The organism is Rummeliibacillus suwonensis (genome assembly GCF_007896435.1).
In the GTDB taxonomy this organism is placed as follows: Bacteria; Bacillota; Bacilli; order Bacillales_A; family Planococcaceae; genus Rummeliibacillus; species Rummeliibacillus suwonensis.
On sequence record NZ_VCBL01000001.1, the window covers coordinates 460,680 to 518,350 of the forward strand.

Genomic DNA, 57,671 nt, shown 5'->3' on the forward strand with positions numbered 1-57,671 from the left:
TATGCCAAATTTGGCCGTGAAATTTATGTAGCTGCTAAACAAGGTGAACCAGATCCAGAATCTAATGGCACATTAAAAGTTGTTTTAGAACGTGCAAAAACATATAGTGTACCAAAACATATTATTGACCGTGCAATCGAAAAAGCAAAAGGCGGCGGTGAAGAAAATTATGATGAATTACGTTATGAAGGTTTTGGCCCCAATGGATCTATGATTATTGTCGATGCTTTAACCAATAACGTAAACCGTACAGCAGCAGATGTGCGTGCGACATTTGGTAAAAATGGCGGTAACATGGGTGTCAGTGGTTCGGTTGCCTATATGTTCGATGCGACTGCTGTCTTTGCTTTAGAAGGTAAATCTGCGGAAGAAATTTTAGAAACGTTGATCGAAGCGGATGTCGATGTTCGGGATGTTTTCGAAGAAGGCGACTCAACGATTATTTATGCTGAACCAGCTCAATTCAATGCTGTACAAGAAGCATTAAAAGAACAAGGGATTACAGAATTCAATGTTGCAGAATTGACAATGCTTCCACAAACAGAAGTACAACTTGAAGGTGAAGACCTCGAAAAATTCGAACGCTTAATCGACCTTCTAGAAGATTTGGAAGATGTTCAACAAGTATACCATAATGTAGAAATGTAAAGAAAAATGATCTACTTAACAAAATCTTAAAATAATATAAAATGACAAGCATGTTAGTTGGAAAAATGATGGTAAATTCGGAGCAATTCTAAAAAGTCTTGGAGAGAGCGAATAAACCCGCGAAAAAAGTGAAAACTTGAGCCCCGCAGCTTAGCTAAGGGGGCTCAAGTTCAAGTCGTGGTGTCCACATAGTCGTGCAAGCCATGGAAATGAGCGAACAACGGGTAAAAGCAGATAACTAACACGCCTGATAAAATGATTAAAAATCTAGTGGTATAGATTCCACTGGATTTTTTTTTGAATAGCTGTTGTATTATTGACTTTTCACGAAATTGTAAAGTGTTGGACACTATTTATGTGATTTTTGTTGTGCAAAGATATTCTGTATAGTAACATAATACTATACAAGAATGATAAAAAAGAACTAATATTATTTTTGATAGTGACTATTTACATAAGCTGGGGGAGATTTTGAGTGAAAATATTTTTTAATTTTAAATCTTTAAAAACAAAGATATTGTTTGGATTTGCTGTAGTACTTCTATTAAACATTTGTCTAGCACTTTATAATATTTTTGCTATGAACAGTGTAAATTCGAGCATGAACAAATTGGCGAAAAAAGATATACCACTATTAGTGGGCGATGAAAAAATGTCATTTAATATTGCTGAACGCATTGCATTAGCGCGAGGCTATCTTTTAACGGGAGAACAAAGTTATAAAGATGACTTCACGGATTATACAAAAGAAAGTCAAGTTATTGCAGATGACCTATTAGCAAAAACGGATTCTGAAAAAGCAAAAGAATTAGTAGAAAAAAGTAAACAATGGGAGGAGATTATTGTCAATGATGTCTTTCCTGCTTATGATGCAGGGGAGCACGAAAAAGCTACAACATTATTAAATGGTGAAGCTCAAACCCTTGCTCGTGATTTGATGAAAGAATATGAAAAAGTCGCAAATCAACGTGAAACACAAGCATTAGATAATAGTACAGCTGTCATGGAAACAGGTAAAAAATTATTACATGTAATACTAGTAGTTTCCTTAATCGTGTTGGCTGTTTGTGCTTTTATCTCATTGTTTACGGCCAATACGATTATTAAACCGATTAACCGAGTGATGAAACAATTAGCTGAAATTGCTAATGGTAATTTAACAGTGGAACCTCTAACGACGAAATTAAAAGATGAAACATCAAGATTAATGAAATCATCAAATGATGTACTAGATAAGTTAAGTTTTCTAATGAAAAAAGTTCATTCCAATGCAGAGACACTAAGCGCACATAGTGAGGAATTGGATCAATCTGCCAATGAAGTAACGGAGGGTTCTGACCAAATTGCAACGACCATGATTGAATTAGCAAAAAGCGCTGAGTCACAAGCAAGTAATTCTGTGACGATATCCAATCAGATGGAACAATTTACTAGCCAAATTGAAGAAGTCAACCATAGTGGGCAGGAAATAAAAGAGAATTCCATGAAAGCATTAGTAGTGACCCAAAAGGGACGTGAACTTATGGATTCCTCTATTGATCAGATGACAACTATTGATACAATCGTAAAAAGTTCTGTAGATAATGTCCACCATTTATATGATCAATCAAAAGAAATTTCTAATCTTGTTTTGGTTATCAAAGAAATCTCAGATCAAACGAATCTATTAGCATTAAATGCGGCTATCGAGGCAGCACGTGCAGGTGAACATGGTAAAGGTTTTGCGGTTGTTGCAGATGAAGTACGTAAATTAGCAGAACAGGTGTCCAATTCTGTTTCAGATATTACAGGCATTGTAAGTAGTATTCAACAAGAAACGGGATCTGTCGTAGAATCATTGGTAAAGGGTTATGAAGAGGTAGAAAAAGGTACTGTTAAGATTAAAAAAACGGGTGAAACATTTAAAGTTATTAATGACTCTTTCGCCCAAGTAAATGCGAATATCGAAAATATTTCTAGTAGTCTTAATAGAGTTTTAGTTGATAGCGAGCAAATGACGAAGTTGATTGAAGAATCAGCTGCATTATCAGAGGAATCAGCGGCAGGTATTCAAGAAATCTCAGCATCTGTTGATCAATCAAATAATTCAATGCATGAAGTATCGAAGAGCGCAGATGAGCTTGCACAAACGGCAGAAGATCTTATGGGGATTGTAAATAGCTACCAATTGAAGTGACTAAGTAACGAAAATACCGCTGAGCAATAGCCGTGCTTCAGCGGTCTTTTCAATACATAATATTTCATGTGTGTTGATTTTACAAAAATTAGGAATTGCTTGGTGCGATTTTTGAAAAACCCTGTATTTTCAGGACCATTTATAAAGATTGGAGCGGAGGCTTGCTCGACTCCCGCGGGAAAAGCGAATAGATGAGACCCCGCAGCGTAGCGAGGAGGCTCAGCATTCGCCCGCAGGAAAGCGAGCAAGCTGGAGCGGAAATCAACGAATCTCCCTATTTTTATGGATTAAATTGGATAATCAACACGTCTGATAATATTTTTAATTCTGCATTAGAAGGGTCTATGCATCAAAATTTTAGAAATAATAGGGAGATGAGCCGGCTTACACAATTTATCCCGCTTTAACGGGGTAAGACCCCATCTCAAGATATAGAGAGAAACGAGAAAGATAGATGGGGGATCAACTGCCCGTAAAAGCCCGTTTGTTCGGGCCAACAAGATGTTGGTCACTCAGGTGTTGCCACAGGACGTGGCGCTTTTAACCTGAGTTCCTCTAGTTCAGTGTGGGTTGAAGAAGACCCCCACTAATGGAGTTTCACTATCTTATAAGGTAACAGAAAAATATGCTTCTATTTAAAAAGTGTAGATTTTGTTATTATTGAAGTAACATAAATAATAGTCTGTAAGTAGGTGATACTGAGGTGAGAAAAAAGACAATGTTCATCTTACTAATTATTAGCATACCAGTGATATTCTTTTGGGGCATGACGAGCAAATGGTTAAAAGATGGTGAACAACCCAGAGCAAATGGAAAATATAAATATGTTATAGTATTAGGTGCAAAAGTAAAAAGAGGGGCAATACCATCAAAGGCATTGGCATTTCGTTTAGACGCGGCCTTAACTTATGCTAGGCAGTACCCAAATGTGAATCTTATTGTTTCAGGCGGTCAAGGCGCTGATGAAGATGCAACAGAAGCTTCCGTTATGAAAAAGTATTTGATAGATCGAGGCTTTCCAGAATCGAAAATCGTCATTGAGGATCAGTCAACGTCTACTTACGAAAATCTATTAAACGCTAAAAGAATAGTTGGAAACGATTTAGAAGGATTAACCATTGTATCAAGCGATTATCATCTGGCACGTGCTAAAATGCTTGCAGAAGGACTTCATATAAAATGTGATGTCGTTCCAGCTAAAACTCCCAAAAGTATAGAAAGAAAAGTTAGATTTCGAGAGCGCTTTGCCCTTTTGAAATCAGCTATTACAGGAAAATAACCAAAAAGTATTTACAGATATCCAAAAAGTACAACTCGACCTGATCTGAACCCCTTAAGTTGGGCAAATAAAGTCTAATTTAGGGATTATTATATTGGTTAAATATTCAAGTGAGTTAAGAAAGCGAGTCATTCAAGAGTATTTAGTGTAAGTCCGAAATTTAAAAAAATAAGCGCACCCTCATGGTACGCACTAAAGTGGTACCTACATGTCAAGGACAAATTAAGAAAAGAGATTAAGTCACTAGCGTCGCATTAAAATAACTCAACGCCCTGATTAAAACTGAATTTTCTGTAATATATTCCATGAATAAAAAAATCCTTTATAATGGTTGGGTGGTAGTAAACCATCCAAATCCAAAATAAAGGATAATCACATGGATAAGTTTACACGAAAAACATCATTTGAACAATGGCTCTCACCCATTTCCTCCACAAAACTTGAAGAATTGGTGAGAACCTATCGATTAAATTACTATACAAAGAAGCTACATATCGATTCTTTCTTGAAATTATTGGTATTCGCGCAACTCCATGAAACGGAAAGTCTACGTGCTGTCAGTGATGCGTTATTTTCGAACGATCTACAAAAAGCGACAGATTTAGAATCGATTAGCTTTTCGCAGTTAGGACGCCGATTAAACCAAGTACCAACAGATGTTTTCCAACAAGTATTTCTAGACTTAGTTGCGCAAATTCATCAGAAAACCAACTTGGAACAGCGCAGAAAAACAACGACACCGCTCAAAATCATTGACTCGAGTACGTTGCCGCTGAACTTGAACCATCATAAATGGGCTGAGTTCCGGAAAACAAAATCAGGCATCAAGCTTCATTTACGTCTCGTTTTCTTAGAAAAAGGCTGTTCCTATCCAGATAAAGCGGTGCTCACAAATGCAAAAGAACATGATCGAGGCCAGCTTGAAGTACTGGTCGATGACAAAGAGTGCATGTACGTGTTTGAACGTGGTTATCTGGATTATGAACGATTCGATCGTATGACAGATGAAGGTTATTACTTTGTCTCACGCTTACGAAAAAACGCTGTCACACGTGTGCTAGAAACACTTAAGCTACCTGAAGATTCAACGGTATTGTCCGATGAAATGATTCTAATGGGAACCACACAAAATCGTGCGGAGAATGCCTTTCGGCTCATCAAAGTATTGGATTCGAAAGGCAACAAGTTACATTTAATCACCAATCGATTTGACTTAAGGGCAGACGAACTGGCTGAATGGTACAAATCACGTTGGGCTATCGAATTGTTTTTTAAATGGATGAAACAACATCTGAATATCAAAAAGTTTTACAGTCACAGCGAACAAGGGGTTCATCATCAAGTGTACATCGCAATGATCGTCTACTGTTTAAACGTACTAGCTCAGCTCAACACGAATAGTTCACGAACCTACTTACAAATCAGTCGTTGGCTAAAGGCAGCCCCTTGGAAACTAGCATGTACTTGGATTCGAAAAATCAAAGGAAGTGCCATCCCATAAGGCTTCCTTATTCCTGTCGCTCTCGTCAAAGGTTATAGTAAAAAAATGGATGTTTACTACTTTTATTTGAGTATCTTCGTTTTTCTTCTAGAACGAGAAATTAAGAAAACAGAAAATTCAGTTAAAATTTATGCATAGCTAGTGAGATTAAGTAACAAAGAGATGGTTTCTGTATTGTACAGGTGCCATCTTTTTTAGATTCCATTGGTAACGATAATTGTTGTAATAGACGATGTAATGATGAATTTTCGCTTAGAGTTCATCGAGTGTTTTTACTGAATCAAAGTTTACCTCATCTTTAAAATGACCGAAAAAGGATTCCTGTGGTGCATTGTCCCAACAGTTTCCATGGCGTGGCATGAATTGATCTACCTAATTGCGGACTAAATTTTCAATCGTTTTCTAATGTGATTCGATAGGAGAAATGGTAAGCCAAAACTTTGTTGGTAGAGGCATCTTTTATGGACGACAAATAAACCATATTATTTCCGTTATATAGAAAACAAGTATCTGTTAAAAGCACTTTCCAAAGGATACCTTGTTTAAATTCACGCTTTAATTGATTGGGGACAACACGAAGTTCCTTCTTTGCTTTTGCCATTTGTTTATTCGGATTTGGTCTGCGGTGAGAATAGACAATTCCATACTTCCGCATAACTCGCTGGATTTTTTTGCGGCTCATGATATATTGGAAGTTCTGTTCGAGTGTAATTTTAATGGAACGAGAGTCCCTTTTATAACCACGTCGATCGAAAGCTTTTAGGCGAGTTTATTCAACAGGAATCTGATTTTGAACTAATGCTGATCTAACTTCATGGAAAGCTTTTCAATAAGTGTAGCGAGACCATAAATCCCTTTTGCATGTTGTTCTTCCTACAGATGATGTAGATATTTTTTCACACGTATAAAACCTGCTTCATCACTTGTTCAACTCCCTCATGATTACTTGGATAATAGGATCTTATGAACCATTTAAGAAGGAAATTTCTGCCCCATGGATGTTAATAGTACAGCTTGGTTGTGCGAAAACTTATGAATAATGTGATTGTTCAGGGATTGAATCAAATGTTACAAAGACGACGATGGTCAATTTGCTTGCTGACATACAAGGCGCCTCCTTCGATTGATCATACTTGGAGTACTGGAGATTTATATGCGTTGTTTGAATACAGACTTTACCATCAACTTTCTAAAATGGGCATATTTTTACGCAAATTTACACGACTAAAGCCGTTATTTAAAGCTGAAATCTCTTATGCTTATGTGCACTCAAATGTGAACTAAACTCATTCTTCAATATTAAAAATATCGTTTCTATCTTCATTGAATTGGTTAGTAATAAATTTCTGATGATTTTCTTCACCTCCCCCATTGTATAGACAGAAGGACAAGAGCCAAAGCCGATGTAGTTAGATTACTCATTTGTAAATTTAAAATAATATAAATATTTAGAATATTTTTAATTAAATATATTGAATATAAATGAACCATATATTATACTAGTATTTGTAATTATTAATAAAAAATATTCTAGGAGGGAAAATATGAGAAAAAAATTCACGATTATTTTTTTAGCTTTTCTTTTAAGTTTTACCATCTTTGACTTAGTTACTTCTAAATCTACTGCTACTGCAAAAGGAAGCTCTGTTACCTGGTTAAACCGTGGTGATAAAACTAATACTACATCTAGGATTACTGTAAAATCTGGTGAAAAATTAAGTTATTATATAAATGTATGGGATACTAATATACAATTTGCCATTTTTAAAAACGGAGATATGTATGTTACCGGTAAAGTAGGGCCTGGGGTTTATGATAAAGTTGTTTCAGGAGCTGGTCCAGGAGAATATTCTTTAAGATTATATTGTGGTTCCCGTGATAATCAAAAAACAGGTTGTTATGTTCCAAGTGCTGCTATAAGTTCTAAATAATAATTGAATACTTTTTTATTTTGTAGACAAGGGCTTATATTGAACCTTGTCTACAGTTTTATTGGTTACTTTTCAAAATATTAAGATAATTAAATCAATTTAATAATTGCTCTTTTTAAAAATACAAAAACCTGCAGAGTTTTGATGTTTGTAAAAAAACAAAAATTATGCGTTTTGTTGTTGATTTAACTGTAATTGGATCCGATCGGCTACCAGTTTGGATGCATCATAGATGAGTACGAAAAAATTAAAATGGACTTTTGCTCTTTTTCCGTTCGATATCAAATATTGTCTAATTGAAAATAAACCTTTAGATGCTTGTTGTTGTAGATATGATTTGGTTCTTGAATGAGGGCAAGCATAGAATTTTTTAGTATCCATTCTCAATCCTTAAGAGTTTTATTTCTCCTTTGAATTTTGAATCATCTGTTTTGATCGTCTTCTTTGTTTATACAGAACCTCTATACTATCTTCATCAACTTCTTTTATCTTCATTCTAATACTTTTATTTCAAATATTCCATTATATATAAACTTTAGACTTTTTACCCTGGAATAGTTCAAACCAAACCTTTAATATCGATAAATTCAACACAAAATTGTTTGATGAGCTGGAACTTCATATTTCTTACATAAAGTAATTGTTAAGTTAAACTTTTATTTGCTAAATAGTAAGTCCGTATTTAACAACACAATAAATCTCCAGCGTTTCCCAGTAAGATAAATCTATCCATCAAAATGAGGTGCTTTCTAATATCCATCAACCAACTGACCATCGTCCCTGTGCAGTGATTACTCGATTCCATGCATGGTACAGAAATTGCGTCCTTTCCTGATATAGAGAGGCGTATCATTCAAACGATCACGACAGGAACGGTCAATAAGGACACACAGTCAAGTATAAATCGAATCGCTACTCAGTTCCACTTGGCACCTATAGACTTAAAGGTTCGAATCGAGTAGCAATTGAAATCCATACAGATAAAAACATCCACCATTTCTGGTGATTAAAAGAAATTCTGATGGTGAAGTTTTAGCGAGACACCGTTTGGGATTGGGAAAAGGAAAGTTAATTAAAAATCGAAATCATTGGCGGGACCGTTCAAAAGGTATTCAAGCCTATAAAAAGACCGTAATTCGTCAATTTAAAAATACAGAATTAGTGACTACTTACATTCATAATATCCTGGAAGAATACCCTCGATATAAGCGAGATCAACTGGCCATATGACCACAATGGATTAAGCAGCATTTATTGATGAAGTTTTATAACATATAGAGAATTCGTTCAAGAAATGGTTCAGTTTGAGTTGAAAAAGCGCGAGGAAAAGATATCAAAAAACGTATGAAATGGGCTAAGTTCCCCTATTGCAAAACAATGAAGGAATTCAATTTGTCAGATCAAACTTCTATAAGCCGTTGTCAATTGGATCAATTGAAAGAGATGAATTGGCTAGAACAGTTATTTAATTTAATCTTATTGGGACCGCCAAGTATCGGTAAGACACACATGGCGATTGGGTTGGGCATCGAAGCGATTCAAAAAGGGTTTCAAGTAACATTTGTGACAATGGGAGATTAATAAACCCATTAAAGACAAGTGAATTTACCTGTAAATGACAAGTACAAATGAATCGAATCAGATATTCTGATTTGGTCATTATAGATGATTAAACGTACATAGCCATGAATCAAAGAGAAGCAAACTTATTTTTTCATCTCATTAATCATCTTTATGAGCAGAGTTTGATTTTTAACGTCCAATAAAAGCCCATATCAATGGGGTGAATTATTAGGAGATGAAGGCATTTCAACAGCCATTTTAGACAGATTGCTCATCGAGTAGAAGTGTGATTCATACGAATGATGACAGTTATCGAATGAAACATCGTGAAAGTATGTTTGAAAACAAAAGTGTTCAAAATTAATGAGCAAAAAGTGTTCAAAATTACTTGATGCTTACACCTTTATCATTAATTTAATTATTAACCTGAATTATTTATAGAGTTTTATAAATAAGCCCCTAAAGCTGATTCATCAGCTTTAGGGGCTTATCATTTATGCATGAAATAGATGGAAAACTATATTAAAGAAGCCAAGAATGGCTCCAAATTGGATCAAATGAATAACCACTCTTTCCAAGTAAATGAAGTCAAAATGATGGTAAGTCTTCTTGCTTATAACTTGACCAATTGGATGCGAACCCTCACTTTTCCAAAAGCACAAAGGAATATGCAAATTGAGACGATTCGCACGCGGATTATTAAAGTCGCGAGTAAATTAGTCCAATCAGGAAGATCTCTTTATTTTAAGATGGCCTCTAGTTTTGTGTACCAGAAATTCTTTTGGCAGGTACTCAGTAACATTCAAAACCTACAGATAGAATAATCACTTCAATTTCTCTAACTCCATCTTAAAAAACGTAGGCTAATTCAAGGGAGTAGTCCGCCCAAAAACAGCACTTTTTTACGCAAAAATTGGAAAATCGTATCTTTGGAAAGCAAATAAGCACTTTATAAACTTAAGACGGGGAAAATAACTAATTTTCTTACTAATTCCACAACTTATTGTGTGGCTGTGAATAATTCAGGATAAATAAGTTTTTAAAAAAATTTTGCATCTCGGAAGCCCAAATATTAATGTATATCATTTTATCAAAAAAAACCATTATACCAATCATAATCATTAAAACTCCACCAATTTTCATAAATAATGAAGAATATTTTAATATTATTTTGGTTTTACTAATGAAAAATGCCATTATTATAAAGGGAATACAGAATCCTAATGAATATGCTGTTATGTTAAATAAAGTTTGTGTAGGGTACATTATATTTGTATAAATAATTGCCCCAAAAATTGGCCCTACACAAGGGGTCCAGCCAGCACCAAAGACCATTCCTACAATTACAGAATTAATAAATCCTATTTTTCTTTTTCCAAGATTGAAACGATGCTCTTTCATTAAAAAGGTCGGCTGAAAAATTTCTAATAAAAACAATCCCATTGTTACCAAGAAAATCCCACCAAGCATTTTTATTAAATCGTGATATTCGATAAATATCTTTCCGATAAAGCTTGCAGAAAATCCCATTGCAAAATATATTATTGTAAATCCAATTGAAAAATAGACTGAATGCAAAAGAACAATTTTGCGAATATCTATAGAATTTCGTTGATTTTTTAATTCCCCAACTGTAACACCTGAAATATAAGATATAAATGATGGATATAATGGTAAACAACAAGGGGAAAAAAACGCTAATAACCCACCTGCAAAAGCAAGCCATATTGAAACATTTTCCAAGCTAATTCCTCCTTCCCTTTCCATTATACATTTAAATCATTTTGATAGAAGAGTGATAATGTGTAAATAAAGGCAATATTGTGTTATTCAAGGAATAAAAAAAGCATCTCAATAGGGAGATGACTGAGAGATGTTTTGTACCTGGCTGTTTTCAGATCGCATCTCTAAGAGTAGACTTGTTATTCACTAACAAGTCTACTGCCAATTCGCTTGTTTATCATGTGCGACAATATGCTAATTGAACCGCCTATACACTAGAATAGTACGGTGGCGTGAGGGATCGGAGACTAGTAATTGCCTCCTACCACTCTAGGTTCATTTTTTATAAAATAGTTAGCGAGATTGAATGATAAAATCATTAAATTGATGTCGATATCTTGAGATAGAGGATGGAGATACTCCGAAATAACCAGCAATCTCTTTAACCTTTGCCAATCCACCATCAGAGATTAAACCAATTGCTTGACCAACTAAAATAGTGCCAGCAGCAACTGTTTCAGCTTTTTTCGCTGTAACAGCTTCCTCAGTTAGAAAGTCAGTTAACAACTCTAAGAATTCACTTGCATCTAAAGTGTATTCATCTACATATTTTTGAACAACATCAAGTACCTCTACTGTAAATGGAGTTAAATTGGCTTCAGCCTCAACTGATACAGCGACTTCATCATGATCTTCTTTGGTACTTGTACTAGCATTTTTTTTATATGTAACAAATGTATGATACAAGTTTAATGAGTCTCTATAACCATTTTGAAGTTTTAAGCGCAAAGCTTCCACAATATCTTCTTTTTCATCTGGAATAAAAACGACACTGCTTGTTGCAGTTAGTCCATTTTCTCCCTTACGAGCATCTGGCATAAAAATACCAAATAGCCAATTACCAGAAAACGTTTTTACAGGTGTACCATTCATCACATAGCTTTTGTTTGTTACAAGATCTGTGATCGCTATGATTTCGGGACTTTGAGAATCGACTTTTGCAAGCAAGAAGACTGGCTGTAACCATGATTGAAGAATATCTTTTACTTGTTGTCTATGTTGTTTAGTCAATTGCTTATTTATATAACTTTTCCAAAATTCAGGGTGATCAATATAAATATACGTTTCCATGGCGATTGTATCGAGTAATTTGTCTGAAAATACATCATGCAAAGAGTCTCGCCATAGTTGACTTCTTTTTTCTAGTTCATGATAATTCGCAGAATGAACGGATTCCTTTACAAATCCTTCTACAATGCGATCGATTTCTTCACTTACAAGTGTAGTCATATCGTTTAGAGTATTTTTACCATGACACTTTTTATATTTTTTGCCACTGCCACATGGACAAGGATCATTACGACCTACCAATGTAAAGCACCTCTCTTTAAAAATTGGGCATGAAATTAGGGTAGCACAATTTGAGGAAAAAAATAAGTGTTTTAGTGATTCTATTTTAAAATGAGGAACTTATTACCAAAATTTAGAGTGTATTTGCCACATTAGTTGCAATATTTCAGAATATAATAAATAATGAAGAGAATACTTCGGATTTCGAAAAATCCATAGGAAAAGAGGAATGAAATTGGTTACTTTTAAAGATTATGAATACAAACGACCAGATCTATCCGCAGGGAAAACGTATTTTCATCAACTGCTAACAGCGTTTAAAAACGCAAAATCCGTGGATGAACAAAGTGAAGTGATTGAGAAAATCAATGCTTTCCGTAATAATTTTTCAACTCAATATAACTTAGTGTATATTCGTGCCTCTATTGATACAAATGATGAATTTTATCAACAGGAACGAGATTATTTAGATGAAAAAACACCTGAGATGGAAGAGCTGACGACCGAATATTATAAGGCTCTTTTAGCATCTCCATTCCGTAATGCTTTAGAAGAAAAATGGGGTTCACAATTATTTGATTTAGCAGAAAATCAAATTAAAGGTTTTGCACCCGAAATCATGGAGTTCATGCAAAAAGAAAATAAGTTGAGCTCTGAATATTCTAAGCTAGTAGCTTCAGCCCAAATCTCCTTTGATGGCAAAGAATTGACACTGGCCCAATTAGGTCCTTACATAGAGTCTACAGATCGTAGCGTACGAAAAGCAGCCATAGAAGCTCATTTTGGATTCTTTAAAGAGCATACTGAAGATTTTGATCGTATTTATGATGAGCTGGTAAAAGTACGTCATCAAATGGCGGTTACACTTGGCTATAAAAATTATGTGGAGCTTGGGTATGTATTGATGAATCGAATCGATTATAATGCGGAAATGGTTAAAAGTTATCGTGATCAAATCCGTGATGTCATCGTCCCATATGCAACAGAATTACGCCAACGACAAGCTAAACGTATCGGTGTAGACAAATTAAAATACTATGATGAAGGATTAAAATTCTTGAGTGGTAATGCAACACCAAAAGGTACAGCCGAATGGATTGTTCAAAATGGTCAAAAAATGTATGAAGAACTATCTCCTGAAACAGCAGAATTCTTTCATTTTATGATTGACAGAAAGCTTATGGATCTTGTGGCGAAGAAAGGAAAGGAAGGCGGGGGCTACTGCACATTTATCGAAGATTATCAATCACCATTTATCTTCTCAAACTTTAATGGGACTTCCGGTGATATCGATGTATTGACGCATGAAGCAGGGCACGCATTTCAAGTATATACAAGTCGTAACATAGGAATTCCAGAGTATATTTGGCCAACATACGAATCATGTGAAATCCATTCAATGAGTATGGAATTCTTTACATGGCCTTGGATGGAATTATTCTTTAAAGAAGATACGGAAAAATATAAATTCTCTCATTTGAGTGAAGCTCTATTGTTTTTACCATACGGTGTAGCGGTAGATGAATTCCAGCATATTGTTTATGAAAATCCTGAAATGACACCAAAAGAACGTAAATTGGCTTGGAAGAAAATTGAACAAACTTATTTGCCACATCGTGATTATGATGGCATCGAATACCTAGAACAAGGTGGTTTTTGGCAACGTCAGCCACATATCTATAATAGCCCATTCTATTATATCGACTATACATTAGCGCAAGTATGTGCATTCCAATTTTGGAAAAAGTCTCGTGAAAATCATAAAGAAGCGTGGAAGGATTATATACATCTATGTCAACTGGGGGGCAAAATGTCATTCACAAAATTAGTGGCTGAAGCAAATCTTGTATCACCATTTGAAGAAGGTTGTTTAGAGTCTGTATTGAAAGCTATTCGAGAATATTTGGATGCAGTACAGGATGACAAATTATAAATAATTTTTAGTCAATTCATTGACAACTTTAGTGATTAGCTATACATTAGAACATGTAAATAATAAAAGCAATGACGAGAAAAAGTAAAATGAGTTCGTATTTCTTAAAAGAGAGCTTCGGTAGCTGAAAAGAAGTAGAAATCGATCATTTGAAAAATGGCCTCTGAGCTCCGTTTTGAACGTGCATAAGCATTAGTAGGATGCGGCGGGAGTTGATACCCGTTACCTATATCACAGTCTAGAAAGCATTCCGAATTTCTGTACTGATGGAGGCCAACTTATGTGAGTAAGTAGGCAAATAAAGGTGGTAACACGAGTATACAACTCGTCCTTAACAATCAAAATGATTGTAGGGACGAGTTTTTTTGGCTCTATACTAAATGTTGGAATATTGAAACAACAACTTTCAAGATGCTAATTGTTTGTATGTTGATCCAACTAAAACAATAGAAAAGTGAGGGTGTGTCCTGACACTCCATCTAAAACTGGTTACGGAAACTCTATAAGCGTTCATGAATAGGTAGCGCAATGATTGGTGAAAAGAAAGACTGAATAGTTAGATATTGAATGACGGAATGCATTCATCACATAACTAGTTAAATTTTGCTTCTAATGAGATATATACAAATAAGGAGATGTTTTATATGGGAAAAGGTCTACTTGTATTTCAATCAGATTTTGGCATAAGCGATGGTGCGGTGAGCGCCATGTACGGAGTAGCGCATTCTGTAGATCCGGAAATTAAAATTTACGATATTACACATCAAATTCCACAATTTAATATATGGGAAGCGAGTTATCGCTTACTGCAAACAGCTCAATATTGGCCTGATGGAACAGTTTTCATTTCAGTTGTGGACCCAGGTGTTGGCTCAGATCGCAAAGCAGTAGTTGCGAAGACAGTGAATGATCAATATGTTGTAACACCTGATAATGGGACATTGACACATATAAAACGTTATTATGGCATTGCAGAAGTTCGAGAAATTGATGAATCGATTAATCGTCTACCTAATTCAGGCGAATCACATACATTTCATGGACGTGATATTTTTGCCTATACAGGCGCACGATTAGCTTCAGGGATCATTACATTTGAAGAAGTAGGACCTTCTCTTAAAGTGTCTGATATTGTGGAATTGAATTTAAAAGAATCTACTATTGAAGATGACGTTATTACGGGAATTATTGATATAGTGGATAACCCCTTCGGAAATTTATGGACGAATGTCCGTCGTAGCCAATTCAAACGATTGGCCAAACATTATGGAGATGCATTCGAAGTAACGCTTAGCACCGATAATCGTAAAATCTATCAAAGCATTATGACATATGGTCGTTCTTTTGCGGACTTACGGGTAGGGGAACCCCTCCTCTATATCAATTCATTAGATAATGTAGGTATTGCGATCAACCAAGGATCTTTCGCAAATGCATACCATGTAGGGACAGGGACTAATTGGGAGGTTTCTATTCGTAAGGCTCCTAAAATCGTATATATATAACCTGCTAATTGGGGCTTACACATACATTAAACTCATCATTTAGGGAGAAGATGGGTAAAATCTTCCCCTAGATGAAAGAGCCTGTGAAATTTGATGATGAGTAAAATTCACAGGCTTTGATTATTTTTAAAGTGGAAATTAAGTTATTATATAAAGTCCAAACAGAGAAATCTCCTTATGTTTAGAAGTTATAAACAAGGTCAATTGAGGAAAATGGGTCTTAAATCGAATCATTATAGGCCTGCTTTGCCTTTTCTAAACTATTTACTTCAAGCTCTTTGGTTTCTAAGTCCTTCGCATATTGTTTTTCTAAAAAGGCACGCTGCTCATCATATTTTTGTTTGTTAATAGTCGCACGTAATTCATCTTCACTCATTAATCCTCCACGATTGTTTATTAGTCCCATTTCATAGCACCGTTGTAAAATATCTAAATGCTGCATCGCGTCTTGGACATCGATACCTTTCCCATTAACCGTTGTATTTTTAAAAAAGGTGAACCAATTTTTCGATTGAATTTGTTGTTGTGCCTCATTGGAACTTAATGCATTTTGAGGGTTTACCATTTTTCCCTTTTCTGCTAAATAGCAAAAATCAAAAAAGCTCATCGAATATCCAGTTGAGTACCCTGTATTTCCTGTTCCAACTATCTCTTCCCAAATATTCTTTAACGGTCCTTGTTCTTGATTGATTTGGTTCCAACGTTTCACATCTTCTTCAGAAAATTGATTTGCTAATAATGAATTTCCTACATTAATTCCAAATACTTCTGTGTTCCCATACTTATCGTATACTATTGAATCTGAATCAGTTGTCTCCACATCTATCGCATCTGTCTCGTTCGTAGTTTCTAATGTTTGTACGGGTTGATTTCCTTTTGGTTGTACGCTGCCCAACAAACTTAGTTGCGTTCGCCCAACTTGTCCTATCATTTTTAAAACCACCTTTTATTGTTTATATTTTATATCGACAGTTTTGCTATTTTTTAAAATTTTTTGATTTTATAAAAGATAAGAGTTAAATATGGAATATAATAGACGATAAGTTAACATAAGGAGGTGATATACATGAAAAAAACATTGAATTTATTATTAGTATCTTTAGTCACTGTTGTCGCCATTTTATTTTATTCACAATCAGAAGCCAAAGCAGTACCAGCACCTATATTAAAAAGTGCCGTCATTGATCAAGTGTCAAATGTTGATGGGAAATGGGAAAGTGTTCCTTATAATGCGCAACCACTATATAAAGCAAATGCAGTTATGCATGATTATGTTTATTTCCGCGTAACTACAGATGGTTATTCTAATAATTATATCTACAGTGGTTCAACAATGATCACAACGTATGCAACGAACTATAAAAGCATCCCTATTGTAGGGGCTGATAATATTGTGACAGGTTGGAGGCGCTATTATCGTGTGCCTGTAGAAAACTTGGTAACAAATAGTATCCAAGTTTGGTCATCTAGCCAAGTTGGTACAACGAAAATTTGGACAAACATTATCAATTTCGATGTAGAATAAGCGAAAAGAGACTGGGACAAAATCTATCTCCAAATGAAAAAGCCTGTGAAATTTGATGATGAGTAAAATTTCACAGGCTTTGGTCATTTTTAGAATAAAATAAGGGTGTCTTCTGTTGCTCATTCCGTTTATTCCGCGTTAACGGGTAGTAAGACCCCCATCTCAAGATTTAGAGAGAAACGAAAAAGATAGATAAGGGATCAACTGCCCGTAAAAGCCCGATTGGTTCAGCTAACTATCCGTGGGGATGAAGAACCCCCCACGGATGGAAGCTTCACTTTATCATGCATGAAAAAAATCGAAAGTTAAAAACGAAATGGGCATCGCATTAATGACCGTGAATCTACGAAAATGCCCGGTCAATAGACAAAATGGTAAAAGAACTAATAACAAGAAATGGAGAAGGGAGAATTTGAATTGACTCAGATTCTTCTTTCTTTCTATTTAGAGTTAGTTGTGTCTCAGTCTCTTTCTTTTTTTAGGGAATGTTATTTCCAGTTTTCTAGAGTATCGCGTATACTTAATATAAGTAAAATAATTAGGTATTTTTGTGAATGGAGTGGAAATAATTGACGAAAAAACTATGGTTTCAAGCGGGTGTGGGTATACTTCTGGCATTATTAATCGTGAAGTATTTTCTCGAAATCAAATCCCTCTTCTATCCAATCGTAGTCATATTAAGCGCTATATTTATCCCATTGTTAGCTGGGGGAATTTTATACTATGTAACCGAACCAATCCAACGTTTTTTAGAAAAGAAAAAATTTCCGCGTTGGGCAAGCATACTCTCTATTATTGTATTAATCAGCATCGCAGTCTATGGCTTTATAGCTATTGTCGTCCCACCGATCAATACGCAAATCAATAATTTAGTGAAAGCAACGCCAACATTGGCAAATGAGCTTTCAGATATGGTGGATTATGTACTAAAAAATCGTGAAAACTTCCCAGATCAACTAAATGATGCGATCGATAGCGTAACAAATTCCATCCAAGACTATGCAGTATTTACAAGTAAATTTTTAGTTCAATTCATTTCGAGTATTGTTTCAGGAGCATTTGTGTTAATACTTGTGCCATTTTTCTTTATCTACATGTTAAAGGATCACGAAAAATTTGCTCCAACGATTTATAATTTATTTACAGGTTCAAGACGTGCATGGATTAAGAAAACATTATCTGAAATCGATGATGTATTACGCAATTATATTCAGGGTCAGTTACTGATCAGTTTTATCTTGGCGATTATTATTTTCATTGGCTATAAAATTATAGGGTTAGAATATGCATTATTACTGGCACTGTTTGCTTTCTTTATGAATATGGTACCGTTTATTGGACCATGGATCGCACTTGTTCCAGCAATAATAGTAGGCCTTGTACATGATCCAATGCAAGCCGTCTGGGTATGTGTCGTGACACTTGTTGCACAACAAATAGATAGTAACTTTATCACACCAAATGTCATGGGGAAAACACTAGATATTCATCCATTGACTGTTATCACGATTATTCTAGCAGCAGGTAATATTGCAGGGTTTGTAGGAATTTTACTAGGTGTACCGTTGTATGCTGTCGGGAAAGTAGTGGTGAAGAATGTTTATCAACATTGGAAAGCAATTCGTACCACTGCAACTAAAAATGTGTAGGTGATAGAAGTGGAAACGGAGATTTTAAAAACTTTCGATGAACAGCATAAACCATTAGGTGTTGCTACGAGGGCAGAGATACATGCAAAAGGATTATGGCATGAAACTTTCCATTGCTGGTTGATCAGTGAGATTGCTGGCGATTATTATTTGTATTATCAGTTAAGAAGTGCTGATAAGAAAGATTATCCCTCCCTTTTTGATGTGACAGCAGCCGGGCATTTGCTGGCATCAGAAACACCTGATGATGGTATAAGAGAATTACATGAAGAGCTAGGGCTATATTTGACGATAGAAGATCTAGAAAAACTAGAGATCATCCCTACAATGATGAAAAAATCCTCCATACATGATTGTGAATTTGCTCATGTATTTCTTGCGGTACAGTCGGGAAGCTTTACTGATTTCCGTTTACAAGTGGAGGAGGTCGCCGGTATTGTACGTGCAAAATTGACAGATGTTATCGATTTTATTGCAGGTGATACACCATTCCTCCATCTAATCGGGTTTGAGATACTTGCAAATGGAGAAAAGAAAAATCTTGTTTTAGATGCAAAACCGAGTGATTTTGTCCGGTATGACGGTCCATATATGACAACATTCATGAATTTATTGAAACAAAGGTTTCTATAACGAAATGGGTTGAGTATGATCAACCTATTTCGTTCTTTTCATTTTAGGACGATTAAAAATACGAAAGATGCTATACTTAAAACGATTATGAAGGACAAAGGAGAACACTATGTTAACATTTGAGCAAAAACAACAAATTATTGAAGGTTTTCCAGAACTCACACGTAAAGAGATTTCAATGAACCGTTTAAATTATCATTTTGACGGTAGTCAATATGATAAAAAAATCGTAGTTGAAAAACTACATCCAAATGGCAATGGTTTTGTTTATGTTGGAGATTTACTGCGATATAATGCGGATGACAGAGGTTTAGTGAATATTCGCGATTTCTCAGAACAAGAGTTGCGAGAAGCCATTGAAGATTCTATTATGTATTTATCAGAAGTAGATGAGCCCGTTGAAGAAGTGAAGATTGAACAAATTTGGCGTAATCGTACGAATGATCAATTACTTCTTGTCAATGATGCACCTTATTGGAATATTTATCATGGTTTTAACTTAGAAGAAAGCTTTGGCACACGTAAGGATGCTGAAGATTATCTATTTGCTGAAGGTTTTAAACCATCGAATAAATAGTATGAATCTGGAAAGGAAGAAGCAGATGTCAGGTAAAAAGATAACCATATTCGTGATAGGCTTTGTGATTATTTGTGCGATTCTTATTTATCTATCGATATCAATCTTTTATAAAAACAATCCACATCAACCAAATCAAAAATCATTAGGTTTGATAACGGAAATTACTCATAAGTGAATGGGCCAAGCTTATGCTGTTTGAAGAACTGAATTATGAAATTAACTCTTTTGTATGAATTTAAAAAAACGTTATTCATCGATTTTTCGAATAGCGTTTTTTTATTTGAGTTACAAGACTTAGTGCTATCAATGGGAGTTAATAAAGATAATCATTATCAGGCGTGTTGATTAGGCAGAAATTAGGGAATATTTTTGATATAATTCTTAAAAAAACATGTATTTTTCGTTTCATTTATGTAGATTGGAGCGGAGGCTTGCTCGACTCCTCGAAAATGCATGCGCATTTCCTTCGTGCGGTGTGGATTCAGGAAGCCAATTCAATGTCCCGCGGGAAAAGCGAGACAGTTGAGACCCTGCAGCGAAGCGATTAAGGAACGGAGTCTAAGGGCGCCACGTCCTGTGGCAACGACTCCGTGACCAACATCCTGTTGCCCCCAGCGCTCGCCCGCAGGAAAGCGAGCAAGCCGTAGCGGAAATCAACGAATTCTCCCTATCTTCATGGATAAAATTGGATAATCAACACGTCTGAATCATTATATTACCATAGAGAGATTTTCTTAAGATTCCCTTGTGGTGGTTCAAGTGTCTTTTAAACAAGGGAGTAGTCTCTTTTGCATTGTGAAAATTTCTATAAGTCCATGGTTTTAACAAGGGTTTACCAATCGAATTTGATAGTATAGTAAATGGTTATAGGTACAATATTTCTATAAACATTACAAATGGAGGATAAAGAAGATGCATATTAATGATCCAAACAGGTTGGAGTTAATTAAAATGATATTGGATGATGATACAATTTCAACTGAAGAAGGTGAAATTTTAAAAGTACTATTAAAAGAACACGTTTCTCAAAATGCTATTTTAGAGCATGAAAACGACCAAACTTTTGGACAGAAAGCAGCAGATATACTAGCAAAATTTGCAGGAAGCTGGTCTTTCCTCATCGTATTTTGCCTAACACTTATTTTTTGGATTATATTAAATACAATCCTTTTAACAAAACCATATGATGGTTATCCATTCATCCTATTGAATCTAGTCTTATCATGTGTTGCAGCAGTTCAAGCACCCATTATTATGATGAGTCAAAATCGCCAAGAGGAAAAAGACAGACTAAGAGGAACCAATGACTATAAAGTAAACCTCAAATCAGAAATCATTATACAAGACATGTATCAAAAACTAGAAAAGATACTTAAAAATCAACATGACATTTCGGCAAGACTAAAAGCATTAGAAGAAAAAGATAAAATTTAAAGTTAGCTTAAGAAAAAATAAACTTTTATCCCGCTTTAACGGGCAGTAAGACCCCCATCTCAAGATTGAGAGAGAAACGAGAAAGATAGATGGGGGATCAACTGCCCGTAAAAGTCCGATTGGTTCGGACGGGCAGGATGTTGGTCACTCAGGTGTTACCACAGGACGTGGCGTTCTTAACCTGAGTTCCTCTATTTCAGTGGGGGATGAAGAAAACCTCCGCTGATGGAGTTTCACTTTATATGCGCTCTTTAATTGGCAAAGGAATTAACTTCATAAATGCTTTTCTAGTTGGAAAATACGAACATTTTCCAAATAAATAGCTCAATATCTATATAAATGGTTCTAAAAATACAGGGCTTTTCAAAAACTATGCCAAACAGGATTCCCCTGAATTTTGTAAAATCAACACGTGTAGTTTTATATAGTAACATCCGGAATAGTATATTCCACTATAGATAGAAGATCTTCACTGATATTGCTTCATTGCTTTTCTATGGAGAGTGTAAAGGTTTAATTTGAATGATAATTAGAATTGAAATTGTAGAGATATTAAAATAGGATTTTAATAAGCAGAAATCAATGTTAATTTTTATGACATTGATTTTTGCTTTTTATTATTCATTTATCCCGCTTTAACGAGCAGTAAGACCCCATCTCAAGATTGAGAGAGAAATGAGAAAGATAGATGGGGGATCAACTGCCCGTAAAAGTCCGATTGGTTCGGACGGGCAGGATGTTGGTCACTCAGGTGTTACCACAGGACATGGCGTTCTTAATTTGAGTTCCTCTATTTCAATTGGGGGATGAAGAAAACCCCCACTGATGGAAGCTTCACTTTATGCATGGAATAGGAGAAAATTGGATAGGTGCTACGTTTGATACTGTTTATAAGTAGCAACATGAATCATTTGTTACTTCTTCTATGTAAAGGGTTCGGTCATTTTCAAAAGTATTATATGACAGGGAAAATGAGTCATTATTGAATTATGGTTTGTACAAGTTGCCTAATGTATTATAGATAAATTGTTAATATTACTAAAGAATATTAATGTGAGAAAAAATATAATAACCATGTAATGAAAAATAACGTATAAAATAATGTAAGAAGGTGTTTGTATGGAACTTGTGTTAAATAATATAAAAAAGAGTTTTGGTGACAAGATTGTCTTGCAAGATATCAATCTAGAAGTTGAAGATGGTGAATTTGTTTGCATTCTCGGTCATAGTGGATGTGGTAAATCAACTATGCTGAACTTAATCGCAGGTTTTACAAAACCGGATTCTGGGGACATATCAGTCAATCGAGTGCCCATTGGCAAGCCTAATCAGGAACGTGGGATTGTCTTTCAGGAGCACGCCCTGTTTCCTTGGTACACTGTTTTTGAAAATATTGCTTTTGGACCAACTGTTCAGGGAAAGTCAAAAGAGGAAGTACAAAAAATCGCTTATAAATATCTTCAGATGATTGGCTTGGAGCCATTTGAACACCATTATCCTTCAGAACTATCAGGAGGGATGAAACAAAGGGTAGGGATTGCAAGAGCTTTAGCGGGTCAGCCCAAACTCCTTTTAATGGACGAGCCTTTTGCGGCACTTGATGTATTTACAAAAGAAACGATGAGAAAAGAATTAATAGATATTTGGAATGAGCTAAAGACGACTATTATCTTTATAACGCATGATATTGCAGAAGCCGTTTACTTAGCTGATCGTATTGTTGTAATGAAACAAGGTGTAATTGCGGCGGAAAAACAAATATCAATGAAACGACCAAGGGAAATAGAAAATTCTCTTGTTCAAGAATTGCAACAAATTCTAATTAATTAAGGAGGCTTGTGTGATGACTATGAACACTATAGTAGATGAGCAACAGAAAGTTCACACGGTAAGCAAAAATAAAATAAAGAATGACAACAAATTATCGTGGGTACCAATTGTTGCTGTTATCGCCCTCTGGGAACTGTTTGCTCGATATAATTTGCAGGCAGAAATGTTTAATCCAAAATTTTTACCACCTCCCTCAATCATCGTTGCCCAAATGTGGGAATTGGTACAAACAGGTATACTAGTGAAAAGCATTGTTGCAAGTACTATTCGTGTATTTATAGGATCTATGATTGGAATCGCGTTAGGTGTATCGGTTGCATTGCTAATTGGTAGTAATAGAGTCGTTGACTATTGGATGTCCCCTATTTTGAACGTCTTAGGGCCGATTCCCGCATTGGCCATTTTACCTTTATTTATTATTTGGTTTGGTATTGGAGAGTTGCCAAAGATCATTTTAATAGCTTGGACAGTGTTTTTTCCAGTACTCACCAATACACTAGATGGTTTAAAATCTGTTAATTCGACATTAATTCGTTCAGCAATGAGTTTAGGAGCCTCACATTTTCAAATATTTAAGCGCGTTATTACACCGTCCATTTTACCTAACGTCTTAGCAGGTTGCCAAATCAGCTTAGGATTAGCATTTTCGGCATTAGTCGTATCAGAGATGTTAGGGGCGACATCAGGGTTAGGTTATATCATTGTTGATGCGCGAAATTATTTCAAAATTGAAAATATGTATGTTGCCATTATCGTTATTGGATTGGAATATAGTTTATTCTCTATTTTCTTTAAATGGATTGAAAGAAAATTATTATCCTGGAGGAAAAATGGGTTGTCGGCAGTAGAAAAATAAATTAAAAAAGATATCGGAGGAGTTTATATGAAAAAGTATTTATCCATTTTAGTTGTGTGCGTAGTGATGGTACTAGCTGCATGTGGAAAAGATTCATCTAAAGATCAAAGTTCAAATGGAAGTACAGATGGTAAACCAGAAAAAACGGAAATTGAATTAGTTGGTGTTCGAGATGCACAAATATCTTCTCAACAAATCATCGCTGATAAGAAAGGTTATTTTAAAGAAGAAGGATTAACAGTTAAAAATAAATTAATCGAAAGTGGCCCAGATATTGCACCGCTTGTGTCAGGTGGCAGTGCACCTATTAGCTTACAAACAAATTTTATGGATATTATTTTAGCCTCAAATGGTGTAAAGGTAAAAATTGTTGCGCCTTTAGCGCAGATTGCAGGTACTCAAGCAGTAGTCGCTGGACCAAAAGCTAATATTTCATCCCCAAAAGATTTAGAAGGTAAAACGATTGGTATTCCATCAGGAGCAGATGTTCAAATCGCCATCAATAAAATGGCGGCAGAATACAATGTAGATATGAAGAAAGTAAAAGTAGCGAATTTAGCACCTAGTGATGCTTTAGCAGCCTTACAAAATGGTAGTGTAGATGCTATGGCGGCATGGGAACCGTTTATTACGAAGGCAATTGGAGAAGGTGGAAAACTTCTATTTAGTGGAACAAAAAGTTATTTAGAGGGCAATGAGAAAGATGTGGATTGGATGAGTGTACATTCAACGCTACAAGTAACCGATGATTATCTAAAAGAAAATCCGAATACTGTAAAGGCAGTTATTCGTTCATTAGAAAAAGCGACGATATTTATCAATGATCATCGTGAAGAGGCAGTGAAAATATTAGCGCCAGAACTCCATTTGTCAGAAAAAGAATTAACAGAAATTATGAATCGTAACGTTTATAATATGCAAGTTGACGATTCATTTATCAATGGAAGTAATGGAAAAACTGTAACAGATTACTTAATGAATACAAATAATATTTCAAAAGTTCCCTCACAATCAGATTATATTAATCTTTCTTATTTAAAAGAGGTAAATAAAGAGTTAGTAAAAGCAGATGTAAAAAAATAGAAATAACTTCTTTTATGAATGAATCAATTTCATAAATCATTTTCTTCTTAAAAAATACGAACATTTAATAATAGCTAATTTTATAGTTGTGGAGCGGAAGACGGCGACTCCTCGAAAATGCATGCGCATTTCCTTCGTGCGGTGTTGTTTCGATGAAGCCAATTCAATGTCCCGCGGGAAAAGCGAATAGATGAGACCCCGCAGCGTAGCGATTAAGGAACGGAGTCTAAGGGCGCCACGTCCTGTGGCAACGACTCCGTGACCAACATCCTGTTGCCCCCAGCGTTCGCCCGCAGGAAAGCGAGTAAGCCGGAGCGGAAATCAGCGAATACACTATATTTTGTGGGGAAAATTGGATAATCAACACGCTTGATGAGTGATTACTCTATGATGAAGAAATTCTTGACATAAAAAAGTACCCTTCAATGGATGCGTAGTTATTGGAAAAGTCGGACCATCTCAAAAAAGGTGAAAATCATTTCAAACGGTGACGTTTAAGGGGAGAGTTTCAATGTATGAAGTTATTATTAAAAATGGAAAAATTGTTACAGCATCAGGAATTATACGAGGAGATATTGCCATTCAAGATGGTAAAATTCAAGCAATAGCTACTAGAGTTAAAGAAGGAGCCGTACAGGAAATTGATGCAACGAATCAATTTGTTTTTCCAGGATTAATCGATATACATGTTCATTTTAGCGAACCAGGGCGAGAAATTTGGGAAGGGTTTAAGAGTGGTTCGCAAATGCTTGCGGCAGGAGGATGTACAACATTTTTTGATATGCCATTAAATTCTATCCCAGCAACGACCAATGCAGAACAGGTTCGTGAAAAGCAAAAACTAGCAAAGCAAAAATCAATTACCCATTGTGAATTGTGGGGAGGTTTAGTAGATGATAATGTTGAAAAGTTAGAAGAGATGGCAAATGCCGGGGTGATAGGGTATAAAGCTTTTATGCCAAGAACGAATGATCCAACTTTTGAACATGTACAAAATGAGATATTATTAAAAGGAATGAAAAAAATTGCAAAGTTAGGAAAAATACTAGCTTTACATGCAGAAAGTGATGAAATCCTACAATTTGCTTTACAGGAAGCCAAAAAAGATACTTCTGCAACAATTGCAGGAAAATATTTGAACTCTCGACCAAAAGAGGCTGAACTAGAAGCTGTAAGTCGCGCCATTTATTACAGTCGATTAACACACTGTCCGTTGCATTTTGTTCATATCAGTACATCGGAAGCGGTGCATATTATTCAACAAGCAAGAGAAGAAGGACTTGATGTGTCATTAGAAACATGTCCTCATTATTTGCTCTTTAATAGCAGTGCCGTTGATCAGATAGGGTATGATGCTAAATGTGCACCACCTTTACGTGAAGAAAAAACAAGACTGGCGCTATTGGAGGCTTTTAAAAGAGGAGAAATCGATATGCTTTCTTCGGATCATTCACCTTGTACAAAAGATTTAAAAGATCCAGATCAATATGACATATTTAGTGCATGGGGAGGTATTAATGGTGGGCAGTTCACATTTTTAGCGGCGCTAGAAATTGGAAAGAAGGAAAATATACCTTATTCAGATTTAATCTATTATACATCCATTCACGCAGCAAGAAGATTTCATCTAAAAGATAAAGGAAGTATTAAGGTAGGAAAATTAGCAGATATTGTTATTGTTTCAGAGAAAGACTTTATTGTTCAACAAGATAAAATGTTGTCTAAAAATCCACAAAGTATTTATGAAAGGCATACTTTTCTACATACAATTGAATGTTGCTTAGTTCAAGGCAGGATCGTTTATAATGCTAAACAATAATAAGTGAGTCAATTTTTCTTCGTGAGGTGTTGATTCAGTGAAGCTAATTCAATGTCTAGAGAGAAAAGCTTAAGCTAAAGGACCCGTAGGAACGATGAAAGGGACGAGGTCTTAGCTCGCCACGTCCTATACTGCGGTAACGGCTTCACATGATTATTAAAGAAATTAATTCAAGTAGAAATAATCTTAGTAAATGTAAAAGTACGAACGCTCATTTAAGCAGCATTCGTACTTTTAATTGGAGAATAAATTAAAAAGTATTTTTTAATATGATCTTTTAAGAGTTAAATCAATCATCAGTTGATAGATGTGATCTTAACAAGAAGCAGTCAGTTTATTTTAAAGTGATCATATTTTATAAAAACAGATTGAAGATAGAAAAGATTGTAGCGCCTAATAACGCAGCTATAGGTAATGTGATTACCCAAGTAATGACGATTCTACGTGCAACTCCCCAATGGACCCCTTTTGCATTTTGTGCAGCACCTACACCCATAATAGAGGAAGAAATGACATGGGTTGTAGAAACTGGCAAGTGTAAATGCGTAGCGCCAAAAATAATGATGGCAGAGGATAAGTCAGCCGCTACACCATTCACCGGACGAATTTTCATAATTTTACCGCCAACGGTTTTAATAATTTTATAACCACCGATTGAAGTACCCAATCCCATAGCAGCGGCACAAGCAACACGTACCCATAGAGGTATATCTTCCCCAGTTTGTAGTCCTGATGCAATCAAGGCCATTGTAATAATCCCCATTGATTTTTGGGCATCATTTGTACCATGTGTAAAGGCTTGTAGAGCGGCTGTGAAAATTTGTACTCTTCGGAATTTTTTATTCGTACGATATAAATTTAAGTTCTTGAATATTCCCTTAAATAGGGACATCACCAAAAACCCGAAGATAATTGCGATAAATGGTGAAAGGAGTAAAGCTTCGATAATTTTGATAAATCCACCAAAGTTAATAACAGAAAAACCAGCAGCGGCGATTGCAGCTCCAGCTAGAGAACCGATGATTGCGTGTGATGAACTTGAAGGGATTCCTAAGTACCATGTTGCCAAATTCCATATAATGGCTGATATAAGTGCAGCTAGTATAATGAAAGATCCGTTACTAAGCGCAAATGGATCGACAATATCTTTTGCCAATGCTTTAGCAACACCAGTAAACGTAACAGCACCAACAAAGTTCATCGATGCGGCTAAAACTACAGCAAGACGTGGTGAAAGTGCACGAGTAGAAACAGCTGTAGCAATGGCATTTGCAGTATCATGAAAACCGTTTATGAAGTCGAATAATAGTGCGAATATAACAACAAGAACGGTTGCGATTATTATAGTATTCATGTGTTTCTACAACTCCTATGCATTTCGCATTATAATAGTGTCCATTGAGTTAGCGACATTTTGACAATAGTCGGCTACTTCTTCAAGTTGCTCATAAATATCTTTAAATTGAATAATGCGGATAGGATCTTTTTCATGTAAGAATAGTTGTTTAATGGATGTCCGTAATACTTCATCGCATTTACGTTCATAATCCTTAATACGGATAGCGTGTTTACGCATATTAATCAGTTTTTTATTCGTTAAGTGTTCCATTGCAGTAGCGATTTCATCCGTACTTAGGATGATATATTTTAAGAAATCTCTCATATAATCATCGACTTCTGTTAGTGAGAACATTTCAAAGTGAGCAATACAGTCTTCGATGCCATCTAAAATATCGTCCATTCTTACGGCCAATTCTAAAATATCCTCACGTTCGATAGGTGTCATAAATGATTTGTTGAGCATCTGGATTAATTCATGAATGAGTGAGTCCCCATCTGTTTCATATTTTTTTAATGTTACGCTAAGCTCTTTCAGATCTGCAACGCCTGTTATTTTAAAATCATCAGCATAGTGAGCTGCTTCATTTACATTTTTAGCAACTTTCAAAAGCGCAGCAAAGAAAGGGTCCTCTTTTTTTGAGCTGAACATACAAAGCCTCCTAATTTGTATACAAAACATTAAGATTTTATTTATTTATTTTTAAACGCAACTATAATCATAACAAATTGAGCAAAAAATCCATACAACAATTATGTGAATTATTTCAAACTTTACAATCCTGTAATATTTCAAATGTATATACGTCAAGTGAAATTTCCATAAATGGAAATACACTTCTAGATAATGTGAAATAACCAGAAAAATTGAAACTTTTACTGATATTTATCCGTATAACTTATTGAAAGGGCAAACAAATGGTTAAAGGGGGTGTCGATGATTGATGTAAATTCTTGGTCTATTGACCAATGGTATTTGTACTCATTAATATTCTTAGCTATTTGTATGATTTTATATCTTTTTTTTGGTGATATAGTTGATGGAATTGGAGAAGGGATTCCTTTTTTTAATCCCACTGTCATCTTGGCTTTTTTGACTTTCTTCACAGCACTTGGTTTTATCTTCGAGACGTTTACATCATTAAGTAGTATTCTTATTGCTGTTATTTCCACAGTTATTTCATTTGTAATTGATATTTTGATGTATTATTTCATACTAGTCCCTTTAAAATCAGCCGAGGTATCAATGGCTTATAGCGAAGAATCCTTAGGTGGACAAGTAGGAAAGGTGATTGTCCCGATTCCTATCGATGGCTTTGGTGAAGTAGTGGTTGAAACGGTCAACGGTATTATTTCAAAACGTGCAACAAGCTATGATCATGTGTCCATACCATATGATTCGAAAGTGCTCATCGTGGAAGTGAAAGAGGGAACTTTATATGTCAAAGAATATGAGCCGTTATTTTAAATGCTCAGAAAGATAAAAAACAGGAGGAATGAAATATGCCAGTTTTATTAATCGTAGGTGCTATTGTCGTTGTTGTTTTGTTGGCGATTATCGGGGTGTATATAACGAAATATCGAACAGCAGGTCCAGACGAAGCACTCATTGTTACAGGTAGTTACTTAGGTTCCAAAAACGTACATACGGATGAGGGCGGAAACCGTATTAAGATTATCCGTGGTGGTGGTACATTTGTTTTACCAGTGTTTCAACAAGCTGAACCACTTAGCTTATTATCCAGTAAATTAGAAGTTACAACGCCTGAAGTTTATACAGAACAAGGCGTACCCGTAATGGCTGATGGTATTGCCATTATCAAAATTGGCGGTTCAATAGCCGAAATTGCAACAGCTGCGGAACAGTTTTTAGGCAAACCAAAAGAAGAACGTGAAAACGAAGCAAAAGAGGTACTCGAAGGCCACTTACGTTCGATTCTAGGGTCTATGACCGTTGAAGAAATTTATAAAAACCGTGATAAATTCTCACAAGAGGTACAACGTGTTGCTTCACAAGATCTAGCAAAAATGGGGCTCACTATCGTATCTTTCACGATCAAAGATGTACGAGATAAAAACGGTTACTTAGATTCACTAGGAAAACCAAGGATAGCACAGGTTAAGCGTGATGCAGATATTGCAACGGCTGATGCTGAAAAGGAAACGCGTATTAAACGCGCAGAAGCGGATAAAGAAGCACAAAAGGCAGAGCTAGAACGAGCTACTGAAATTGCAGAAGCAGAAAAAGAAAATCAATTGAAAGTAGCAGAATTCCGCCGTGAACAAGACATTGCAAAGGCTCGCGCTGACCAAGCGTATGAACTAGAAACGGCACGTGCAAAACAAGAAGTCACAGAACAAGAAATGCAGATCCAAATCATTGAACGCCAAAAGCAAATCGAATTAGAAGAAAAAGAAATTCTCCGCCGTGAAAAACAATATGATTCAGAGGTAAAGAAAAAAGCGGATGCAGATCGTTATGCCATTGAACAAAACGCTGCAGCAGAAAAAATGAAACAATTAGCCCAAGCGGACGCAGAAAAGTATCATATAGAAGCGAAAGCAAAAGCTGAAGCAGAGAAGGTCCGCCTAGATGGTTTAGCAAAAGCTGATTCAGAGCGTGCGCAAGGGGAATCAGAAGCGGAGATCATCCGTCTGAAAGGTCTTGCAGAAGCCGAAGCAAAACGTAAAATCGCAGAAGCTTTCGAACAGTTCGGTCAAGCCGCTATATTAGATATGATTATCCAAATGATGCCTGAATATGCAAAACAAGTAGCAGGTCCATTATCAAACATCGATAAAATCACGGTTGTGGATACTGGCAGTGGTGAAGGCGGAGGTGCCAATAAGGTAACTGGTTATGCAACAGATTTAATGGCAACCTTACAAGAAACATTAAAAGCATCATCAGGTATTGATATGAAAGAATTGATCGAGAACTACTCAGGCAAGTATTCGATTCGCCCAAGCATTGAGCGATTGGCTGATAATGTACAACCAAAAGAAGATGTATCAGCCGCAACAACTGAAGATTGATCCATTTTTGAATTGCTGTATAAGCTGGTTATCATTAGCTTATGCGGCAATTTTTTTATGAAAGAAAAGGCTTTAAAGCTCTTATATGGGAGGAAACAGGATTTATCCCGCTTTAACAGGCAGTAAAACCCCCACTGATGGAGTTTCACTTTATTATGATATATAAAACCCTCTAAGGTATAATGAAAGAAAAAGCTGACGAAGGAGTTTTACAGTGAAGAAAAAATGGTTATCCATGTTATTAGCAAGCACGATGCTTATAGCAGCCTGTGGTAATGATACAGACGAATCATCGGAAAAAAAGCATGTAGAACATAAGCAAACAGAAACAACGCAACAAACGAATCATGCCCATCATCAACATACGTTAGCCAATGGCGATCTTCAAGAGGAAACAGCATCAGTGGATGTATTGCCAAGTTTTTTAGATCAACAATCAGAGGATTTAAAATTGGTTTATAAAGCTGCTGGGCAGGCTACAGAAATTTTAAAATGGATGCCTTGTTATTGTGGATGTGCAGAAAGTGCTGATCACAAAAGTAATCTAAATTGTTTTATTAAAGAAGTAAAAAAAGATGGCACGGTTGTTTGGGATGATCATGGAACACGTTGTATTGTTTGTGTGGAAATTGCGATTAAGTCGATTGAACAAGCACAAAAAGGGGCAACACTTAAAGAAATCCGCGAACAAATCGACCACGATTATAAAGAAGGATATTCACAGCCAACGCCAACACCGATGCCGTCATAGGGGTCACTTAGAAAAGTGACATAGACAAAAAAATAGCTTCCAATTTTTCAAAAGATTTTTGCGATAATTTAAACAGAATTGCAGACAATTGAAGCAGAAAACGCTATCATAGTAGTTGAGAGAAAACAAAACTCATCGTAAAAGAAATGGAGATGAACAACTTGGAATATCGTATTGAACATGACTCTATGGGAGAAGTAAAAGTACCTGCAGATCACAAATGGGGTGCTCAAACTCAACGGAGTAAACAAAACTTTAAAATCGGTTCTGAACATATGCCAATCGAATTTATTCATGGCTATGCATTACTTAAAAAATCAGTAGCAAAAGTTTGTGCTGAAATCGGCACACTTTCACAAGTTAAAGCAGATGCTATTATCCATGCTGCAGATGAAATTATAGATGGTAAGTGGGACAATGAATTTCCACTCGTTATTTGGCAAACAGGTAGCGGTACTCAAACGAACATGAATGTCAATGAAGTAATCGCTCACTTAGGTAATGAATATTTGGAAGCTCAGGGCAGTGAAGAACGCCTACATCCAAATGATGATGTCAACAAATCTCAAAGCTCAAATGATTCTTTCCCAACAGCTATGCATATTGCAACTTCCATTGCAGTAGAAGAGAACTTATTACCAGCTTTGCGTCAAATTAAAGCAACTTTAAAAGCAAAATCTGAAGAATTCATGCAATTGATTAAAATCGGCCGTACACACTTACAAGATGCAACTCCATTAACATTAGGACAAGAAATCAGCGGCTGGTTACACATGATCGAAAAATCAGAAGAAATGATTGCAGAAAGTGCTAAACATATGTTAGAACTTGCAATCGGTGGTACGGCAGTGGGTACTGGATTGAATACTCCTGATGGCTTCGACCAAAAAGTAGTGGCTGAATTATCAAAAGCTACAGGTTTGAAATTCGTTGCATCACCAAACAAATTCCATGCACTAACTTCTCATGACCAAATGGCAACGACTCATGGTGCTATGAAAGCACTAGCAGCTGATTTGATGAAAATCGCCAATGATGTTCGCTGGTTAGCTTCAGGTCCACGTTCTGGTTTTGGCGAAATCTCAATTCCAGAAAACGAACCGGGTTCATCCATCATGCCAGGTAAAGTAAACCCAACTCAATGTGAAGCTGTTACAATGGTAGCGGTGCAAGTTATGGGGAATGATGTAACCCTTGGCATCGCCGCATCTCAAGGTAACTTTGAATTGAATGTGTTCAAACCAGTTATCCTTTATAACTTCTTGCAATCCGTTCAATTGTTATCTGACGTTATCCGTAGCTTTGATGAACACTGTTTACAAGGTATTACTGCTAACGAAGATAAACTTGAACATTTCTTAAATAACTCATTGATGCTAGTAACTGCTCTTAACCCATATATCGGTTATGAAAATGCTGCTAAAATCGCGAAACATGCTCATAAAAATGGCTTAACTTTAAAAGAAGCAGCTCTTGAAACAGGTCTTCTAACAGAAGAACAATTCAACGAATGGGTTGTTCCAAGCAAAATGATTAAATTCTAAGATTTTGCTCTTTCTATTAGTTGAATTATTTGTCTGTTGAATATGGGGGACTGTAGATCATCTCGAATTTTTCGATTTGTTCTACAGTCTTTTTGTGTGTAAAAAACTTTTCCATGTATAGGTTAGGGACAATTGGCAATCACTCATGAAAGTTTATTTCCAGAATTGTGGATTTGGATTGTAGGTGGAAAATCCCTATTTGCTTGGATTTAAAATCTTTTAGAGAAGAAAAAGGAAGGACTAACTGTCTGTAAGAAGCTCAATTGGTTCAACCCATATATAGTGAAGGATGAAGAAAAATCCTACTATGAGAAATAGCACTTTATAGATGGATTTGTGCTATTGCATTGTGGGCATGAATAGATTCTTCGTTTTCACAAATGACTTGTTTATGATCTAGCCACTTTACATCTGCGAGATCTACGGCGATTAACCGTGCTAAATCCTCTACAAATCTAGGGTTTTCATAAGCTTGCTCGGTCACATATTTTTCATCCTGCCTTTTTAAAAGAGAATGGATTGGTGCGCTGGCATTATTGATCGCGATATCTTTCAATTGTAATTTCCAATCACTAGGAATAGATTCCGTGCTTGTATTTCCAGATATCGTTATTTTACCTCGTTGATTGTGAGCACCATACTTACTTATTTCTTTGGAGCATGGGCAAAGTGTTGTTGCAAAGCAAGTGAGCGAAACGAAGTTCATTATTTTCTCTTTCGAATCAATAGTGCTTTCAATACTCACTTCTCCATATTGAAGATTGTCGTTTTGGCTAATGGGGCTCACACCATAAAAGTACCACGGAAATTTCATTTTTATAGAGGCTGTGTCTGCCTGCAATCTTTGTTTTACTTTCGCTAATATTTCTTTTAAATGGTTGAAAGAAACAGTATGTTGTAGACTATCTTGAAGAATCTCGACAAATCTGCTCATATGTGTGCCTCTTTCATATTGGTTAAGTGATACGGTCAATTGAATATCCGCAATAGAGTGTTGATTTTCACCATTTTCATATAAGGTAATCGGCATTTTGAAGTTTTTGATGCCTACATGCGAGATCGGATATAGAAAGTTTTCCTGTTGTTTTTGTATATCAGGCAAATGATTTGTTTCTTCGATGGCTTGATTAAAATGGTCTAATAATATTTGCTTTTTAGTCATGCTTTCACCTCATTAAATCCTTTCAAATGGACTTGCAATTTAAAAATAAAATTGCTACTCTATGATAGTAACATTTTTATAAAGAGTAATCATTACTATTTACAAAAATATTTATCGAGGTGAACCATGAATCAATTTAAAAGACATCGACGTTTGCGAAGCTCTAAAGAAATGCGTGAACTCGTCCAAGAGACAACTATTGATATAAATAAATTGATATATCCATTATTCGTAATAGAAGGGGAAAATATAAAAAAAGAAATACCGAGCATGCCAGGTCTTTACCAAATGTCATTAGATTATCTAGAATTAGAATTAAAGGAATTAGACGATCTAGGGCTGCGGAAAATAATATTATTTGGGATTCCAAAAGTAAAAGATGAAGTGGGAAGTGAAGCCTTTCATAAAGAAGGAATCATTCAGCGAGCTACTCAGTTAATCAAAAGAAATTATTCCGATTTCTTAGTTATTGCGGATACTTGCATTTGCCAATATACGACTTCGGGTCATTGTGGCATTTATAAAGATGGTAAAATTTTAAATGATGAAAGTTTAAAGATTCATAATTTAGTGGCGCTATCACAAGCTGCTGCTGGAGTAGATATTGTAGCTCCTTCCAGTATGATGGATGGTTTTGTTTCCTCTATTCGTACAGCTTTGGATCATAATGGCTTTGAAAATACACCAATTATGTCGTATGGTGTAAAATATAGTTCTGCCTTTTATGGTCCATTTCGAGATGCCGCTGAGAATGCGCCTTCTAATGGGGGTACTAGAGATAGTTATCAAATGAATCCTGCAAATCGCTTAGAAGCATTAAGAGAGTTGAAGTCGGATACAGAAGAAGGTGCGGACTTTATTATTGTCAAACCGGCACTTGCATATTTAGATATTATTCGAGATTTAAAAAATAGGAGCTATCTTCCAATCGTTGCTTATCAAGTAAGTGGAGAATACTCAATGGTAAAGGCAGCTGCCATGAATGGTTGGATTGAAGAGAAAAAAGTGATTGAGGAAATTTTAATTAGTACATTTCGGGCTGGTGCGGATGCAATAATCACTTATTTTGCAAAAGACTATGTCAAATGGCAAAAAGGTATATTATGAGAGTGCCTTTTTAATAGGAAAGAGGAAAGCCTAAATAGGGTATGTATACAAAAACAGCATGCTAAGAGTAACCCTAGCATGCTGTTTTTATGGTATTTATAATCGATTGTTTTTTCGTTTTTTATAAATAATTGTTAGAGCAATTAAAACAAGTAGTATTACTTGACCGATAATGGTTTCAACTGTTGGGTAGAATCCGATTGCTGCCCAAACAGGTACACTATTTAGAACAGTTGAAGGCAATGTATCGGTTAATTGTAATGTATGAATACTTACACCAATAATTTTAAATGCAAGAATATAGATGAAAATCGTCGCAACTGCAAAGAATCTGTGTATAGGAATCTTTCCACTTACACGTAATAGCAAGAATGCTACAACAGATAAAATGGCAATTGCTATTGCGATTCCTAGAGAGAAATCAGCTGTTGACATTTTAGGTGCGATTCCCATATAGAAGATCAATGTTTCAGCACCTTCGCGGAAGACAGAAAGGAAACTGATAAAAGCCATAGCCCATACACTTTGTTTTGACATTGCATGATTGATCTGTTTGGCTATATAAGCATTCCAAGCTTTGATATTGGACTTACTATGCAACCATACACCGACACCAATCATCATAGCTGCAGCGATCAAACCTACATAACCTTCAATCATTTCACGGCTAGTATTAATTGTTGAAGAATTAAAAATAGTTGACATCAATATAGCTAAAACAGCACTTACAGCAACTCCGATGCCTGCGCCAATATAAATCCATATTTCCATATGGCGATTCCCTGATCTTTTCAAGAAAGCAACTAAGGCAATGATTATAAGTAATGCTTCTAAACCTTCGCGAAGAAGGATTAATGCAGAATCCCAAAAACTATAGCTTTGATCATCTTGGATCAATTGAATTTGTTGTTTAAAGTTATCCAGTTGTGAGTTGATATCTTTTGCATCAACAGCATCCTTCATCAGGTCGCTAGCAATAATCGGCATATCACTTTCGATCTTTGTATAAAGAGAAGCATTCTTTGTACGGATGTCGCCTTCCACATTCGGCCAAGTTGTAATGAATTTTTTGACGGTTGAAGCTGCTTTTGTATAATCTTTATCATCGATTTGCGTTTTCGCATCATCGATTAAATCAATCAACGTTTGTAAAGAGTAAGTGCCATTGGAAGTAGCAGATACTTTTTTATTGTTACCAAAAGCGGTAATGTATTTTTTTAAGGTGTTAAATTGATCCTGAAAATCATTCATACTAGGATTTTCATCCGCAAGTGTAATTCTCATAAAAGATATTTGAGTTTCAATTTGTCCGTACGCAGCAACGTCATAGGAACGTACTGGTTTTTCTTTTTGGTTCCAAAAAATATTGAAATGATTATATTCTGCTTTCAGCTTGTCTATGTTTCCTTCTTTCATTACTGTTTCTAATCGATTCAGTTCAGGAGTCATAGTTTTGAGGAACGTTTTTCTCTCAGCTTTTTCATCGACTGGATTTTCAGCTTTTTCAAGAGCCGTTAAAGCCTTTGAGAGTGTCGTTAACGTTTTTAAACGTTCATCATCAGTCGTTGCAGATTTCGCTTGATCTAAAGCCTGTTCAACAGCCTTCGATTCTTTCGATTCCTTGACGCCAGCTTTGTTCCAGCTTTCTTCAAATGATTGAACAGCTTTTTCAGCTTTTGTATCGTTCCCTTGTTTGGAATTCATAATGGCATCGCTAATCGAAATATATAAATCCCTATATGATTCAGCAGCAAAGACAGGCTGTACAGTTGCCAGTAAAACAAAGAGTATGATGATGAATTGACTACAACGTGTTAAATAATGCTTCACCTATATAACTTCCTTTTTTAATACCTGGGAAGCAAGCAAAAACACCACTTCCTCGATGGGTAATATATTCATTCATTTTATCCAAACGACCAAAACTGTTTTGGATCTTAATAAATTGTTCAGGATTTTTTTGAAAAGAAATAAACACAAGCCCGGCATCATAAGTACCAGTTGAGTCAATAACACCTGAAGAATAAGAATATGAACGGCGCATAACTCTAGCTTTTGCCTTTTTTGCTAGAAAAACATGTGAATCTTCTGGAACAATATAGTTGCCATTTGCATCTTTCCGTTCAATTTCCATATCATCAAATTCACTTTTCTTACCAAGTGGTGCACCTGAGTCACGATGGCGTCCAAATGTATTTTCCTGTTCAGATAACGCAGTGCGATCCCATGTTTCTAAATGCATTTGAATGCGACGGACGACTAAATAAGTGCCGCCTGTCATCCAAGGCTTAGAATCACCGGATTGTACCCAAACAACCTTATTCATATCCTTTTCATCAGAGGTAGTTGGATTTTCTGTACCATCTTTGAAAGCAAATAAATTACGAGGTGTTTGTTTTTTACCGTTTTTCATAGGAAATGAATTGAACCCTGCCTGTGACCATTTCATAGTCACTTTACCTGATGCGGCACGAATAAGATTACGTACTGCATGGAATGCGACCTGTGGATCATCCGCACAAGCTTGAATGCAAATATCCCCACCTGTATATACTTCTTCTAGCTGATCTTTTGGAAAATGGGGTAAATCTTTTAATTCTTTTGGTTTTAAAGAGGAAAGACCAAGTTCTTTCTTTTCAAATAAAGATGGACCAACACCAAATGTAATGGATAAGTTGCGAGCATCTAAGCCTTTTGCCTCACCAGTATCTTTTGCCGGAATCAGCGTATTCTTGTATACACCGATCACATTACCATTCATCATTTGAACGGCAAGAGGTGTCCACATTTGGAACAACTCTTGTAATTCTTTTTTAGATTTTACTAAAACATTTAATGAAGCAAAGTAGATATTCGTCTGTACAGCAGTAGCAATGCCTGATTGATGCTTGCCGTAAAAGTTTACTTTATTGGTGGCGCTGGTATCATCATCTTCTAAAAAATCCTTGCCAAATGCTTTCAAAATTCCTCCCATGCCAGAAGCGCCGATTGCGATTCCAGCGGCCCCAGCACCTGTTACTTTCAGCATTTGTCTGCGTGTAATCTTTTTATCTAGCAATTTTTCATCATCGTTTGTTTTAGTCATTTATAATCACTCCACTACGACTCCCATTTGACTTAATGGTTCACCTAATTGATTTACAGCTTCAGATAAAGCTTTTGTATCATCTTTTGTTAGTTTTGTATAAGAAACATAACCGCCATCTTTTTCATATTTTGCAAGTAAATCATTAACAGCTTTGAATTTGTCAGCTAAATTTTTTGCTAAAGTAGGATCTTTTTCTTTCAGCTTATCTTCTAAAATAGTAAAGATTTTTTCTGCGCCCTCAACATTAGCTTTGAAATCATATAAGTCAGTATGAGAATAGATTTCTTCTTCACCAGTAATTTTTGAAGTAGATACTTCATTTAATAAGTCAACAGCACCTGTTATCATCAAATCAGGTGTTACATCAGCAGTTTCAACACGACCACGTAGCTCTTTTGCATCTGCAAGCAATTGATCAGCTACTTTTTCATAACCTTTAGTAGTGTTCTTTTCCCATAAACCGTACTCGATTTTGTGGTAACCAGTCCAGTCTTCAGCACCTTTACCTTCATCTTTTAAATCAGCTAAACGAGCATCAATGCGAGGATCAAGATCGCCGAAGCTTTCTGCAATTGGTTCAGAACGTTCATAGTACATACGAGCTGTTGGGTAGATTTCTTTTGCCTTATCAATATCACCATCTTTAACAGCGGCTACAAATTTCTCTGTTTCAGTAGTGAATTTGTCTAATTGATCAAGAGCGAAGTCTCTGTATGCATCCACTTCTTTTTGTAAATCAGCAGTTGATGAGGCATCTTTGGTTGTTTCCTGCGTTTTCGTCTTGCTATCGTCCTTTTTCGCATCATCAGCACTGTTGCATCCAGTCATTACGACGCTCCCTGCTAATAAAATGGCTAATAATGATTTTGTTTTCATCTATTATATCCTTCTTTCCAATGATTTTTTTGCATCATCTAGGTCTTTAATAGCAATGATAATCATTATCAATAAAAAAATCAATAGAATTTAGGAAAGAATTTTTATTGTAACCGATATGACAAATAAAGAAAGCAAGGTAGTTCTAAGTCTGTCAAAATTTTTCAAGAGAGGCTCCTATTATATGTGTATATAGTAAAAAAGATGCGGAAAAAGAAAATATAAATAAGAGATATAGAGTTTGCTAACAGAAATGTTAAAAAAGTTTATTTAGAACTTCTCTTATGAATAAACGGCATCAATTTTTTTGCTTTCGATATAAAAGCCTTCAATTAAACGAAATTAGTTGAACTTCCGATGCCAACTAAAATCATACAGAAAAACATAGTCAATAATCAATATAAAATTCACACGTGTTGATTTGACAAAAATTAGGGGTGTCTTTTTGACATAGTTTTTGAAAAACTCTGTATTTTTAAGACCATTTATATAGATTGGAGCGGAGGCTTGCTCGACTCCCGCGGGAAAAGCGAATAGATGAGACCCCGCAGCGTAGCGAGGAGGCTCAGCATTCGCCCGCAGGAAAGCGAGCAAGCCGGAGTGGAAATCAACAAATCCTCTTATTTTTATGGATTAAATTGGATAATCAACACGCTTGTATAAAATTAAAATAATATGCGTATTGATGGTTCAATGTTATTCATAAAATAGACATTATCGATTTATTTTCGCCACGGCTTGATTTCCTGCGGCGTGTAGCTTACGACGCTTCCTTCGCTACAATCTATCTATAGTAGACTAGAAATGATTGCCTTGTTATCAGCTAATATTCATCCTATTTTTTTCAATTGGCATATCTAAAAATAATAATTTAAAATCAGTAATAGAAAACATGCCTCATCAGAAAATGGGCATGTTTTTTAGATTCTTCTTATTCGAGATATTCTTTGAGTTCGTTTTCTAGAAAAGGTTTAGCTGATAAAAATTCTGTAAATGCGTTGTAACGAGCTTTTTGCACAATAGTTGGTTGTTTACCAGTATAGTAAGCACGGATCAAGATATTCTTGGGTGTATGTTCCATATCGATAAATTCTAGAAGTTGTACATCGTAACCTACCAGGCTTAAAATTTCTGCACGGATCGAATCAGTTGCTAATGCTGCAAAACGTTCTTTGATGATCCCATGTTGTAGCATCACATCGAGAGGAGCTGATTGTAATTGACGATGGAGTTCATGCTGACAGCAAGGAACACTTAAAATGACTTGGGCATCCCATTTCACAGCACGGGCTAATGCCATATCTGTAGCAACATCACAAGCGTGCAGCGTAACAACCATATCAACGGACGCTTCATCATTGTAATCATTAATATCACCAACTAAAAATTCAAGCTGATCATATTGCAAGTCTTTGGCAATTTTCGCACATTCTTCGATCACTTCTTTTTTTAAATCAAGACCCGTGACATGGATATCCAAGCCCCTTTCAATTTTCAAGTAGTGATAAAGAGCGAATGTTAAGTATGATTTACCAGAACCAAAATCTAAAATGCGAATGGTCCGATCCTTTGGAAGATAATCTAAAGAATCATGGATAAATTCAATGAAGCGATTAATCTGTTTGAATTTATCATATTTTTGTTTTTTTACTTTGCCTTCTGGAGACTGTACCCCAAGCCGGACTAAAAATGGATAGGGCTTGTCGGGGTTAAGCAAATAATTTTTTTTACGGTTATGTGATAACTCGACCTTTTTCTTTTCCGTTTTTTCGGTTTTCCATAACACTTTATTTTTCTTAGAAAGTTGAATATGGATATTTTCTCCTATAAATTCACCTTGGAATTGCCGAAACTGGTCAAATAACTCATTTAAGCTTTGTCCAATTAATGATAATGGTATATTTTCATGTTTTAAAATGCGTTCATATTGATATTCTAACTGAATATAGTAGATTCCCTTTAGTTTTATTGGTTTTAACTTAATCCGTTTCAAATCGCTTGATTTTGTTCGTGGTTGACTGATGGTTGCTGATACAAGTTCTTCCTTCAATAAATGCTCAAGCAATCCTTGTTTCATTTCATTAATATCCATCTTGCGTCGCCTTCTTTGCCATTTAATCGTTGGCATAAGTGTATCATAATTTTAGCTTTTCTAAACACAGAGCCAAACTCTATTTATGAACAATTAGAAAAAGAATAGTAGAACATCATGAATTCAGTAGAAAACAAGTAAGAAGAACATGTAGCTAAGCGGAAAATGAAATATTTTTCTTAATAGAGAAAAGGAGATTTCAAAAGCATGTTTTGAATTTGCAAAAAAACGTATAAATAATCATTTTTTAGAGGTTATTAATAACAGAATTTTATGATAACATGTAGTAGATAAAGTGAAACTTTCATCCGTGGGGGGTGCATCCCGCACTAAACTAGGGGAACTCAGGTTAAAAGTGCCACGTCCTGTGGCAACACCTGAGTGACCAACATCTTGTTGACCCGAACCAATCGGGCTTATACGGGCAGTTGCTCCTCATCTACCTATCTCGTTTCTCTCTAAATCTAGAGGGGTGGAGCTTACTGCCCGTTAACGCGGGATAAACTTGTAAGCATATTATTTTATAGTTTCATAGTATTCATATTTTATTCATAAATATGGTAGTAATACGTGTGGATTATAGAAAAATTTGAATACAAAAATAAAGGAGGATTTCAATATGTCCGACAATATGTATCAATTATTGGCCATTCTGATTTATATGGTCGCCATGTTATGGATTGGTTGGTACGCATTTATGAGGACGTCCAGCTTAACGGATTACATGTTAGGAGGGCGTTCATTAGGTCCAATGGTTACCGCATTAAGTGCAGGAGCTGCAGATATGTCTGGTTGGCTATTAATGGGGTTACCAGGGGCTATTTATGCAAACGGTTTAATAGAAGGATGGATCGCCATTGGTTTAACAATAGGTGCCTATTTAAACTGGAGACTTGTTGCGCCACGTTTGCGTATGTATACACAAGTAGCGAATAATTCTATTACGATACCAAGTTATTTAGATAATCGTTTACGTGATCATACAAAATTACTTCGAATCGCTTCAGGACTTATTATTCTTGTATTTTTTACATTCTATGTATCTTCAGGGATGGTATCAGGCGGCGTATTCTTTGATAGCTCTTTTGGTTACAGTTATCATACCGGTTTACTAATTGTATCGGGTGTTGTAGTTGCTTATACGTTATTTGGTGGATTTTTAGCTGTTAGCTATACGGATTTTATCCAAGGTTTAACTATGTTTTTAGCTTTGATTACAGTACCGCTTTTTGGATTGTTCAAAACAGGAGGATTTTCTCAAACAGTCGCCTCTATTCAAGAAGTAAAGCCTCATTTATTGAGCTTTACTGCTGGAGGTACAGCATCGGCTGCAGTCATTATTTCAGCGATGGCATGGGGACTGGGATATTTTGGCCAACCGCATATTATTGTTCGTTTTATGGCGATTTCTAGTGTCAAGGAAACAAAACAAGCTCGTCGTATTGGAATTAGTTGGATGTTCTTAAGTCTATTCGGAGCAATTGCTACTGCTCTTGTAGGGATTGCCTATTATCAACAAAATGGTTTGGAATTGAAAAATCCAGAAACAGTATTTATCGCATTGGGTCAAATCCTATTCCATCCATTTATTGCAGGCATAATGCTAGCAGCCATATTAGCGGCCATTATGAGTACTATTTCATCCCAACTCATTGTCACGTCTTCTGCGTTAATAGAGGATATTTATAAAGCCATTTTCAAAAAAGATGGATTGGACAAACATTATGTTTTTATGGGCAGATTGGCCGTGTTAATCGTATCGCTAATCGCTATCGCACTTGCATGGAACCAAGATAATAAAATTTTAGATTTGGTGGCATTCGCATGGGCTGGTTTTGGTTCAGCATTTGGTCCAATTATTTTACTTTCTTTATATTGGAGAAAGCTAACAAACTGGGGAGCATTTACAGGCATGATCGTTGGTGCTGTTGTCTCTTATGTTTGGGGATCAATTGATTCACTTCATGAACAGTTATATGAAATCGTTCCAGGGTTTGGCTTTGGGTTGCTTGCTGCTATTATCGTGAGTCTACTGACATATAAGAAAAATAATGAGATTGAAAAAGAATTCAATGACACATTGGATTTATTGCAAAAAAATAAATAATACAGGTGTGTAGATTATCTAATTTTATCTATTCAATATAGATCATCGACTGATTTCCGCTAAGGCTTGCTTTTCTGCAAACGTATGTTAAGTTTGCTTCTTGCCAAACGCTCGCCTATAGATGACTATTCTAAAATCCATCTATTTTTTACCTGTATATTCCAAAAATAGTATGTTAAGATTACTCTTAGCATACTATTTTACTTTCGGAATAGCATCATTTTATCCTGTAAGAATAGGTGGTCAGCATTTACCTCTAAACAAGTAAAAAGTAGCGAAGGGCAAGTGGGGGAAAATGAAAAACACCATTGTGTGAAGTTTCACTTTATAGATAAGGGGATGAGTGAGATGTTTGAGTTAGATCATGTGGTATATTTTACAAAAAAAGCACCGGGAGATATCGTAAAAGAGGTTGCGATAGAAGGGGTACATCCTGTTATGGGAGGTCAGCATTTACATTGGGGTACATATAATGCTTTGCTGTATACAAAAAATAGTTATATTGAATGGTTGGCAATAGAGAATCTGGATATTGCCAAAAACACAACACAACCGCTTGTTCAGCAATTACTGTATGATATTGATGACGGAGAAGGATATTCTTCATTGTGTTTGCGTTCAGATGATTTGAAAGAGAGCGATCGCTATTTCCGAAAACTAGGTTATCAAACAACAGGCGTCATTCCTGCTGAGAGAAAAACGGAAGACGGCAAGATCATCAGATGGAAAATGCTATTTATCAAGCATAAGATAAATCATTCTTTACCTTATCCATTTTTTATTGAATGGGAGCAGCCTCTGCACAAGCGATATGAGATGTTAAAAGCTCATGGGATCATACAACAGGCGAATGAGGAGTTACAGATTAAACGCTGTATTTTTAATGTTCAAGACATAGAAAAAAAGCTAATCCAATGGGCGCGTTTATTATCCTTGCCTACTATAGGGAATACGTTGAAGCTTAAGAATACGACTTTTGTTTTTCAACAACTTCAAGAAGGAAAAGAACGGCTTCAAACGATCGATATTGTGAAAGTTTGAGTTTTAGACACTTCCTATGTTAGGATGAACATAATTATAAATATGAATGGCAGGGGAGAGTGGGTGTTCTGCTCTTCTCTTTTTATTTTCAGTTCTTGGCAGTATTTACGAAGGGGGAAAATTTTTGAATCCATTTATCGAAAAAGCAATCTTAGTTGGAGTGAACTTACGTAATGATATTCATTTTGACTATTCAATAGAAGAATTAGGTAATTTAGCTGAAGCTTTAAATGTAGAAGTAGCTGGTGTAGTGACTCAAAATCTAGAGCGTATCAATCCTTCTCACTATGTTGGAACGGGGAAAATAGAGGAGATCAAAAGTCTTTATGCTGCAACAGAAGCAAATTTGATTATATTCGATGATGAATTATCACCATCTCAAATCCGAAATTTGGAGAAGGATTTGGAATGTAAAGTGATTGATCGTACGATGTTAATTCTTGATATATTTGCTAAACGAGCAAAGTCAAAAGAAGCTCAAATGCAAGTAGAATTAGCTCAATTACAATATATGCTCCCACGTTTAGTAGGACTTCGTGATTCGTTAAGCCGTCAAGGTGGCGGAACAGGTGGAGGATTTAGAAACCGTGGTGCTGGTGAAACAAAACTTGAATTGGATCACAGAAAAATTGAAGATCAAATCGCCAAGCTTCATAAGGAATTAGATCATGTAAAAGAACAACGTGAAACGCAAAGAAAGCAACGACGCAAAAGTGAAATTCCGATTGTCTCAATAGTGGGTTATACAAATGCCGGAAAATCCACTATTATGAACCAATTATTAGAAAAAACAAATCAAGAAGTGCATAAACAAGTTTTTGAAAAAAATATGCTGTTTGCAACGCTTGAAACATCGGTCAGACAAATTACCTTACCAGATAATAAAAGCTTCCTATTAACGGATACAGTTGGTTTTGTCAGTAAGCTTCCACACCATTTAGTGAAAGCATTCCGTTCCACATTGGAAGAGGTGAGAGATGCAGATTTACTTTTACATGTGGTAGATGCATCAAATGCGGAAAATCAGTATATGATGGAAATTACAAATAATACTTTACAGGCAGTAGGCGTAGAGGATATCCCAACCATATATGTATTTAATAAATCGGATTTAGCTAATCTTGCCTATCCATATGTCAACAATGATCAAATTTGGATATCTGCAAAGGAAGGAAAGGGACTGGATGAACTGCTCCAACTGATTCGCCAACATATTTTCTCAGATTTTATAACTTGTACTTTGTGTATACCGTATGATCGTGGTGATATTGTATCGTATTTGAACGAATATGCGCATGTCTTAAAGACGTCATATGATGAAAAGGGCACCATTCTACAAGTTGAGCTTCACGAGGTAACAGCGAAAAAATATCAGGCATTCTGGTTAAACTAATAGAATAATCTCAGGCGAAGACAGCGTGTTAGGAATAATCCTAGCACGCTATTTTTGATATATAAATAAAATCTATATAGTCTTCTGTGGAAAAATTGATTTATTTTAGAAATAAATCAATTTCATAAATCATTTTCTTCTTAAAAAATACGAACGTTTAATAATAGCAAATTTTATAGTTGTGGAGCGGAAGACGGCGACTCCTCGAAAATGCATGCGCATTTCCTTCGTGCGATGTTAGTTCAAGGAGGCTTATTCAAAGTCCTACGGGAAAAGCTTGAGCTGAAAGCCCCGCAGGAACGTTTTAAGGGACAAAGCCTAAGTTCGCCACGTCCTGTGGCAACGGCTTCGGGGTCAACATCGTGTCGACCCGAGGAGATTGAAGCCAAGCCCGTGGAAAGCGCCGTCTGGAGCGAAACAAAAATTTTTGAATATTAATGTTCATGTTGATTTAAAATGTTCGTGTTTTTTATCCGAATTTTACATTATGAAATTGATTCAAATGTGATAAAAATCAACTTTTTTAACGACCTATTAGCTTTCAATTAAGTATTTTATTATATTTAAAAAATAATAGAGGGGATTTTTAAGAGGATGTGCCACAGAATGAAATGTATTTTTGAGAAAGACATATTTTTTCGTAACTTCTTTTTCTTTATAAGAAATAATATTTCATTAGTTTATGAAATTTATGGAAATACCTATATAACAGTATTTTGATTTATTTTAATAATCTAAAAATATGGAATTATCAATATTTCACTGCTTTTTGACATTGCAAAATTGTGTGTGTATAATGGACAACATCACTATGAAATTACAAATTTATAAACTTTATAGTTTGAATTGTAAGATAATTTTTTATATTGAAAGAAGGAGAATTTTTTATGGCAACGAAAGAGGAAATTGTTAAATCAGTTCCTCAGACAGGATTTTTTGGGCATCCTAAAGGTTTGTTCAGTTTATTCTTTACAGAATTCTGGGAACGTTTCTCATACTATGGTATGAAAGCAATTCTTATCTACTTCATGTACGATAAGGTAAAAAACGGCGGTTTAGGATTAAGTGAAACTACCGCTGCATCAATCATGGCTATTTATGGTTCTTTAGTATATATGTCCGGTATTATTGGTGGATGGATTGCAGATAGAATTTTAGGTACTAGAAGGACTATATTCTGGGGTGGTATTTTAATCATCTTAGGGCACCTTTCTTTAGCAATACCAGGTGGTTTAACATTCTTATTCGCCTCAATGGTATTTATCATTATTGGTACAGGATTATTAAAACCAAATGTATCATCAGTTGTTGGTGATATGTATGCAGAAGAAGACACTCGTCGTGATGCAGGTTTCAATATTTTCTATGTGGGGATTAATGCTGGTGCATTTCTCTCTCCATTAATCGTAGGTACAGTACAAAAAAATTATAACTATCATGTAGGCTTTAGTATTGCTGCAATTGGTATGGCAGTCGGTTTGTTTATGTACAAGCATAAGCAAAAAGAAAAGTTAGGTCTTGCAGGTTTAGAACCTAAAAATCCGTTGACAGTTCAAGAACGTAGCAGCATTCTTAGAAAATTCATTGCTGCTGTTATTGTTGTTGCAGTATTGATTATAATTACCTCAATGACTGGCGTTTTGACAATTGGCGGTGTTGTGAACTTCTTTACAGTCATTGGATTATTAGCTCCAATCGCTGTGTTTATCTGGATGTTCACAAGTAAAAAAACAAAAAAAGAAGAGAAATTTCATCTTCTTGCCTATATTCCATTATTCATCACAGGTACAATGTTCTGGGTTATTCAAGAACAAGGTACAACGATTCTTGCAACTTATATAGAAAGACGTACGGATCTAACAGTAGGATCATTCAACATCCCACCTGCTTGGTTCCAATCTTTAAACCCATTATTTATCATAACTATGGCACCAATCCTTGCTTGGATTTGGGTGAAAATGGGGAAACGTCAACCATCTACACCGATTAAATTCGCATTTTCATTATTCTTTGCCGGTATCTCATTCCTAATCATGATCATTCCAGCTATTTCTTCTGGCGGTAAAGAGTTAATTAGTCCATGGTGGATTGTCATTTCATTCTTCCTAGTTGTTATAGGTGAATTATTAATGTCACCAGTTGGTTTATCAGCGACAACTAAACTAGCACCGGCAGCATTTGCAGCGCAAACAATGTCACTTTGGTTCTTAACAAGTACGGCTGCACAAGCATTGAATGCTCAATTTGCAAAACTATTTGCTAAAATTACTGAAGTTCAATACTTTGGATATCTAGGTGGAGCCTCTGTTTTGCTCTTCATCTTAATGTTGACCTTAAGCCCATGGATTTCTAAGAAAATGGGTAGTGTTCGATAATCTTTCATCTTGTGAAAAGTCTGTCCTAATCAGTTTATCTGATAGAGGACAGGCTTTTTTTACGTAAAGATAATCATACCATTGGAGGTGAAGAAAGCCCTCCATGGATGGAGTTTCACTTTATCTCCAATCAAGTGCATTAGAAAGTTTTGTTTGATTCATGTTTTACAATAATTTTTTTAGGTACTATTCCATAGAATAATAAAAAGGTATAGTAATACTTGAAGAGGAAAGGAGGATGGCTGATGAAGAAATTTTTCTATCCTTTAGCTATTTTAACGTTCGCGATCTTTTTTGTTATGTTGGCAAATCTAAATAGTAATTGGGTTACTAGACTAGATATAAACGCTTCAAATCTATTGAAAGGTAACAACTTCCTTGAATTTTTCCATTACTTTGGAGAAAACGAATTTATAATGATTGTGACCTTGCTATTATTACTTTGGCTGTGGATCTATTATCATAATTATCGTGGCATGATGTTTGCACTTATAACAGTAGCTGGAGGGAATGTGTTTAATCGGTTAATCAAGGAATGGGTACACAGGCCGCGCCCAATCATTCCACATCAATTAGCTAGTTTTAGTTTTCCATCAGGGCATGCGATGATGGGCATTCTCTATATTTTTACAATCGCTTATTTTATAACAGAGTTTGAAGCATCTATAAAAAGAAAAGTAACGGTTTGGTCATGTGCAGTCATTATGACCATTTTAATAGGTCTATCTCGAATCGCAGGAAGTCGACATTTTGCATCAGATGTTATTGCTGGGTGGGCGATGGGTTATACATTTTTTATTCTGATAGTTATTTGGTATGAACGCAGAAAGAGAATTATCAAACACCATGCGAAAAAAGCATAAAAGAAGGATTACCTACAATTATCAGAATAAGGTTAGAAATCCATTCGTATTTACACCTATGTAAAGAAAAATTTTATGGTGAGAATGCAAATAGAAAAAGACACTGAAAGATTACTATGCATCTATTTTTTCTTTTATTTTATCCCGCATGAACGGGTAGTAATACTCCCCCTCAAAATTCAGCGAAAGTAAAGAAGTTAAGTGGGAGAACAACTGCGTTCGATTGGTTCAACTAACATGAGCAGGTAGTAAATCTCCCATATCTCAAGTATTCAGTATAGGATAGAAGAATAAGTGGAAAGGGAAGCTTCCTGTAAAAGTCCGATTGGTTTAGCTAGCCACCAGTGGGGGATGAAGAAAACCCTCACTGATGGAAGCTTCACTTTATCATATTAAGTTGACTTTTCAGAGAGTTCAAACAGAAACGGTAAGAGGCAATTTGTTGTGTTCATATAACTCCTGTGTTTAACAGAACACTTGGTAAGTAGACAAAAAGCTGAAATTTTTCAACTTGAAGGTTTTGACCAATGGACAAACTTCAACTTGCTTATCCTTGTGCTGCTGAGTTTCTCGATGTAATTTGATTGATCATATAGGTTAAAATAGTTGCTACTATTAAAAATATTAAAATGATGCTAATAACACCGCCCCAGCCAAATTTGGACCAAAAAATACCACCACTTGTACCGCCAATGCTCGATCCTACGTAATAGAAAAATAAGTAAAGTGAAGATGCCTGTGCCTTATCATGTGTAGCATGTCTTCCTACCCAACCACTTGCAATTGCATGACTACCGAAAAATCCAAAGGTAAAGATAGCAATGCCTAGAATTTTAAGAATAAGATGACCGACTAATGAAAGAGCAGCACCACCAAACATTAAACCAATCCCACTTAATAATATTTTATAACGTCCGTGATTATCGGCTAATCCTCCCATCCATGCAGAACTAAAGGTGCCGACTAAGTATATTAAGAAAATCCAACCGACAATCGTTTGACTTAAAGAATAGGGAGGAGCTAGTAATTGGAAGCCAATATAATTATACATAGTGACAAATGATCCCATTAGTAAGAAACCAACACCAAAAAGACTCAGTAATGCAGGATCTTTTAAATGCATCACTAATGATTTGACTAAAGGCTTAAATGCCAATTTTTCGGGTTTAAAGTGTTTGGAGGCAGGTAATAAGAAATAAAATGCTATAGCGACCAGTAAACTGATGACACCAATCGTTATCATGCCTATGCGCCAACTAAAAATATCACTAATCGTCCCCATAATAATACGCCCGGCAAGACCACCAATTGAGTTCCCGCTAATATAAAGCCCCATTGCAGCACCTAAACTAGCTGGTTCAATCTCTTCTCCCAGATAGGCCATCGCAATAGCAGGAAGTCCTGCGAAAACAACACCTTGAATGATCCGTAATACAAGTAACATATGGTAATTGGGGGCAAAAGCAATAAGTAAAGTTAAAATAGCAACAGCAATCATTGAAAAGGTCATAATGGGTTTCCGTCCCCATGCTTCTGAAAGTGATCCAACGATTAACATACTAATGGCTAAAGCAACAGTTGTTAATGATAAAGAAAGACTTGCAGTAGCAGGTGAGATATGAAAAATTTTTGAAAGCGTCGGTAACACAGGTTGAGTCATATATAAATTCGCAAATGTACTAAAAGCACCAGCAAACAATGCTAAGTTCGCTTTACGAAAATCCATCGTTCCTTTTTGAATATAATCATTCATTGTTCAATTTCACTCCATATAAAATGGCAAGAAATATGCTTGGTTGTCATTTTTTCTAATTAAACTTTATTATAAGTTTATTTCACGAATAAATACAATTTATTATTTCATTCTAATAAGTTATGAGATTACTGCTATATTATATTGATTCAAAAAATAGCTGATGACCCTTTGCTTTGTTAGAAAAAAGCTTGCAAACAAATATTTATTCTTATGGGTCTTTGTCAAAGCCATGTGCTTGGCGAAATGAATAAGCATATTTTGGTGTAGAGCCATTCTTCTATAGTAAAAATAAAACAATAGGTTTACTCTTAGATTTCTATTTTTAGGACAATCCTTTTTTACAAAATAAAGTTGCGCGGAGGAAAGAATTTGCATACAATAAACAAAATATTTCATTCCTTTAGCTTACATTGGGGGTAGCTGTGGATCGACTGACTGTTAGTTTAAGATGCTTAGAAAATAGGTCTAAATTTTAAGTGATTGTTCCAAGGTGTGGAGTGGCTGTGCAGATTGTACTTTAAGGTCTAGACATTATTATGTCAGTAGGAATAGAAAGAGGGATGCGGATGGATGGAAATGTTTTATATGCTTTGGGATTAACCTTGTTCGCTGGATTAGCCACAGGTGTTGGAAGTTTGATCGCTTTTTTTACTTCTAGAACGAACACAAAGTTTTTATCTTTTTCGCTTGGGTTCTCAGCTGGCGTGATGATCTATGTGTCACTTGTAGAAATCTTCGTAAAGGCTAAAATAGCACTTGTCAGTGAATTAGGGGAGAAGCAAGGCTATTTATATACAGTGATAGGATTTTTTAGCGGGATGTTGCTGATCACATTGATTGATAAATTGATTCCAAAGCGAGAAAATCCACATGAAGTGAAAATGGTAGAGGATTTACAAAAAAAACCTTCAAATGAGGATTATTCAAAGCTTATGAAGATGGGGATCTTCACAGCATTGGCAATAGGAATTCATAATTTTCCAGAAGGAATCGCAACATTTGTTTCAGCTTTAAATGATCCCCATTTAGGTTTGGCTATTTCGATTGCGGTAGCTATACATAATATTCCGGAGGGGATTGCTGTATCTGTACCGATTTTCTATGCGACAGGAGATCGTAAGAAAGCATTTAAACTATCATTTTTATCAGGTTTGGCAGAGCCTGTTGGTGCGTTTGTTGCTTATTTACTATTAATGCCTTTTTTAAATGATATGATGTTCGGTATGATTTTTGCTGGGGTTGCAGGAATTATGGTTTTTATTTCATTGGATGAGTTGTTACCAGCTGCGCGCAAATATGATGAAGCACATTCATCTATCTATGGTGTTGTTTTAGGGATGATTGTAATGGCTATTAGTTTAGTTTTATTGGCCTAGGATAGGAGCTATCTCATAAATCTCTTCCAAGGGCAAAGCTTACAAAAGCAAAAGACACAAATATGGATTGAGTACCAATTGTGTCTTCTACTTTTTGAGTTATTTGAATCAATTTCATCAATCATTTTTTTGAAAAATACGAACATTTAATAATGCTAATTTTGATAATCGTGGAGCGAAGGACGGCGACTCCTCGAAAATGCATGCGCATTTCCTTCGTGCGGTGTCTATTCAAAGGGGCTTATTCAAAGTCCTACGGGAAAAGTTTGAGCTGAAAGCCCCGCAGGAACAATTTAAGGGACAAAGCCTAAGTTCGCCACGTCCTGTGGCAACGGCTTCGGGGTCAACATCGTGTCGACCCGTGGAGATTGAAGCTAAGCCCGTGGAAAGCGTCGTCCGGAGCGAAACAAACAAATCTGAGTATTGAAAGTATATATGTGAAAAATGTTCGCATTTTTCATCTAGATTCTACATTATGAAATTGATTCATTTAAATAAAAATAAAAACGTTTTCGATCCAGAATTTCCAGTGCCTATCAGAAGCATATAGGATGAGGGCAGGATCATCGCACTGATAAGAGAACTGTCTATTTGATACTTTGGTTTTATTTGTTTGATGCGACAGTGAAGCGTTCATTTATATGTTTAGGGTTTTCGATTTCATCTAATACTGCAATGGCGAAGTCAGCGTAAGATACATAGCTTTCTCCTTGTTCATTGACAAGTAGATGATCTTGACCAGCTATATATTTGCCAGTACGAGGACCTTCTGGGTCAAAGAATGCTGATGGGCTTAAGAATGTCCATGTAATAGAAGATGCTTGTAAATCTAATAAATTTTGTGCTTGATTTGAAGCAGTTGCTTTGAATATTTCGGGGAAATCTGGTGTTTCAATGACACGGACTGTTTTTTCTGGATTTACGAATAGACTGCCTGCACCACCAACTACAAATAATTTAGTTTCTTTTGCATCTTTAAAGATCTCGATTAAATGACGGCCCACTTCTACATGTAAAGTTTCTTTGCCTATTGGTGCACCAAATGCATTGACTATCACGTCAAATCCTTTAATATCTGCTGTTGTTAAGTCAAATACATCTTTTTCTAATACCGTTACAGATTTATCTGTTAATTTTGCTGCGTTGCGGACGATTGCGGTTACTTCATGACCACGTGATACGGCTTCTGTTAAAATTTTATGACCAGCTTTTCCTGTTGCACCGATAATTCCAATTTTCATATTGAATTCCTCCTAATAAAATGACTATTGATTTAATGTAACAAATTTGGTTACAGGTTAGGTGAGAAAATAGATCGTCCCTTATGAAAAGAGATGATCTAAAATGTCCTGTAAGGTCTCTTCTTGTAATTTACTTTCCATTGCTTGTTGAACAGAGCTGAATACATCATCTAATGTTGATTGAATTTGTTTACCCACTGCACAATTTGGATTTGGATTGTCGTGAATTGCAAACAAATCTTCAGGAGCTTGCACCGCACGATAAATATCTAATAATGTAATATCCTTTGGTGATAATGCGAGTTCATAGCCAGATAGACCAGCATGTGATACGATCAAGCCTGCTTTTTTCAATTGGCTGCTGATTCTTCTTATAACGACTGGATTTGTATTCACACTACTAGCGATAAAATCCGAAGTCAATGCATGTGAATTATTTTTTGTTGAAGCAATTAACGAAAGTATATGAATAGCTACAGAGAACCGGCTGTTTACCATTGGTCTCACCACCCATTGTAACTATCATAGTTACAACTGTGTTAAATGTCAATTATTTTATTCCGTAATGGGGAGTATGAACTTTACTGCAAGACGCTAGAACTTATAGAAGATAAAAGAGTAAAAAGCCACTGCCTGCAAAAGTTTACTAATACCCAAGATAAAGAAAACGCTCATTAGGTGAAGCTTTACTCTATACAGTCAATCTTTCTTCCGATTAGGACAAGATAGGAGAAACTGTAGCCTTTTGTTTTGGTTATAGGCATAATTCTTCCCACTTCTTGACATTAAATATAAAGCCTAAAAAAGAAAGCCGAGAACCTATTATTAGGGTTCTTGACTTCCTATGAGTTAATCCTATTTAGCAAGTTCTGAAACAGTTACTTGTACACCCTTTGTATCCACGTGTACAGCTTTAATATCATAGCTTGGGAATAATGGTTTCATCTTTGCGACAAAGCTTTCTACTTGTTCTTTGCTTATCAGTGAGATGACAGTTGGACCTGCACCACTAATAGCAGTACCATAAGCCCCCGCGTCCTTTGCTATTTGACGGATCTCGTGATAGTTTGGGATCAAATTGGCGCGGAATGGCTCGTGGAATAGGTCATGCTCCATAAATTCTCCAGCGCGTTTATAATCTTTTAGCAATAATGCCGCTGTTAGCATATTAGCATTTGCACTTGCATGTACTGCATATGCTTTGTCATAACTTGCAGGCAATACTTTTCGAGCTTCTGCTGTTTTTAACTCAACATTTGGGATGAAAACTGCAAATGCGGCGTCAACATCTTGTACATGAATAAGTTCTAGTTGCCCATTAGGTAATGTAGCACCAATTGTGAGCCCGCCACATACAGAGGCAGCTGCATTATCAGGATGACCTTCAATTTTAGAGGCTAAGCGGCAACGCTCATCGATCGATAGATTTAAATTACATATTTGGTTTGTAATCTCAATTCCTGCTACGATGGCAGAAGCACTACTGCCAAGTCCGCGTGCTAAAGGTAATTCGCTATGCATAATCACTTTACAAGGTGGCAAACTTACGTTATAACGTTCTGCAGTTTCAGTCGCAACTTTGTAGATCAAATGGTCTTCTACAGTAAACTTTGCTGGAAGATAGATAGAGTGATGCTCAAATTCCCAGTGATCGCTAATTGTGACATCTAAATAGAGATATAAACCTAAAGCTAAACCGATGGAGTCAAACCCGGGTCCAAGGTTAGCCGTACTGCCTGGAACAGTTATGGTCCATTTCTTACTCATATTAATTCCTCAATGTACTTGCGGATTTCTTCTTCATCATTTGGTAATGATACCATGTCCACATTAGAAGCTTTAACAGCCGTATCAGGATCTTTTAATCCGTTACCAGTCAATACGGCAACTACACGGCTGCCCTTAGGGATAGAGCCATTTGCAACTGATTGTAGTACGCCAGCAACTGAAGCAGCAGAGCCTGGTTCAGCGAAGACGCCTTCTTTTGCGGCAATTTGGCGATAAGCATTTAAGATTTCTTCATCTGTTACAGAACCAATTTTACCCTTTGATTCGTCACGAGCAGCTTCTGCCAGTTTCCAACTTGCTGGATTTCCGATACGGATAGCAGTTGCGATCGTTTCAGGATGAGCAATTGGAGCACCTTTGACAATCGCAGCAGCACCTTCCGCTTCAAATCCGAACATATGTGGCAATTTTGTTCCTTTTTTCTCATGATATTCTTTGAAGCCTTTCCAGTAGGCACTGATATTACCAGCATTTCCGACTGGAATTGCAAGGATGTCTGGTGCATCTCCTAACTGATCGCAAACTTCAAAAGCAGCTGTTTTTTGACCTTCTAAACGGTATGGATTTACAGAATTCACTAAAGTGACAGCAGTTGTTTCGCTAATATCACGAACAACTTGTAATGCTTCATCAAAGTTGCCGTCGATTTCAATGATTTTGGCACCGTACATATAAGCTTGAGCTAGTTTTCCAGCAGCTACTTTTCCTTTTGGGATAACGATGATTGCCTGAATGCCAGCTCTAGCAGCGTATGCAGCGGCAGCAGCAGAAGTATTACCAGTTGAAGCACAGATCACGCATTTACTACCGTCTTCAATTGCTTTAGCTACGGCCATTACCATGCCGCGATCTTTGAAAGAACCAGTTGGGTTTAGCCCTTCAAATTTTACATGTAAATCTATTCCAAGTTCTTTGGATAATGTATCTAAATGAATTAATGGTGTATTACCTTCATGTAATGTTAAAGTAGGTGTTTTATCAGTTATAGGTAAGAATTCTTTATAGTGATCTAAAAGGCCTTTCCACATATGTAACATTCTCCTTAGTAATAAAATTTTGGTGTTCATTCTAAAAATACAAGTGTTTTTCTATAAAAGACATTTTAACGCATTATGGGCTCTGTTTTCAATAGTATTATATACAAATTTTCAAAACTATTCGAATTGATTTGACATCTTGTCACAAAATATATTTCTGTGTATAGTGATATTAACAATATAGTTTACATGTGTAAAGACACTGGGAGGCGCATACAACAATGAAACAAGCGGTTAATGCACAACCGATTTCAAGAAATAAATTATTAGGAGTAGCCGGCGTTGGCTGGTTATTCGATGCCTTAGATGTTGGTATTTTATCATTTATTATTGCAACGTTGGCAAAAGAATGGAATTTGACTTCTGGGCAAATGGGGTGGATCGGTAGTATCAACTCTATTGGCATGGCTATCGGTGCCTTTGTATTTGGCGTTTTTGCAGATCGGATTGGTCGTAAATCAGTCTTTATCTGGACATTAGTTATTTTCTCAATCGCAAGTGGCCTATCTGCACTGGCGACTTCATTGACCATTTTTATGATATTGCGGTTTTTTATTGGAATGGGACTAGGAGGAGAGCTACCAGTTGCTTCTACATTGGTTTCAGAAAGTGTAGCTCCAAATGAAAGAGGTAGGATAGTTGTATTGTTAGAAAGTTTTTGGGCTGTAGGATGGTTGGTGGCA

General features: G+C 35.9%; 47 protein-coding genes, 2 pseudogenes and 1 other annotated feature (2 of these 50 cut by a window edge). Of the genes and pseudogenes, 31 read left to right on the forward strand and 18 right to left on the reverse strand.

Features of this window, described 5'->3' with window-relative positions; all coding sequences use genetic code 11:
- From FEU33_RS02175 to FEU33_RS02190, 4 genes are all read left to right on the forward strand, one after another.
- Positions 1-648, forward strand: the 3' portion of a protein-coding gene (locus tag FEU33_RS02175; protein ID WP_146547817.1) for a YebC/PmpR family DNA-binding transcriptional regulator. It extends 66 nt beyond the left edge of the window; the window shows 648 of its 714 coding nt (coding positions 67-714); the start codon falls outside the window, past its left edge; its stop codon occupies positions 646-648.
- A 475-nt stretch (positions 649-1,123) separates the two neighbouring features.
- Positions 1,124-2,824: a methyl-accepting chemotaxis protein gene (locus FEU33_RS02180; protein ID WP_146547818.1), complete on the forward strand. Its 1,701-nt coding sequence runs from the start codon at positions 1,124-1,126 to the stop codon at positions 2,822-2,824.
- Between the two features lie 703 nt (positions 2,825-3,527).
- Entirely contained in the window at positions 3,528-4,103 is a 576-nt protein-coding gene (locus FEU33_RS02185) for a YdcF family protein (protein ID WP_244950957.1), read from the forward strand.
- A gap of 376 nt (positions 4,104-4,479) precedes the next feature.
- Entirely contained in the window at positions 4,480-5,604 is a 1,125-nt protein-coding gene (locus tag FEU33_RS02190) for an IS4 family transposase (protein WP_146547819.1), read from the forward strand.
- Between the two features lie 147 nt (positions 5,605-5,751).
- Here FEU33_RS02190 and FEU33_RS19350 read toward each other — a convergent pair whose 3' ends face one another.
- Positions 5,752-5,850, reverse strand: a complete 99-nt coding sequence (locus FEU33_RS19350; RefSeq protein WP_342355266.1) for an IS3 family transposase — start codon at positions 5,848-5,850, stop codon at positions 5,752-5,754.
- 145 nt (positions 5,851-5,995) lie between these two features.
- Complete coding sequence (locus tag FEU33_RS19055; RefSeq protein WP_312753568.1) at positions 5,996-6,286, reverse strand: hypothetical protein; 291 nt, start codon at positions 6,284-6,286, stop codon at positions 5,996-5,998.
- A gap of 862 nt (positions 6,287-7,148) precedes the next feature.
- On the opposite strand from FEU33_RS19055, the gene FEU33_RS02200 reads away from it, so the two are divergent.
- Entirely contained in the window at positions 7,149-7,535 is a 387-nt protein-coding gene (locus FEU33_RS02200; RefSeq protein WP_146547820.1) for a hypothetical protein, read from the forward strand.
- A 165-nt stretch (positions 7,536-7,700) separates the two neighbouring features.
- On the opposite strand, the gene FEU33_RS02205 is transcribed toward FEU33_RS02200, so the two are convergent.
- Positions 7,701-7,916 (reverse strand): hypothetical protein, encoded by a 216-nt coding sequence (locus FEU33_RS02205; RefSeq protein ID WP_146547821.1) that lies wholly within the window; start codon positions 7,914-7,916, stop codon positions 7,701-7,703.
- Positions 7,917-8,805: 889 nt separating this feature from the next.
- On the opposite strand from FEU33_RS02205, the pseudogene istB reads away from it, so the two are divergent.
- Positions 8,806-9,462 (forward strand): annotated as a pseudogene (gene istB / locus FEU33_RS19465) (IS21-like element helper ATPase IstB); the annotation flags it as partial.
- Positions 9,463-9,607: 145 nt separating this feature from the next.
- A pseudogene (locus tag FEU33_RS02220) lies at positions 9,608-9,922 on the forward strand (transposase); the annotation flags it as partial.
- A 163-nt stretch (positions 9,923-10,085) separates the two neighbouring features.
- Here FEU33_RS02220 and FEU33_RS02225 read toward each other — a convergent pair.
- Positions 10,086-10,841 carry a cytochrome c biogenesis CcdA family protein gene (locus FEU33_RS02225; RefSeq protein ID WP_244950958.1) on the reverse strand — a complete coding sequence of 252 codons (756 nt, stop codon included), beginning with the start codon at positions 10,839-10,841 and terminating at the stop codon, positions 10,086-10,088.
- 333 nt (positions 10,842-11,174) lie between these two features.
- Positions 11,175-12,191, reverse strand: coding sequence for a helix-turn-helix domain-containing protein (locus FEU33_RS19065; protein WP_244950959.1), 1,017 nt, complete (start codon positions 12,189-12,191; stop codon positions 11,175-11,177).
- Between the two features lie 214 nt (positions 12,192-12,405).
- Here FEU33_RS19065 and FEU33_RS02235 point away from each other — a divergent pair, with 214 nt between their 5' ends.
- On the forward strand, positions 12,406-14,103 hold the full coding sequence (locus tag FEU33_RS02235) for a M3 family oligoendopeptidase (protein ID WP_146549867.1): 1,698 nt from the start codon (positions 12,406-12,408) through the stop codon (positions 14,101-14,103).
- 62 nt (positions 14,104-14,165) lie between these two features.
- Positions 14,166-14,439: a binding site (T-box leader), on the forward strand.
- A gap of 308 nt (positions 14,440-14,747) precedes the next feature.
- Positions 14,748-15,608 (forward strand): SAM hydrolase/SAM-dependent halogenase family protein, encoded by an 861-nt coding sequence (locus FEU33_RS02240; RefSeq protein ID WP_146547824.1) that lies wholly within the window; start codon positions 14,748-14,750, stop codon positions 15,606-15,608.
- A gap of 220 nt (positions 15,609-15,828) precedes the next feature.
- On the opposite strand, the gene FEU33_RS02245 is transcribed toward FEU33_RS02240, so the two are convergent.
- Positions 15,829-16,539, reverse strand: a complete 711-nt coding sequence (locus tag FEU33_RS02245; RefSeq protein ID WP_146547825.1) for a hypothetical protein — start codon at positions 16,537-16,539, stop codon at positions 15,829-15,831.
- A 135-nt stretch (positions 16,540-16,674) separates the two neighbouring features.
- Between FEU33_RS02245 and FEU33_RS02250 the strand changes: the two genes are divergently transcribed.
- From FEU33_RS02250 to allB, 10 genes are all read left to right on the forward strand, one after another.
- Positions 16,675-17,133, forward strand: a complete 459-nt coding sequence (locus tag FEU33_RS02250; protein WP_146547826.1) for a DUF4879 domain-containing protein — start codon at positions 16,675-16,677, stop codon at positions 17,131-17,133.
- Positions 17,134-17,702: 569 nt separating this feature from the next.
- Complete coding sequence (locus tag FEU33_RS02255; RefSeq protein ID WP_146547827.1) at positions 17,703-18,782, forward strand: AI-2E family transporter; 1,080 nt, start codon at positions 17,703-17,705, stop codon at positions 18,780-18,782.
- A 9-nt stretch (positions 18,783-18,791) separates the two neighbouring features.
- Positions 18,792-19,415 carry an NUDIX hydrolase gene (locus FEU33_RS02260; RefSeq protein WP_146547828.1) on the forward strand — a complete coding sequence of 208 codons (624 nt, stop codon included), beginning with the start codon at positions 18,792-18,794 and terminating at the stop codon, positions 19,413-19,415.
- A 109-nt stretch (positions 19,416-19,524) separates the two neighbouring features.
- Positions 19,525-19,992, forward strand: a complete 468-nt coding sequence (locus FEU33_RS02265; protein ID WP_146547829.1) for a hypothetical protein — start codon at positions 19,525-19,527, stop codon at positions 19,990-19,992.
- Positions 19,993-20,907: 915 nt separating this feature from the next.
- Positions 20,908-21,429 carry a DUF1003 domain-containing protein gene (locus FEU33_RS02270; RefSeq protein WP_146547830.1) on the forward strand — a complete coding sequence of 174 codons (522 nt, stop codon included), beginning with the start codon at positions 20,908-20,910 and terminating at the stop codon, positions 21,427-21,429.
- 675 nt (positions 21,430-22,104) lie between these two features.
- The gene (locus FEU33_RS19240) at positions 22,105-22,239 is read left to right on the forward strand and encodes a hypothetical protein (protein WP_280524820.1); all 135 of its coding nucleotides are present in this window, start codon (positions 22,105-22,107) and stop codon (positions 22,237-22,239) included.
- Between the two features lie 309 nt (positions 22,240-22,548).
- The gene (locus tag FEU33_RS02275) at positions 22,549-23,259 is read left to right on the forward strand and encodes an ABC transporter ATP-binding protein (RefSeq protein ID WP_146547831.1); all 711 of its coding nucleotides are present in this window, start codon (positions 22,549-22,551) and stop codon (positions 23,257-23,259) included.
- 13 nt (positions 23,260-23,272) lie between these two features.
- Entirely contained in the window at positions 23,273-24,115 is an 843-nt protein-coding gene (locus FEU33_RS02280; RefSeq protein WP_146547832.1) for an ABC transporter permease, read from the forward strand.
- Positions 24,116-24,142: 27 nt separating this feature from the next.
- Complete coding sequence (locus tag FEU33_RS02285; protein WP_146547833.1) at positions 24,143-25,198, forward strand: ABC transporter substrate-binding protein; 1,056 nt, start codon at positions 24,143-24,145, stop codon at positions 25,196-25,198.
- Between the two features lie 511 nt (positions 25,199-25,709).
- On the forward strand, positions 25,710-27,017 hold the full coding sequence (gene allB / locus FEU33_RS02290) for an allantoinase AllB (protein ID WP_146547834.1): 1,308 nt from the start codon (positions 25,710-25,712) through the stop codon (positions 27,015-27,017).
- Positions 27,018-27,372: 355 nt separating this feature from the next.
- Here allB and FEU33_RS02295 read toward each other — a convergent pair whose 3' ends face one another.
- Together FEU33_RS02295 and FEU33_RS02300 are read right to left on the reverse strand one after the other, a co-directional pair.
- Positions 27,373-28,371 carry an inorganic phosphate transporter gene (locus FEU33_RS02295; RefSeq protein ID WP_146547835.1) on the reverse strand — a complete coding sequence of 333 codons (999 nt, stop codon included), beginning with the start codon at positions 28,369-28,371 and terminating at the stop codon, positions 27,373-27,375.
- Between the two features lie 15 nt (positions 28,372-28,386).
- Positions 28,387-29,007 carry a DUF47 domain-containing protein gene (locus FEU33_RS02300; protein WP_146547836.1) on the reverse strand — a complete coding sequence of 207 codons (621 nt, stop codon included), beginning with the start codon at positions 29,005-29,007 and terminating at the stop codon, positions 28,387-28,389.
- 285 nt (positions 29,008-29,292) lie between these two features.
- Between FEU33_RS02300 and FEU33_RS02305 the strand changes: the two genes are divergently transcribed.
- The 4 genes from FEU33_RS02305 (at position 29,293) to fumC (ending at position 33,686) form a co-directional block, all read left to right on the forward strand.
- Positions 29,293-29,823: an NfeD family membrane protein gene (locus FEU33_RS02305; RefSeq protein ID WP_146547837.1), complete on the forward strand. Its 531-nt coding sequence runs from the start codon at positions 29,293-29,295 to the stop codon at positions 29,821-29,823.
- A 35-nt stretch (positions 29,824-29,858) separates the two neighbouring features.
- Complete coding sequence (locus tag FEU33_RS02310) at positions 29,859-31,391, forward strand: flotillin lipid rafts scaffold protein FloT (RefSeq protein ID WP_146547838.1); 1,533 nt, start codon at positions 29,859-29,861, stop codon at positions 31,389-31,391.
- A gap of 214 nt (positions 31,392-31,605) precedes the next feature.
- On the forward strand, positions 31,606-32,142 hold the full coding sequence (locus tag FEU33_RS02315; RefSeq protein WP_244950960.1) for a PCYCGC domain-containing protein: 537 nt from the start codon (positions 31,606-31,608) through the stop codon (positions 32,140-32,142).
- Positions 32,143-32,303: 161 nt separating this feature from the next.
- The gene (gene fumC, locus FEU33_RS02320; protein ID WP_146547839.1) at positions 32,304-33,686 is read left to right on the forward strand and encodes a class II fumarate hydratase; all 1,383 of its coding nucleotides are present in this window, start codon (positions 32,304-32,306) and stop codon (positions 33,684-33,686) included.
- A gap of 322 nt (positions 33,687-34,008) precedes the next feature.
- On the opposite strand, the gene folE2 is transcribed toward fumC, so the two are convergent.
- A complete protein-coding gene (gene folE2 / locus FEU33_RS02325) occupies positions 34,009-34,848 on the reverse strand; it encodes a GTP cyclohydrolase FolE2 (RefSeq protein WP_146547840.1) in 840 nt (279 codons plus the stop codon).
- Between the two features lie 126 nt (positions 34,849-34,974).
- On the opposite strand from folE2, the gene hemB reads away from it, so the two are divergent.
- Positions 34,975-35,955, forward strand: coding sequence for a porphobilinogen synthase (gene hemB, locus FEU33_RS02330; RefSeq protein WP_146547841.1), 981 nt, complete (start codon positions 34,975-34,977; stop codon positions 35,953-35,955).
- A gap of 96 nt (positions 35,956-36,051) precedes the next feature.
- On the opposite strand, the gene FEU33_RS02335 is transcribed toward hemB, so the two are convergent.
- The 4 genes from FEU33_RS02335 to FEU33_RS02350 form a co-directional block, all read right to left on the reverse strand.
- A complete protein-coding gene (locus FEU33_RS02335; RefSeq protein WP_146547842.1) occupies positions 36,052-37,785 on the reverse strand; it encodes an FTR1 family iron permease in 1,734 nt (577 codons plus the stop codon).
- On the reverse strand, positions 37,760-39,040 hold the full coding sequence (efeB, locus tag FEU33_RS02340) for an iron uptake transporter deferrochelatase/peroxidase subunit (RefSeq protein WP_146547843.1): 1,281 nt from the start codon (positions 39,038-39,040) through the stop codon (positions 37,760-37,762). The genes FEU33_RS02335 and efeB overlap by 26 nt, the downstream gene beginning before the upstream one ends.
- Before the next feature lie 6 nt (positions 39,041-39,046).
- Entirely contained in the window at positions 39,047-39,919 is an 873-nt protein-coding gene (efeO, locus tag FEU33_RS02345) for an iron uptake system protein EfeO (protein ID WP_146547844.1), read from the reverse strand.
- Between the two features lie 931 nt (positions 39,920-40,850).
- The gene (locus FEU33_RS02350; RefSeq protein WP_146547845.1) at positions 40,851-42,011 is read right to left on the reverse strand and encodes a class I SAM-dependent methyltransferase; all 1,161 of its coding nucleotides are present in this window, start codon (positions 42,009-42,011) and stop codon (positions 40,851-40,853) included.
- Positions 42,012-42,630: 619 nt separating this feature from the next.
- Here FEU33_RS02350 and putP point away from each other — a divergent pair.
- From putP to FEU33_RS02375, 5 genes are all read left to right on the forward strand, one after another.
- Positions 42,631-44,118 carry a sodium/proline symporter PutP gene (gene putP, locus FEU33_RS02355; RefSeq protein ID WP_146547846.1) on the forward strand — a complete coding sequence of 496 codons (1,488 nt, stop codon included), beginning with the start codon at positions 42,631-42,633 and terminating at the stop codon, positions 44,116-44,118.
- A gap of 348 nt (positions 44,119-44,466) precedes the next feature.
- Positions 44,467-45,159: a VOC family protein gene (locus FEU33_RS02360; protein WP_146547847.1), complete on the forward strand. Its 693-nt coding sequence runs from the start codon at positions 44,467-44,469 to the stop codon at positions 45,157-45,159.
- A 124-nt stretch (positions 45,160-45,283) separates the two neighbouring features.
- Positions 45,284-46,552 carry a GTPase HflX gene (hflX, locus tag FEU33_RS02365; RefSeq protein ID WP_243881416.1) on the forward strand — a complete coding sequence of 423 codons (1,269 nt, stop codon included), beginning with the start codon at positions 45,284-45,286 and terminating at the stop codon, positions 46,550-46,552.
- Positions 46,553-47,439: 887 nt separating this feature from the next.
- Entirely contained in the window at positions 47,440-48,927 is a 1,488-nt protein-coding gene (locus FEU33_RS02370; protein ID WP_146547849.1) for a peptide MFS transporter, read from the forward strand.
- Between the two features lie 245 nt (positions 48,928-49,172).
- Positions 49,173-49,790 carry a phosphatase PAP2 family protein gene (locus FEU33_RS02375; protein WP_146547850.1) on the forward strand — a complete coding sequence of 206 codons (618 nt, stop codon included), beginning with the start codon at positions 49,173-49,175 and terminating at the stop codon, positions 49,788-49,790.
- 547 nt (positions 49,791-50,337) lie between these two features.
- Here FEU33_RS02375 and FEU33_RS02380 read toward each other — a convergent pair.
- On the reverse strand, positions 50,338-51,543 hold the full coding sequence (locus tag FEU33_RS02380; RefSeq protein WP_146547851.1) for an MFS transporter: 1,206 nt from the start codon (positions 51,541-51,543) through the stop codon (positions 50,338-50,340).
- Between the two features lie 569 nt (positions 51,544-52,112).
- On the opposite strand from FEU33_RS02380, the gene zupT reads away from it, so the two are divergent.
- Complete coding sequence (gene zupT / locus FEU33_RS02385; RefSeq protein ID WP_146547852.1) at positions 52,113-52,922, forward strand: zinc transporter ZupT; 810 nt, start codon at positions 52,113-52,115, stop codon at positions 52,920-52,922.
- Between the two features lie 605 nt (positions 52,923-53,527).
- Here zupT and FEU33_RS02390 read toward each other — a convergent pair.
- The 4 genes from FEU33_RS02390 to thrC all read right to left on the reverse strand — a co-directional run bounded on the left by FEU33_RS02390 (position 53,528) and on the right by thrC (position 56,979).
- On the reverse strand, positions 53,528-54,163 hold the full coding sequence (locus FEU33_RS02390; protein WP_146547853.1) for an NAD(P)-dependent oxidoreductase: 636 nt from the start codon (positions 54,161-54,163) through the stop codon (positions 53,528-53,530).
- 81 nt (positions 54,164-54,244) lie between these two features.
- Entirely contained in the window at positions 54,245-54,661 is a 417-nt protein-coding gene (locus FEU33_RS02395) for an Rrf2 family transcriptional regulator (protein ID WP_146547854.1), read from the reverse strand.
- A gap of 357 nt (positions 54,662-55,018) precedes the next feature.
- Positions 55,019-55,930, reverse strand: a complete 912-nt coding sequence (thrB, locus tag FEU33_RS02400) for a homoserine kinase (RefSeq protein WP_146547855.1) — start codon at positions 55,928-55,930, stop codon at positions 55,019-55,021.
- Positions 55,927-56,979, reverse strand: coding sequence for a threonine synthase (gene thrC, locus FEU33_RS02405; protein ID WP_146547856.1), 1,053 nt, complete (start codon positions 56,977-56,979; stop codon positions 55,927-55,929). The genes thrB and thrC overlap by 4 nt, the downstream gene beginning before the upstream one ends.
- Positions 56,980-57,209: 230 nt before the next feature.
- On the opposite strand from thrC, the gene FEU33_RS02410 reads away from it, so the two are divergent.
- Positions 57,210-57,671 carry the beginning of an MFS transporter gene (locus FEU33_RS02410; RefSeq protein ID WP_146547857.1) on the forward strand. It continues 750 nt past the right edge of the window, so 462 of the gene's 1,212 nt are visible here — the first part of the coding sequence; its start codon is at positions 57,210-57,212; the stop codon falls past the right edge of the window.

What these genes read in the sequence shown, in the direction of transcription:
- putP (WP_146547846.1), top strand. Translation starts at nt 42,631, where the DNA reads ATGTCCGACAATATGTATCAATTATTGGCCATTCTGATTTATATGGTC.
- FEU33_RS02310 (WP_146547838.1), top strand. Translation starts at nt 29,859, where the DNA reads ATGCCAGTTTTATTAATCGTAGGTGCTATTGTCGTTGTTGTTTTGTTG.
- FEU33_RS02395 (WP_146547854.1), bottom strand. Translation starts at nt 54,661, where the DNA reads ATGGTAAACAGCCGGTTCTCTGTAGCTATTCATATACTTTCGTTAATT.
- FEU33_RS02265 (WP_146547829.1), top strand. Translation starts at nt 19,525, where the DNA reads ATGTTAACATTTGAGCAAAAACAACAAATTATTGAAGGTTTTCCAGAA.
- FEU33_RS02240 (WP_146547824.1), top strand. Translation starts at nt 14,748, where the DNA reads ATGGGAAAAGGTCTACTTGTATTTCAATCAGATTTTGGCATAAGCGAT.
- hemB (WP_146547841.1), top strand. Translation starts at nt 34,975, where the DNA reads ATGAATCAATTTAAAAGACATCGACGTTTGCGAAGCTCTAAAGAAATG.
- allB (WP_146547834.1), top strand. Translation starts at nt 25,710, where the DNA reads ATGTATGAAGTTATTATTAAAAATGGAAAAATTGTTACAGCATCAGGA.
- FEU33_RS19055 (WP_312753568.1), bottom strand. Translation starts at nt 6,286, where the DNA reads ATGAGCCGCAAAAAAATCCAGCGAGTTATGCGGAAGTATGGAATTGTC.
- efeO (WP_146547844.1), bottom strand. Translation starts at nt 39,919, where the DNA reads ATGAAAACAAAATCATTATTAGCCATTTTATTAGCAGGGAGCGTCGTA.
- FEU33_RS02205 (WP_146547821.1), bottom strand. Translation starts at nt 7,916, where the DNA reads ATGGATACTAAAAAATTCTATGCTTGCCCTCATTCAAGAACCAAATCA.
- FEU33_RS02200 (WP_146547820.1), top strand. Translation starts at nt 7,149, where the DNA reads ATGAGAAAAAAATTCACGATTATTTTTTTAGCTTTTCTTTTAAGTTTT.
- FEU33_RS02305 (WP_146547837.1), top strand. Translation starts at nt 29,293, where the DNA reads ATGATTGATGTAAATTCTTGGTCTATTGACCAATGGTATTTGTACTCA.
- FEU33_RS02300 (WP_146547836.1), bottom strand. Translation starts at nt 29,007, where the DNA reads ATGTTCAGCTCAAAAAAAGAGGACCCTTTCTTTGCTGCGCTTTTGAAA.
- FEU33_RS02375 (WP_146547850.1), top strand. Translation starts at nt 49,173, where the DNA reads ATGAAGAAATTTTTCTATCCTTTAGCTATTTTAACGTTCGCGATCTTT.
- FEU33_RS02360 (WP_146547847.1), top strand. Translation starts at nt 44,467, where the DNA reads ATGTTTGAGTTAGATCATGTGGTATATTTTACAAAAAAAGCACCGGGA.
- FEU33_RS02285 (WP_146547833.1), top strand. Translation starts at nt 24,143, where the DNA reads ATGAAAAAGTATTTATCCATTTTAGTTGTGTGCGTAGTGATGGTACTA.
- thrB (WP_146547855.1), bottom strand. Translation starts at nt 55,930, where the DNA reads ATGAGTAAGAAATGGACCATAACTGTTCCAGGCAGTACGGCTAACCTT.
- efeB (WP_146547843.1), bottom strand. Translation starts at nt 39,040, where the DNA reads ATGACTAAAACAAACGATGATGAAAAATTGCTAGATAAAAAGATTACA.
- folE2 (WP_146547840.1), bottom strand. Translation starts at nt 34,848, where the DNA reads ATGACTAAAAAGCAAATATTATTAGACCATTTTAATCAAGCCATCGAA.
- FEU33_RS02295 (WP_146547835.1), bottom strand. Translation starts at nt 28,371, where the DNA reads ATGAATACTATAATAATCGCAACCGTTCTTGTTGTTATATTCGCACTA.
- FEU33_RS19240 (WP_280524820.1), top strand. Translation starts at nt 22,105, where the DNA reads ATGAGAAAGATAGATGGGGGATCAACTGCCCGTAAAAGTCCGATTGGT.
- zupT (WP_146547852.1), top strand. Translation starts at nt 52,113, where the DNA reads ATGGATGGAAATGTTTTATATGCTTTGGGATTAACCTTGTTCGCTGGA.
- FEU33_RS02390 (WP_146547853.1), bottom strand. Translation starts at nt 54,163, where the DNA reads ATGAAAATTGGAATTATCGGTGCAACAGGAAAAGCTGGTCATAAAATT.
- FEU33_RS02190 (WP_146547819.1), top strand. Translation starts at nt 4,480, where the DNA reads ATGGATAAGTTTACACGAAAAACATCATTTGAACAATGGCTCTCACCC.
- FEU33_RS02370 (WP_146547849.1), top strand. Translation starts at nt 47,440, where the DNA reads ATGGCAACGAAAGAGGAAATTGTTAAATCAGTTCCTCAGACAGGATTT.
- FEU33_RS02380 (WP_146547851.1), bottom strand. Translation starts at nt 51,543, where the DNA reads ATGAATGATTATATTCAAAAAGGAACGATGGATTTTCGTAAAGCGAAC.
- FEU33_RS02245 (WP_146547825.1), bottom strand. Translation starts at nt 16,539, where the DNA reads ATGATAGGACAAGTTGGGCGAACGCAACTAAGTTTGTTGGGCAGCGTA.
- FEU33_RS02280 (WP_146547832.1), top strand. Translation starts at nt 23,273, where the DNA reads ATGACTATGAACACTATAGTAGATGAGCAACAGAAAGTTCACACGGTA.
- FEU33_RS02250 (WP_146547826.1), top strand. Translation starts at nt 16,675, where the DNA reads ATGAAAAAAACATTGAATTTATTATTAGTATCTTTAGTCACTGTTGTC.
- FEU33_RS02270 (WP_146547830.1), top strand. Translation starts at nt 20,908, where the DNA reads ATGCATATTAATGATCCAAACAGGTTGGAGTTAATTAAAATGATATTG.
- FEU33_RS02275 (WP_146547831.1), top strand. Translation starts at nt 22,549, where the DNA reads ATGGAACTTGTGTTAAATAATATAAAAAAGAGTTTTGGTGACAAGATT.
- FEU33_RS02350 (WP_146547845.1), bottom strand. Translation starts at nt 42,011, where the DNA reads ATGGATATTAATGAAATGAAACAAGGATTGCTTGAGCATTTATTGAAG.
- thrC (WP_146547856.1), bottom strand. Translation starts at nt 56,979, where the DNA reads ATGTGGAAAGGCCTTTTAGATCACTATAAAGAATTCTTACCTATAACT.